The sequence below is a fragment of the Aliivibrio sp. S2TY2 genome, from assembly GCF_028765525.1.
Taxonomy (GTDB): Bacteria; Pseudomonadota; Gammaproteobacteria; order Enterobacterales; family Vibrionaceae; genus Aliivibrio; species Aliivibrio finisterrensis_A.
On the sequence record NZ_JARACS010000005.1, the window covers coordinates 115,343 to 173,013 of the forward strand.

The following is a 57,671-nucleotide window of genomic DNA, read 5'->3' on the forward strand; positions in this document are numbered from 1 at the left end:
TATTAATAAGCATATGGTGATTTTTTTGTTCTAATGAGAAAAGCTTTAAACCATCAAGTAGATGCTCTGCTAAATAATTGAGTATTACCACACCACGTTTTTTCCCATATTCATCAAATACAGGTGTTGCAAGGCGGATCATTGGTTTATAAGGTAGCTCAATTTCTCCGTGCTCAATGTTTAAATCAAGAATAGAGATATAAATTTCACCGTCATGTAATTTTAAGCTGTCTTTAAAATAGTATCGATTACATTTATTTTGCAGTTTGTCTTTAGGTACGATGGATGGTATGCCATTATTGTAATTGATACGTATGATTTCGTTACCCTCAAGGTCAAGGTAACGTAGCTGGTCATAAAGTCCTTTTCTAAGGCTTAAAGCAAGTGTATTTAACTCGGCAAGTTTAATGAGTTTTTTATCATGTTTATCATAAGCCTTATTGATTTCAATGAAGTCAGAAAGCAGCAGGAGATCTTTCCCTATGCTGTTAAGGGTCATTGCAATGTATTTTTTTTGAGCGGAAATTAGCGCACTTTGTTCTGTTTTTATTTGATTGATCTTTATTTCACTTTCTGAATACTTATAGAAATAAAAAATAGAAAATAAGAAAGAAAATAAACACAAAAATAAAACAATAAAGCGAGGCAAAAAAAATAGATTATTGGACTTATTAAATGTAATCACTTTATTCACTTAACTTAAAATTAATATGGGCACCATTTATGTAACAAACTCTTTTGTGAGAGTATTATTTATTGGTGTTATAAGTGGGGAACTTTATAGCATATGAATATTTCTATCAACGCTAAAAAAATAATAAATCTGAAGAAAAATTGACCTATATCGCTGTGGTGTTGGAAATTAAGATGTTATGTAACTAAGAGTGGCTACTTGTTGTTTTCCTGCTGACTTTTATCTCCATTGAATAACTAACAAGAAATTAATTCACTACCATTTGGCAACTTAAATTGCTTGTCGATAAACTCAAATCTACTTACTTTGGAGAGGGGTAATTAATACTGATGTATTCAGGTTCTTCAATCCCTGCTTCTTGATTTAACACACGGGTTAATACAAAGTAATAATTTGCTAATACATTGGCAAATCTAGGTAGTGTTTCTGGAATGTTCTTTGTGGTTAATTTATCCACTTGAACTAAAGCGCGCACTACTTTTTTACTTAAACTACGGCATTGATGAAGTTGAATAACAGGGCCAGTGCCACGAGGAAGAACAAAGCGCTTCGCATCGTCGTGAACTTGAGACTTAAAATGTAACATTTCAGATAGCAGGTTTTGAATATCGTCTTCAAAAATTCCGCATTTACCACGAATTGATCCATTTAAATTGAATATTTTTGGTTGTAAGCGCTCTAGGGACTCTCGAACTTCTTGATTTGATATTTGAGAAAGAGCGAGGCCAGTATAGGTACATAACTCGTCAGTTAAAATCTCAAAATCACACAGCGGACTGTCTTCAAAAATGAATGGGTAAGAGAGTTCACCGACATTACCAGATGCTTTAAGTGTCATAGTTACATTACTTATTAGTGGGTTATGAAGAAATATACTTTACCATGAGCTAAGAAAACATAGCGAGATAATCTGAGTTTAATAGATAGAATATATTATCGTAGCGACGTACAATGTCGACCACTTCGGAATACGGTGAGAATCCGTAACGGACGCGCCACTGTGAAAGTCTCAATGGGATTTGAGTCAGATACGAAGTGATTAATTTTATGCTCTATTGTTCAGAGCTATAATGTACGCGATTTACAGGAGTTGCCATGCGTTGGCTTGCGTTAAAATCATTTATTATTGCCTCTTCTTGTTTGTTTTCTTTTTCCTCAATGGCTGAGACTATTTATCCGTTAAGTGTGATTGATGGCTTAGGGAATTCTGTCGTTATTGAACAAGAGCCTAAAAAAATATCCTCAAAAACATTATTTACAGATGCAGTGTTACTCGAGTTAGTGGATGACAGTTCACTCTCAAGTTTGACTGATCTTGCTAATAATCCTAACTATTCTGCGGTAAAAGATATTCTTCCTAAATCAGTTCCTTTATTAGCGCTGAATGTAGAAATGATCATCGCGAATCGTCCTGACATTGTGTTTGCGGCCAATTGGAGTGACGCATCAAAATTAGCCATTATTGAAAATGCGGGCATTCCTGTTTATCGAATTCAAACACCTAAAACAATTGCAGAGATTAAAGCTGAGATCTTACGTGTTGGTGAGATAGTTAACAAAAGCGAAGCGGCTAAAGAAGTCGTTGCTAAAATGAAAGCGCGATTAACTCAAAATGTGATTAAGCCAAAACAAAGATTAATAGCGTTAGATTACAACCCTTGGGGAACCTCTAGTGGGCAAGACTCAACATGGGATGAAGTATTAGAACAAGCGAATTTGGATAATGCGATTGAAGGGTTAGTCAGTGATAAGTACGGCCAAGTACCTGTATCAAAAGAAATGGTCATTGTGCTTAATCCTGATGTCTTGTTTATTCCTGCATGGGTTTATGGTGATGAGAATGGCGCAGAGCAGTTCAAACAAGAAGTGATGTCTGATCCTTCTTTGCAATCAGTCAATGCCATTAAAGAAGGGCGTGTGTATCAAATGCCTCATGTATTAAGAAGTGTTTATAGTCAGTACATTATTGATGCTGTTCTTTTTGTTAATCATTCTGCGTATAAGAAACCTTAATGCCTTTTTATCGTTTAACTTCAGTTCAAATTATTATCTCAGTCAGTCTGTTTATTGGTCTGTTTTTGTCGTATCTCAGCCTTGGTGCGGTGCATATTCCAATTATCGATATTTTGTTGATGTTTAAGAGTTACTTGATGAATGGCAGCGAACTCGCCACAAAAGAATACCCATTAGCCTCTGCAATTGTCATGCACATTCGATTACCAAGAGCGTGCGCTGCTATTCTGGCTGGTGGTGCATTGGCGTTGGCGGGAGCTTGTACTCAGGGCTTATTTAAAAATCCATTAGCCAGTCCAGATGTGCTAGGTGTGAGCTCTGGCAGTAGTTTTGGGGCAGTCATCGCAATTGTATCTGGCTTCTCGTTTATGAACCCAATGTGGTTACCTATATTTACTACAGTAGGTGCACTAGCTGCATCGGCTTTTATTTATATATTGGCTTCACGTCACTCTTCTTCACAAATCTTATTCTTAATCCTAACGGGGTTAGCGTTATCGAGCTTGTTGGGTGGCGCTCGTATGGGCTTACTATTAATGGCTCAGCAATATGAAGTCAGCCAGTTTGTCTTTTGGGCAATGGGTGGCTTGGATGGGCGTATGTGGCAACATTTATTATGGCCAACGCCAGTTATTATCATTGTTTCCATTTTGCTATTAAAAGAGAGCCGTGCCTTAAATTTATTAGCATTGGGTGAAGAAAGTGCGCACGGCATGGGGCTTAATGTAAAGCAAACCCGATTCAAACTATTGATGTTCGCAACTTTACTTACCGCAATGTCGATAGCGATAGCCGGACCAATCGGATTTATTGGTTTGATGGTGCCACATTTAGTGCGTTTATTGGTTGGGCCTGCGCATGAAAAACTGTTGCCGTTCTCTGCCATTTTTGGTGTTATTTTCTTACTTGTATGTGATTTGTTAGGCCGTTGGATTATCGCACCAAATGAATTGAAAGCGGGGATCATTACGTCGTTTATCGGTGGCTGTTACTTTATCGGTTTGATTATTCGATTCCAAAGAAAAGGGCGTTTAGCATGATGAATTCAACAGCGGAACTACTGAATGTATCAAACCTAAGTTATCAAGTTGGTTCAAAAACGCTATTAAAAGACATTTCTTTTTCTGTGAATGCAGGTGAGGTGGTTGGTATTATCGGCCCTAATGGCGCAGGTAAAAGTACCTTGATGAAATGCATCAGTGGATTTAAAAGCTATTCACAGGGTGAAATATCAATTAAGGGCAAGTCGCTATCGAGTCTTTCTCATATTGAACGTGCATTAAGCATGAGCTACTTACCCCAATACAGTGAAGCGGCTTTCCCATTCAGTGTAATGGAGACTATTGGTTTAGGGTTTCATGCAAGACAACAACAAGAGGTCATTTCGCCTGTAGTCATTAAAGAAAAAAGCAAAGCGGCGTTAGAGATGGTTGGAATTGGGCATTTAAGCTCCAGAACGGTGACAGACTTATCTGGCGGTGAAAAGCAATTAGTGCATTTTGCGCGCTCCTTAGTGCAAGGTACGCCATTAATGCTGCTTGATGAACCGACAGCCAGTTTGGATATTGGCCATGAATCCCAGTTAATGAATGTGCTCTCTAAAGAGTGTCAAAATGGAAAATCAGCTTTGGTTGCGATTCATAATCTAAATACCGCCGCTGAGTTTTGTGATCGCCTAATCTTGATTAACCAAGGTGAAGTGATGGCAGAAGGTAAGCCCAATGAAGTATTGAGTGAAGAGAATATCCGAGCTTTATACCAAGACTTAGTGATGGTGTCCCATCATGCAGTGACAGGGAATACGATAGTGTCGCCGTATAAGAAGTAGTTGTAATCGTTTTTATTGGTCTACTTCGGTATAAAGCACTTCATCTTTTAATGCTTTTTCATCCAGTAACTCAAACTCATGCCCTTGTTTGATTAGCTTATTTTCTTTTTCCAAAACTTGTAAAATTTGGCGATAACATCGGTCAGTTATCCCTAACTGCTTGGCTTTTAAGGTCACAGGAATTTTAAATAGGGAACTATTTGAGTGCTGCTTTAATTCAAGGATTTGCTCGATGACATTAATCCTTGCCGATAATGTGATGTTATTCATTAGCTTGGTGATATTTTTGTTATATCTTGTTGAAATAAATTCGAGCAGAAGAATAGTGAACTCTGGCTTTTCTTTTAATAATTCAAGAAGTTTAAGTTTTGGTATTTTATAGAGGTAACCAGCTTTGTTGGCTTTAACATTCAACGTTGAATAAGGTTTTTGTTGGAAGAACTCCATCTCACCTAAAGGTCCTGCATAATTTGTATCTACTCCAAGAATAAACTCTTTACCATGTTCATTGATATGATAAATGGTTAGATCCGCATCTTGGCAAAATAGAAGCGAATTAATTGGCGCAGATTGCTGTAAAAGTAACTCATTCTTAACATAAGAGATCTTAGGTAAATTAAGCTCTGAGATTAATTGTTGAAACAGGTCCATTCTTCTATCGCTGTGTATTCAAGATAGCTCTATGGTAATGGTTTCATAAAAAAATGCGATAACAATAAAGAGTGAGTTGCAGAATATTTTGCTTTGTTTCAGTTCATGTTTTTTTTCTTCTGCAAGCTCAACTCTAAACGTTTTACTTTACTTTGTTGCCATCAACCCAGACTTGGCGAATATTACTTCTTGTTGTGTGAGTGATGATTTTTTCTAGCATATCTTGAGGTGAATCTAATTCAGGACAAATTAATAGGTTAGAGTCTTCATCGTCAATAATTAGAGCGTCGAAACAGTAACCTTTTTTAAACTGTCCAACAGGTAGTTTGAGTAATTGACCGCCACCCGTTGTAGCCATCCAATAAGCTTCTAGTAATGAAACTCGACTATTTTCTTGACCTCTTGTTTCTGCTGGCAGGTTCGCATTCGTTCCACATTCTCTTGCTCTTGAGTGAAGAACGGCATCTGAACAAGCCATAAATAAGGAAGGTAGAGGACCGCCAGCAATGTCAGATCCTAACCCGAGTTGAATGCCTTGATCTAAGTATTCACGTAGTGGAAGCGCTGCATTTGCAAAATAGATATTGGATCTTGGACAGTGAGCGATTCCTGCACCTTTCTGTTTGATGGTGTCAACGTCTGAGTCGGTTAAGAAGATGGAGTGAGCTAAGATAGTTCGTTCACCAAGTAACCCTGCTTCGTTATAAATTTCGATATCTGTTTTATTGTATTTTTCTTGGCTGAAATCTCGTGCCCAATCGCTTTCTGAGGCATGAGTTTGAACCGCACATTGATATTTTCTCGCTAAATCACCTAACCCTTTTAATGCTTCTAACGAACAGGTAGGGATAAACCTAGGCGTGATGATTGGTTCGACTAAGTTATTGTTATTAGCTAGTTGAGAAAACGATATTATGAATTTTTCTGCTTCTTGAATAGAGTAATCTGCACTCTCTTCCACGTAGTAACTAGGACACATCTCCTTATCATCCATTGAGACTTTACCAACTAATGCACGTTGGCCATATTTAATGCAAGTTTCTGCCAAATAAAGAGAAGATGAAGTATCTATAGTCGCAAAATAGGTTGCTGTTGTAGTGCCGTTAGCTAAATAGGTTTTTACTAGGTGAGGGTAGTACTGCTCTGCAAATGAAAGGTCACTAAATTTATGCTCTAAAGGAAACGTATAATGGTCAAGCCATTCATTGAGGGGAAGATCTAACCCTTTTCCTGCTTGAGGCCATTGCGGTGCATGAATATGGAGATCAACCATACCTGGTAATAAAAATTGTTGTTCCGTTAACTCCTGCAGTGAATCTCTTTCTTTTAATAAGTTAAGCGTCTTTAAATAACTAGAATCTGAAGGCTGGAGAACGTCACATATCTTACCTTGCTGATCGATTGTAATAAGTCCATTAGAGATGAATTCAAATTCACCTTTTATCGGGCAATGATAAATTTTTCCAACGAAGCCCTTTTTTATATTCATTATCTATCTCTACGGTTTTAAAAAGGCCAATGATTAATTGGCCTTTAAATACGTGTTATTCAGTCGGTAATTTTAATGCCACATCTAATGCAACATTGATCATCTCATGAAGTTCAGTTCGACGTTCATCTGCCGTTAAATGTTGGTGGTTTTTAATATGGTCAGTTACGGTACATAGCGCAACTGCATTACACTTATTTTCTGCTGCTGCGGTATAAAGTGCATTAACTTCCATCTCTACGCCAAGAATGCCATAGCGTGCCATTAGGTCATATTGCTCTTCATCTGGACGATAAAATAGATCAGAAGAAAAAACGTTACCTACTAGGTAATTGATATCAGTCGTTTTTAACGTATTCACACATTCGCTAAGCATATTGTAATTTGCAGTTGCCGCAAAATCGTTATCTTTAAAACGAATGCGATTCATTCTTGAGTCAGTTGATGCACCAATAGCAACAATAAGATCTTTAAGTTTTACATCATCGTGAATAGCGCCACAACTCCCAATACGGATGAAGTTTTTTACCTTATAAGTTGTCATTAATTCATGAAAGTAAATGGATGCAGAAGGCGCTCCCATTCCGTGCCCCATGACTGAAATTCTTCGACCTTTAAATTCACCAGTAAAACCTAACATGCCACGAATATCAGTAACTTGGGTTACATTTTCTAAATAAGTTTCTGCTATTAATTTTGCACGAAGTGGATCACCTGGCATCAATATGGTGTCTGCAAATGCATCAAGTGGTGCATTAATATGTGGAGTCGACATGATTAATCCTTATAAATACATGTTAAGAAAATGAAAGAAGTGCACCAGCAATAGTGCCTGACATTAAGTTTGCAAGAATTGCAGCCACTAAAACACGAGGCCCAATTTCAGAAAGAATGTGGCGTTTATTTGGGCATATAGCACCAAGACCACCAATAACCATCGCCAAAGAACCAATATTGGCAAAACCACAAAGGCTAAATACAACAATGGCTTGAGTCTTTGGTGACAAGGTTTCTGCTATTTCAATAAAGTTGATATAGGCAACGAATTCATTGATCGCAATTTTTTGGCCAATTAATGATGCTGCGGTAACCGCTTCACTCCAAGGCACCCCCATTAAAAATGCCAAAGGAGATAATATATAACCGATAATAAGTTCTAAGCTCAGACCTTCAATAGAGATTAAATCCCCAATCCCGCCGACTAAACCATTCACTAATGCGATTAAAGCAACAAAGGAGATAAGTAATGCGGTCACAGTAGCAACTTGATTCATCCCCATAATCGAGCCATCTGTTATCGCATCTAAAAGTGAATTAGGGGTTGTCTCTTCATCAATTTCGATTTCATTAGTGACTTTTTCTTGTTCTGTTTGTGGGCAAAGTAATTTGGCAAATAGAAGCCCAGCAGGAGCAGTCATAAAGCAGGCTGTTAAAATATACTTCGGGTCAATCCCTAAGTTGATATAACCAATCATTGTGCCGCCTGCAACACTCGCTAATCCACCAGTCATCACTGCAAATAGCTCAGAACGAGTCATTTTTTTAACTAATGGGCGAACCATAGAAGGAGCTTCGATAGGGCCGACAAAAATATTGGCTGTAGCCGACATTGATTCTGCTTTACTAGTACCGAATAATTTAGATAACACGCCCCCGATTAAATTAATTACGAATTGCATGATTTTGAGGTAATAAAGCACGGAGATAAGGGCAGAAATAAAGATAACGACACAAAGAACGTTAATGACAAAAATAAAGCCGACTTTATAGTTAGCGAGATCCCCAAATACGAAGCTTAATCCTTCATTTGAGAAATTGATAATATGATTAACGGCATCGCTCATCATTTGTAGTATTCCTTGGCCTAAAGGAACATACATCACAAAAGCCCCAAATGATATTTGAGTAATAAGTGCGATGACAACCGTTCTTACACTGATGGCTTTTCTATTTTCGGATAATAAATACCCAATGAACAATAGCACTAAGATCCCAACACAGCTCATAAATAATGACATGACATATTCCAAAGGCTTTAAAAAGGTAATAAAGACAATACGATGCTTAAAAAAGTAAAAAGCGGAAATTTTTCCGTTCTTATCTATTAACGTAGAGGGAGTATGATAGTAGTCACAAATTAAAGAGGTTGATTTGTATTTCTGTTATCTGAATCAACTTATTAAAAATCCAGAGCCTCGTTTGAGAACTCTGGATTTTTTGTTTATTGGTTAGATGAAATTATTCACACGGTGGTGCCATGTGGATTAATGCTAAACCACCGAGTGATGTTTCACGGTATTTACGGTTCATGTCTTTACCTGTTTGATACATGGTATCGATCACTTTATCGAGTGAAATAAGACATTTACTAGTGCGTTTTAACGCCATGCGAGAGGCGTTAATTGCTTTCATTGAGCCCATGGCATTACGTTCGATACAAGGCACTTGAACAAGGCCCCTAATCGGGTCACAGGTCATACCCAATGAGTGTTCCATTGCAATTTCAGCCGCCATACAAATTTGCTCATTACTGCCGCCGCGAAGCGCAGTTAAGCCTGCTGCTGCCATTGAGGATGAAACGCCGACTTCACCCTGACAACCTACCTCAGCACCAGAAATCGACGCATTGGTTTTGTATAAAATACCAATCGCACCAGATACCGCTAAGAAGTCTTTTAGCTGTTTAGTGTCTAGCCCTTTAATGAAGCGATGGTAATACATCAATACACCAGGAATAACACCAGCGGCGCCATTGGTTGGTGATGTAACCACTTGTCCACCTGCTGCGTTTTCTTCACTTACTGCAAACGCAAATAAGTTAATCCAATCCATGATCTCCATTGGGTCATTCTCAATAGAGGCGTTTGCTTCTAGCTTTTTCAATAAAGCAGGCGCACGACGAACGACATTTAGGCCGCCTTCAAGGATACCTTCAGTTTGAAAACCGCGGTCCATACAAAGAGACATTACCTTCCAAATTTGGTCAGCTTTTGCATCAATGGCTTCCATCGGTTGAAATGCAACTTCGTTACGTAGTACAAAAGCGCCTAAGCTTAGTCCTTGTTCTTCTGCTTTTTCTAGCATCTCATCAGCAGACTTAAATGGGAATTCCACCTCAATATCAGCGGTGCTTTTACCATTGATTAGCTCATCTGCGGTTGCAATAAAACCACCACCAACTGAGTAGTAGGTTTCGATGGCAAGTTGTTGTCCTGCTGCATTAAAAATTGAAATAGTCATGCCATTTTCGTGCAATGGTAAATTGGTGTTATGAAAAAGCATGTCAGTGTCATAATCAAAGATGATTTCATGAGCACCTGCAATATGTAATATCTTATCTTCAATCGCTTTTTTCATCGCTAAGTTGGCGCTGGTAATCTTGATATTATCTGGACGATTTCCCAGCAAGCCTAAAATGGTTGCGCGGTCAGTGTGGTGGCCGATCCCCGTTAAAGAGAGTGAACCATATAAATCAACCTGAACACGAGAAACTTGCGCTAAATGTGGTTGAATAAGTTGGGTGAAGTTGTATCCAGCAATCATAGGACCATTTGTGTGAGAGCTCGATGGCCCAACGCCAATTTTATAGATATCAAAGATAGACAGCATAAGACATTACCTATTTTAGAGTTACAAAACCCAGAATATAAATGTGTGAGCGGCATTTACAGGCATTGCTATTATAATTATTAAGTTTAGTTGTTTTATCGATTTGTGCTGATACCAATTTTACTAAATATGATTGGTATCAAAATTATAAACCCAAAGTACGATTGACGGTAAATTGGGATTTATAATGTGCAAAATAGCACGAATATAGAAGGACAAATACCCTTTAAAAGAAGGGGTAAAGGAAGTAACTTCATTACATTCCGAGATAAGTACCAACAGCTAATCCTAAGAATATGACCGCAGTTATACGGTGGATTAAGGTGAGTGGCAGTTTATCGGCAGAGAATTTACCAATCAATACGACTGGAACGTTTGCCAGTAACATACCTACCGTTGTACCTAAAATAACCCAACTTAGAGCATCTGAATATTGAGCACCAAGGATAGAGGTGGCGATTTGAGTTTTATCACCAATCTCAGCAATGAAAAAGGCAATGAAGCTAGCAACAAAAGGACCTCTGTTTGAGATGGTTTCATCGTCATCTAATTTATCAGGAATTAAGACCCAACAAGCCATTGCCACAAAACTAACAATGAGAGTCCACTTTAAGGTCTCAGGGGTTAAGAAGTCAGCGACAACCACGCCTAAATATGCAGCTAAAGCATGATTTAAAATGGTCGCAAAAAAGATCGCGGCAATAATAGGGATTGGTTTTCGGTATCTACTGGCAAGCAGCAAAGAGAGAAGTTGGGTTTTATCACCGATTTCAGCTAGTGCGACGGTGGTTATGGATATTGCTAATACACTCACGACATTACTCACTTGGGCGGGATTATAATTATAAGATCCATAGAAAAACCTCACGCCCACCCAATGGTTCGTGATGTTAATCTAAGGTCTTGCCGAACAAGTTGCTCATACTTGTCTCGTATACCATGATGATTTTGCATCAATTATGTTGATATACGAACTTTCAGGTTTCTCTATATTTAGATAAAACAAGAAAGCGGGCTACTCCCCAAAGAGTAAGGCGGTGGATATTAAAGGATGTTATTTCTTATTTCAACGGCAAAGTGTTTTATAATGTGTCCAAGTTTAGATTTTACTCGATGGGCAATAATGGATCTTATTCAACTCTCTCGCATTAGCTTCAAGCATCTTACTGCTCTGCATGTCATGCTCTCTACACACAGCGTAACGCAAAGTGCTGAGATATTATGCATGAGCCCATCAAGTATGAGTAAAACCTTATCTCAATTACGACAATTGTTGGATGATGAGCTGTTTTATCGTGACGGTACGAAATTAATTCCGACCTCTTATGCGTTAAAGATTGGACCCGTATTGCATCAAATTTTAAATAACATGAATGGCTTACTGAATCAGTCCACATTTAAACCTAAAGACTTCTCTGGTAAGTACTCACTTTCAATGCGAGAAAGTACTTTTGAGATATTTGCGCCAATCATTAGTGATATTTTATCCAATCAAGCGCCTAACTCTCATATCGATATTCACTCAAAAGAACAATTGGGGTTTGATGCTTTATTAAATGGGCAAGTTGATGTGATTTTGCTGCCACATGATAGAAGTCAGCCGCCAACGACTGAAAAACAATTGGTATGGGAAACAGTGATCGAAGATGAAATGGTCTGTCTTATGAGTGCCAATCATCCCCTAGTTGATAAAGAGTTAACGGTTGAGGGGTATTTAGCTTATAAGCATATTGGTATTTTTGATAAGGAATTAAATGTTCCTTATTTTGAGCAATGTTTAGCTCAGCAATACCAACCAAGGGACGTCGCGATTTCAGTCGCTGATTTTGGTAGTGCTGCAACTTTATGCCATCACACGGAGTTTTTATTTACAAGCTCTAAAAAATGGGCAGAAATGGCAAGTCAGGCTAAGGGCTTGGTAATAAAAGCCATGCCGTTTGATTATGGGCAGGTGGTGTATAGCATGGTTTATAATAAATTAAGCATTAATGATCAGGCCGTAAGTTGGTTGTGTGATCGCATTAAAGGAAAATAAGACATTCTGCTTAGGTAATTAATGTTACTATTTTTGGAGAAATATTAGCGTCACATTTTATGTGATGTTTTATAACCAATTGTTTATCAAGGCAGTAAAATGGATTTACCACAAGAACAGATCACCGCAGAGCACTCTTTAGAACGCATATACCCAAAACAGTTGAACCAAGATGATAAAGGTCATCAAGATGTGTTGGATATACATTTAGAGCGTTATCAATTTGCCTCTGAGCAGTTACGTGGCAGCTCTATTTTAGATATTGCGTGTGGCTGTGGTTATGGCACTGCATTAATGGCAGAGGCTCATCCTGATAAACAATTTGTTGGTGTTGATGTTGACCCAATGGCGATTAACTATGCCAGGGAGCATTATCAAGCGGATAACTTACGTTACGAATGCGGTAACGGTATGGATTTTCAATTAGTTAGTAAAGAGGGCGGTTTTCAGCACTTTGATACTATCATTAGCTTAGAAACCATAGAGCATGTGCCTGAACCTCAAAAAATGGTAACGCACTTATTAACTCAGTTGAATGAACAGGGGGTTATGATCGCATCGGTTCCGACCACACCAACGGTTGATGGGAATCCTCACCATTTGCATGATTTTACCGTCGCCTCTTTTTATCGTCTGTTTTCAGCTTCAAATTACCAACCAGGTGAGACCTTTGAGCAGATTCAGCATTGGGAATTTAAAGGATTGTTTTCGAAAAAAGAATCTAAAGAAAACCGCTCACAAGGGGTGGGGCGGAATATTGTGAAGCACTATATTAAAAAACCGAGCGCGTTGTTTTATCGAATGCGCTCAATAGTGACTAAAGGACTTAATAATCGCTATTTAACGGCGGTTTTCTTTAAGTAATTATTTATTATTCTTGTTTTATAAAACATTAAGTATAAATCGATGGGGTGATCACTGAACGCCCCAATCGAGTTACTAACTTGGCTTCAAACTCTTCCATCTGTACTTTACTGCATTTATCCCACCCTAGCGCTTCACCAATTACGCCATGATGTTGGAATGCATTTAAACGGATAGTGATATATTCGGGTAATGTCTTTAAATACTCACTAATAGCATCGATTTCGCACAATAAATCGGTTTTATTTGGAATGTACAACAGCCGAACTTCGTGCAATTTATCGTGTTTAGCTAATAGATTGATCGAGTGTAATACGCGATGATTCTCTCTACCGACTAACCATAGATGCGTGTCATTTTGCCATGCTTTTAAGTCAATCATAGCCCCATCTAAATAGGGTAGAATTTTCGTCCAACCTTGCTCAGACAGACTGCCATTGCTGTCTATGAAACAAGTAAGGTGACTTAATGATTTTTCGGATTTGATGGCTTTAAAGTATTCAATAATGAAAGGTAATTGTAGGGTCGCTTCACCACCAGAAATCGTAACACCACTTAAAAACGGGGCGTGTTTTTTGGTGAATTCAATTAGTTTTCCGACCGTATACGTTGTTATTTTTGGGTTTGATTTACTTGGGCAGAGATCAATGCATTTATCACATTGAGTACACAGCGCTTCATCCCATATAACTTTCTTGTTTGGTGAATCATCAAAGGTTAATGCACCTGTTGGGCATGGCTCTACGCAATCACCACAATGATCACAGTGATTAATGGTGTGAGGGTTATGACAAGTTATACAATCGTAATTACAGCCTTGTAAGAAGATCACAAGGCGGTTTCCTGGGCCATCAACACAAGAAAAGGTCAGTATTTTACTGACCAATCCTGTTTTGTTGTCGTTGATGTTATCGCCAGAAAAAAGTTCAGCGTTAACCATAGTAAAGACTTCTTATTCTGCGTATGCAGGTGTCATTTCTAGCGCCACAACACGAGGTGTACGATTCAATACTTCAGTGTTTTTCGCCGCTTCTGCTCCTAAAAACGTCGTATTGGTTCGAGAGCCTTCAGCGTCGTACTTAGCGATATCAGACAGTTTTACCATGTAACCTGTAATACGAACTAAATCGTTAGAAGCAACATTAGCGGTAAACTCACGATAGCCTAATTGCAGTGCGCCTTTTGCTAGGTTAAACATTGCTTCAGGGTTTGATTTAACCGTTTCATCAATGGTCAAAATATCACTGACACCAGAGGTGTAATATTGGTGGTGTTCAGCAGTGGCTTGCACATAAGATACTGGATCTGGCTCTGTGCCATAAGGGATGCGAACACCTGGAGTCACATCAAGATCTAAGCTAATGCCACCTTGTGCATGAAGCAGTGCTTTCCCGTGATAGCCGTGTTTTACCTCGGTTGAATCAACGATCTCTGAGAGTTGTTTTGAAATAGCGTGGCCTAATTGGTTTGCCATTTCATCATGACCGTATTTTGCTGCAATGCCTTCTTTTGCCATAAGAATATCAACGGCTTCAGCCATACCGTAAATGCCAAACATTGGTGCGAATCGGTCTTCACTAATTAACCCTTCTTTGGTTAAAAAACCTTCAAAGAAATTTGATTTTTCATGCAAGAATGAACTTCTTGTATTAATTAAGCCAAACATAACGTTGCAGTAATTAGGCAGCACGTTATTAACAAAGTCCGCTTTATTTTGGGCTTTTTTAGCCACTTCTTTTAAATTCATGCGGACAAGAGTATTAGAGCCACCCGCTAACGGTAGCGAGTTGTAGCAACTGACGATGCCAAAGCCGGTGTTATTGTACGCTTTTGCATGTACTGGGTAATTTGCAATGTGAGGTTTACTGCACTCACAAATATTTGCAGCCGCTTGACGAAGCAGGTCATCTGGTGTGATTTCAGCGTCGTACATAAAGGTTAAGTTAGGAGCAATTTGCTTTAATTCAGCATCAACACGCAAAATAGTACGACAAATAATATTATCTGTAGGGCCAATGTTTACGTGCATGAAGGCATCAGGAAGCGTGCGATCAAGCATTATCCAAAATCGTTTTATTTTTTGGTAAATTTCTTCATCACTAAGGGTACCAACAAAAGGCATAAGCACAGTATCAAGTTGGCCAAGATAAACAGGGATAGAAGTAACAGAAGGGACATGATGATAAATGATAGTGAGTAAATTTAATGCATCATCAAAATCTTCGGCCGCAGATAGCTCTAGGTATTTTGAACCTTGAGATAAAAACTTTGCGTAATCAGGCAATACATAACGAGGTTTAAAAGGGGCGTGGCCCTCAAACATATCACACAGAATGCCATCATCCAGTGCTTGTTGAGTATCAGAGTCAATCTCCATATAAGGCAAGCTAGCCTCAGCTTCTAAGGCTAAATATTGTGATTTCTGTTTTGGAGAAAGGTTTGCGTCGGTAATGATGCTATAGAAACGTTCTTGACTCATGATAAAACCCTTTTTATTAGTATGGGTTTATTCTAATGGAATAGTGCCATTTCTTTTAGTGAAAGTATGCGAAGTACTTATTTCTATTTTGGAAATGTAAAGATGTTAGTAGTTCTGAGGCGCTTTTATTTTCAGCAAGGCGTCAAATAGCAGTTATCGATAAAGCTAAGCAAAACAATCACTGATTTAGCGTTGAGCTATGCTAAGATAAATGCATTATATGTATCGTATTTATCGTCGTTTATTAAAATATCACCTAAAGTACCCTTATTGTTATGCCAAAATTGCTTATTCTAATCAGTATCTTATTTTCATTTTCTTCACAGGCCGGAATGCTTGAGTTTTGGAGTGCATTTGGTGACAACGTCGATCAAAAACTTGCGAAAGAATTTGAAGCGAGAACAGGCAATCAATTAATGATTCGTAAGTTCTCCATTGATGAAATGAAAGCTGAGTTATTATTGGCATCAAGATCGAAAAATTATATGCCAGATGTAGCATGGGTTCCGTCTGATTTTTTAGGCTTGCATAAATTCATAGGAATTACGCCTATTCCTAAAGTATGGATTAAACAAGATCAATTAGAACCAGCAGCAAAACAAAGTGCAATGGTTGGTGATAGTTATATGGGGCTCCCTTTGTTTCTTGGTAATCACCTAATGCTTTTTTATGATAAGAGCAAGATTACGACGCCGATTACGACATGGGAGCAACTGCAAGTTTTGTCTGAAAAAGAACCGGATAAAATACATATTAGTTATAGCGTAAAAGATATGTATTTCTTCTCAGCGTTTTTCAGTCTGTTTCATCCCAATATACCTCTAGACCAGCTTCATTTTGATGATGAGAAATGCTCAGAAGCACTTACGTTTTATTATAATTTAGCACAGCTTAATCACCTGAATAATGAGTGTAATAGTTTATGTAGCCGTCAATTATTTATTGATCATAAAGCATCGTATTTAATCGATGGCGATTGGGCTGTGAGTAATTTAATTGAAGAGTTTGGAAGTAATTTAGGGATCACTTCATTACCTAGTTATCAAGGGATCCCAATGCAGTCATTATCTGGTGGTAAAGTATTAACCATGACAAAAACGAGCTTTCAAGACCCTGAAAAAAGAGTCATGATTAAGCAGTTAATGCAATTGGCTCAAGATAAAGAGTTTTTAACTAGATTAATTAATGAGTATCAATATATATCAGCATCAACAGAAGTGAATCAAACAGTCATAGTACCTAATAAAAAAATAATGAATGCTGTTTATCAACAATACTTACAATCTCAACCAATGCCAACGAGTTTACGAGTTTCATTTGTGTGGGAGGCGTTAGCTAGAGGTGCTTCACGTCATTCTGATGGTATGCCTGCAAACGAAACGATGGAATACATAAGAAATATCATTGATCGATTTACAACGAAAGTGGAAGGATTATGATTTCTCGTCCTTATTTTAGCTTACGTAAGGCATTTACTTATGTTTTGCTTATCGCTTCACTTGCGCCATTGATCTTTATTAGTCAATTTTTGACTAGTCGTATTAGCGACCAATTATTAAGCCAAAAAGAGCATCAAATTCAAAATGCAGTATCGACCATTGCGCAAGAGATAGTTGTGGAGTTTGATCGTATCCAACAAAGCTTAAATTGGTTATCTCGAGATCGATTTAATATCCAAGCATTAGATAATATTTTATATTCCAGCGTTGTGACGCATAATCTCGTTCGTTTTAGTGAACTATCAGGATTGATTAATAGTGTTTATATTTTGAATGATAAATGGGAGCCTTTATATGATCTTAATGGTCGTCCATATCATTTTGAAAATAGCCAATTATTAAGAGAAATAAGTGTCGATAAATCGATATATGAACAAGGTTTAACAAAGGCTCATTTCTATACAGAGTCCAATTTAATTAAAGGGATACATACAGCCAAAGGCATTGCTTTAGTTACCCCTATGCTAGCTTATAATTTAGAGGGGGCTGGCCGTTATCGTGCATCTGGTTACGTCGTTGTTCTAATATCGTTTGATACCATAGAGCAGAGTTTTCAGCATTTCTTATTAAAAGACGAAAGCTTTAATTTAAGTCAGCATTTAGATACGCATGAAAATGTAAAATCTGAGATGTCAGAAAGTGGTATTTTAGAGCGAATTTTCGTATTGAATAATTCGTCATTTTCATCGCCATTAGCGCTTGATATTACCTATCAATTTTCGGATGTGGAACGCCTTAAAGAGATGAAATCTTCTTTACTGGCCTTATTTACTGTTATTGGGTGGACTTTTGTTACCGTTCTTTTTATTGCAATGGGGATCACTCGTTGGATCTCTAAAGAGTTTGTTGGTATGGAAGATACGATTGTCAGTTATGCCTCAAATAAAGAAGTTAAGGATAGAACATTTCAATTCTCAGAATTTGATCGAATGGCATTAGTATTAAGTAAAATGAGTATCACTATTCGAAATCAATTGAATGAACTTAAAAATAAAAATGATGAATTAAATGATTCTAAAAAAGTTATTGAGCGAAGCAATAGAAAGCTCTCTAATTTTAATCAAGAACTTGAGGTTCAAGTATCAAAACAAACAGCTCAGCTTAGCGACGCATTAACTAGAGAGGAGCTGAATAAGAACAGTTTAGCTGCAGTGATAGAATTTGGTTCAGCATACAAAGCATTGAGTTATCATGATTTACCTCAGAAAGTAGAGGCTCAGTTACAGCATTTGTTCTCTGATACTCAGTGGCAGCTACAATTTAAACCGCTAGGAGATAACGAAGGGATTCAAATATTATCTAGTAAGGATAAATTTCTAGCCAGTTTGCGTTTTGTGTCTAGCCCTCAATTAGAAGCAAACCAATTAGTATTTAAGCTGTTTGTTAAACAACTTTCATCATGGTTGGAGCTCGTTGATGTAGCAAGAAGTGATGCATTATTGCAATGTGGGAATCGTAAGGCTTTCGATGAAGATTTAGCGCATTATCAAAAACGCTATAGAGATTCAAAAGCAGAATGGAATTTTGGATTATTCATATTAGATGTAAATGGACTCAAAGCAATTAATGATCAATATGGTCATGACTTAGGTGATGAGTTAATCAGAACAAGTAGTTCTCACATTTCAGCATTATTAAGTGAAAATGACTCTCTTTATCGAATAGGTGGTGATGAGTTTGCTCTTTTAACTAAGGGAATGACCAGAAAAGAATGCACACTCTTGGCTGAACAACTACAAGTAAGTCAAGAGAGCTTAAAATTCTTTGATAAAGAAGGAAAAGCGTATGATGCGCATTACTCTATTGGTTGGTCATGCTCAGATAATACTGATTTGTTTAAAATGTTCACTATTGCTGATGAGTCTATGTATCAAGATAAGAGGGAGTATTACTTACATTTATAATGGTGCAGCACATTTTAATTAATGTGCTCTATTTCTTTACGATCTAATTAATTCAGTGCATTTACTTGCCAATAATCAATGCTTTCAATGATCGTTATAAAATAGGTTACAGCCACTTTTTATGCATTAACTCTCTTGCAAACCATTCGCACGCTTTGCCATCATTATCTTTATGCCATGCAATAAATAAAGGCGGGTTAACTCTTGGCACTGTGCATTTCTTCTCAATCAAAATACCGTCGTTTAGTTGTTGTTTAATTAAATGGCGAGGTAAAAAACCAACACCAAGCCCCATTGTCTGAGCCTCAATTTTAGCCTGCATGGTTTTAAAGCGAATTTGTTGTTTGCTCTTAAATAGACCAGTGTCTCTGGTAGGCAGTAATAAGGAAGAATCAGATACAATTAAAGAGGGATAAAGCAACAAATCACTGATATCAATAGGCCGTTCTATGAGGGCCAAAGGATGACTCTGACTTACTGCAAATAAAAAATCGACTCTACCAATCTCTTTAATTTGATATTCCCCTTTTGGTAAGTGATCTGAAACGCCAATGGCGATGTCGGTTCGATTACTATGCAGCGCATCCCAACCGCCACCGAGTGATTCTTCAGAAATAGTAATATTGGTATCATGTTCTAATTTATTGAACTCAAGAATAGACTCTAGCAAAGGAGCTAGCGGGATAATGGTATCTCTTGAGATGGTAATGTTTCTTTCCCACCCAGAATCAAGCTGCTTTACTGCCGATTCTAACTTATCGGTGGCGATTAGAATTTCTCGTCCTTGCTCTAGGATCAATTTACCTGCAGAGGTCAGTTGGGCTTTCTGTTTTGAGCGATCAAACAAAATCACATGAAGGTCATCTTCGAGCTTTTTAATGGTATAAGTGAGTGCTGAAGGGACTTTGAATAAGGATTTAGCTGCAGCGGCAAAACTGCCTTTTCTATCTATGGCATCTAATGCTCTTAGTGCATCCAGCGTAATGGGTGATTGCATGACGATCCTTATTCAATCTATATTGAGTCGTAATCTGACAGAATTGAATTAATACTAGACCTCTTACCTTATCATGCCAATTTTTATATTCAAAAAATTTGAACGGTAAGCTCAAATACTTCCAATTTTCTTTATGAACCGATTATCTATACTGATTAGCAATGACAGAGGGATCTTCTCTTAGACTTAATTGGTAAGGAAATAAAATGAAACAGAAAATTGAACAACTATTAGCTTCAAACGCAGGGTTTAACACATTAGCGCTTCGTATTCCTGTGGGCATTATCTTTATGGCTCATGGCGCTCAAAAACTGTTTGCGTGGTTTGGCGGCTATGGTTTATCTGGCACTGGGCAGTTCTTTGAATCGATTGGACTAGCACCGGGTGTCGCAATGGCATTTTTAGCAGGCAGTGCTGAGTTTTTTGGTGGCCTCTTTCTCATTCTTGGTTTGCTGACTCGACCATCGGCGTTGGTATTGGCATTTACTATGTTGATTGCGATTGTAAGCGTTCACTTACCTAATGGATTGTTTATGTCTAATGGTGGTTATGAGTTTGGTTTAGCATTATTGGCAGCGAGTGTTTCTTTGATGTTATCTGGTGGCGGTAAAGTAGCGGTGGATAACTGGTTAGCAGATCGACTAACGGTACAAAAATAACGTTGAGTTAATAGTTGGCTTGTAGATAAAGGAGAAGATGATGTTTGAATTAAGAAAAGCGAATGAGCGTGGTAGTGCAAATTTTGGTTGGTTGAATGCAAAGCATACCTTCTCCTTTGGTCACTACTATGATGTGAATCATATGGGGTTTGGTCCATTGCGAGTGATTAATGAAGACCGAATTAAACCTGAAGGTGGCTTTGCAACTCATAGTCATGAAAATATGGAAATCTTAACCGTTGTGTTGTCAGGTGCAATTGCCCATAAAGACAGTATGGGACAAAGTGAGAAGCTTGTACCTGGTGAATATCAGTTGATGTCTGCAGGGGCTGGGGTTCAGCACAGTGAGTTTAATCCCTCTTCAAATGAAGAATTGCATTTATTGCAAATCTGGATACAACCGAATGTATTTAATGGTGAGCCGAGCTATCAACAGAAACCTTTCCCTCAAGAACAAGGCTTTGTAGATATAGCAACGCCAACAGCGAGTGGAGGCTCATTTTTAATTAAGCAAAATGCGGTAATAAAGCAGCTTATTTTAGAGCCCAATACTCAGCAATCACTTTCTATTGAGTTAGGTAAAAAGGTCTTTGTACAAAGCATTAATGATGGGTTGTCAGTTGGTGAAAGGGAGCTAAGTTCTGGTGATGGGCTTAAAATAACTCAAGAGTCAGAATTACTATTTAGCAATAACAGTTCAGAAAAAGTTAAAGCTATCGTTTTTATTATGTAACTGTCTTTATTCTTACTGGTGATCTGCACTCTATACCCAAGTGACTTCAAGATGCTGAACCAAGCACCTTGAGGTTACTTGGGTATACATTAACCGCTATTTCTTTGATGAGTTGGCGGTTTTTTTATGTCTGATAAATACTCATAGTTACTGATTTTGTTTATTTTGAGGGGAGAGCCTAATTTAGTTCTACGTTATCAGTATCTTACCGTAATTAATAATGTTAACTGTTAGACAAAAAAGCAGATAAAGCTCCAATTCGAACGTTCGAATGCGCATTATGTTCGTTTGTGTCACATTTATGTCATGCTCTTCGCGTTATCATCGCTTCCATCTTCTAACACGTAAAATAGGTTAACAATGAAAACATTAATAGCGCATCGTGGAATGTCTTCTCTTGCCCCTGAAAATACCCTTTCAGCTTTCTCTTTATGCAAAGATCATGGTGTTCAATGGTTTGAATGTGATGTGGATATTCTTCAAGACGGTACGGTCATTATTTCTCATGATGATACGTTAGACCGTTGTACTGATAAAAGCGGTCGCTTATGTGACATTAGTAGCGCTGATTTATCTTCTATTGATGCAGGCAGCTGGTTTAGTGATGATTATATTGATGAGCGTTTACCTACTGTTCAACAATTAATCACAATGGCGAACGAAAAAGAACTGAATTTAAACATTGAAATTAAGTCGTGTTCAGCCAGTGCGAAGCTAAGTCATCTGTTGATTGATAACTTGATCATTGCTCTTAAAGAGTTAGCACCAGAGAGAGAGTTGATTATTTCAAGTTTTAACCACCTTGTATTATCAGAGTTTAAGCGTAAAAGTCCTCAAACTAAAATTGCGTGTTTGTTTGAAAGTCATAACTTATGGGATGACTGGAATTCAATTATTGAATGGTGCGAAGCAGATTATATTCACCCTGAAGAGAAAGGTCTAACTCGTGAAATGGTACAAAAATTCAAAGCGTCTGGCATTAAAGTTAATGTCTGGACGGTTAATGATTTAGCGCGTGCGAATGAACTGTTTAACTGGGGAGTTGATGGTATTTGTACTGATATAGCGCATAAGTTCCCTTCGAAATACAAAGCTTAAAAATAATAATAAAAAAATAAAACAATAACGTGAAAGGATTATCTCTATGAACTTATTTGAAAAAATAGGCTTTACTAGCCGAAATCAATTGTTTGGCTTTTTTTCTGTCGTAATGTCAGGCCAAATTATCTATTCGGCTTTTGAAGCCTTTAAGGGAACCTTCTATAACCTACTATTAGAAGTGCTGCAAATAGACAATACCCAAATGGGGATCTTGTTTACGCTGATAGGTTCAGCAATGTTCTTCTATATTCCGGCTGGCTGGGTCAATAACCGTTTCTCTGTAAAATCCATTTTAATCACCAGTTTGAGTATTCGATTTATAAGTATGATGGTCATCATCTTCTTACAACCCGGTTTTAGTGTATTAGTGGTTATCGCTGGTATTTGGGGCCTAGTTGATGCGGCTTTCTGGCCATCGGTTGTTAATGGTGTGACGTTAATGTCAGGTGATAGAAACAAAGGGATGGCATTTGGCTTGTTAGAATCTGTGCGACGCGCGGCGGAAATGAGTATGAATGCAGCTATCGTTGGTATTATGGCACTGGTTGGTGGCTCTATTCTTGTATTCCAAGGCGCGATTGTTTTCTACACGCTACTTATTCTTCCTATGATTTTCTGTGTATGGAAATTTGTGCCAGATAACCACATGGAAATCAAACAAGGTGAAAGCAAAAACAAAGAAGCGTTAAAAGGTTTATTCCATGTATTGAAGATGCCAACGGTATGGTTAGCGGCTATTACGTCTCTAACGGTATATTGGATTTACATCACTTTAATTTACACGGTTCCTTATCTACAAGCGGTATTTGGATTATCAACAGCACAAGCGGCTATCTTCGGTATTATTAATACAGGTGCAATGGGCGTAGTTGCTGGTTTAGTTGCGGGTTCGATTGCTGATTTCGTATTTAAATCGTCGATAAAAATGATGTTCTTTGCACTAGGCTTAACAGCGGTTTGTTTAGGCGTCACTATTGCGTTGCCTAAGACTGAAGGCATGCTGATGATGAACATGGTGCTACTAATGTGCTTCTCATTCAGTATCTTCTTAGCAAAAGGAATTATCTTAGCGCCAGTAGCAGAAGCTGGAGTACCAAAAGATTACAGCGGCTCTGCAATGAGTGTGGGTTCGTTTGCGGCTTATGCTTCTGTGTTCTGGGCTTATGCATTGAATGGTTGGATTATCGATACTTACCCTGCGATTGAAGCCTATCAAATGATCTTTGGTATTGGTTTAACGGTAGCGGTACTTGGCATGGTATGTTCACTTATCTTGATTTCACTGAAAAAGAAAAACAGTGGTGGCGATGAAGGTGATAAGTTAATTGAATCAGAAGCTTAATTGTAAATAATTGCTTTGAGTAACCCCCTGCAGCCTATAGGTTACTGGGGGTTATTTTTTATTTATCAGTTTCAGGTATACCAGTAAAAGTGACCCGCTGAGCTTGATGTTTCTCTGCTTCATATTGAATTATTCGAAATGAATGTGTATCAATTTGAAACACACAATGAATGTGCTGATTTTCTAATAATCGGTTCTTACACAAATCTAAAAATGAAATTAATGAGCTACAAATTAATGTCATGACTTTTCTCGACCAAGCTTGAAGAACGATAACGAATCTCGCTGCGAAGCTGATAAGTGCGAAAGTTCAGTTGCGGCTTGTTGAGTTTGATTAATAGCAGCCACATTTTCATTGATAAGGTCAGATGTATTTACTACGTTTCGAGCTATTTCATCGGTAACTGAAGATTGCTCTGGTGCAGCAGTCGCAACTAATGTATTGATATCCGAAATAGCACCAACAGATTGGGTAATAATAGAAAAAGATTCTTGTACTGATTCAGACATTGAGACGGATTGGCTAATCAGTTCCATATTCAAGGTCATGTTTTGATATGCTTCTTTAGATTGTAATTGTAATTTAGAAATTAGTTCTTGGATGTTAATGGTTGATTGTTGTGTTTTCCCAGCATTCCCCTTTTCCACTCAGGCTAATATTCATTTTCATATCGTTCATTAAAGAACGATACTCATAGCTTGTATATTGACTTCCTCTATCAGAATGATGCAATAAACCAGTGGGTGGCTTTCTTTGCCAAAAGGCCATTTGAAGGGCTGAGTTACAAAGAAATGTTTTCATGCGGTTTGCAATCGACCAATCAACAATTCGTCGTGAATCTAATTCCATAACAACAGCAAGATAAATAAATCCTTGATGTGTATGGATATAGGTAATATCTGCTGTTCAACAAGTATTTATCTTATTAACTAATAACTTACGATCTAGCCTGTTTGGTTCAATCCTATAATTATGAACGCTATCAATAGTTACTTTAAATTTCTTAGGATACTTCGGCACAAGCCCTAATCTGCGCATCGTCATTCTGGCTTTGTATCGTCCAATAATGATCCCTTTTTTAGCTAATTCAGAAACAATTCGCCGACTACCCAATGTAATTTTATGTTCTTTAAAGGTTTCCTTTACAGAAACATTAAACTTAAATCTATTGATATCAATGACGTTTTTTGTTTTTGCTATGTATAAAAAGAACTCGTACCGACATTCATGACAGCGCAAAGTATTGTTATTGGCCAGTCTTCTTTATGCTGTTGAATAAATTGGTATTTTATTCGTTTTCCTTCACAAAGAAGATTGTGGCCTTTTTTATAATATCGAGCTCCATCAATAAGCGTGGATTGTCTTTTCTGAAGTGCTCTAATTCACTTCGTTCTGAAAGGTTTAATGTGACTGATTTAACTTCTTTTGAATCACTTGTTAGTGACTCTTGCCTAACCCAAGTTGTGATGGCGCTTAATGAAATATTCAAACTGTCAGCAGATTTATGTCTTGAATAACCTTGAACTGTAACTAATTTAACGCATCTTGTTTATACTCAAGAGTAAGCGTTCTACGTGTATTTCCTTATTCATATTCACCTCTAATGCCATAATAACTAAAACTTATAGAGGTGTCTGAAACTATTAGACCACTACACAGGATAGTGATTCAGTTAGTAAATATATTGATTTGATGAAACAAGAATCAATATTGAAATACTAGATATAAGAAAGGGCAATCCGTTAATGGTTACTCTTTTGGTTTTACGCTTCTGAGTGCAGCCTTAAGTGCATCATTACAACCGTAATCATTGAAGTCTTTAATAGATGAATTTAAATGAGCGTTGAAACGAGATAGACCATTTAAGGCTGATACTGAAATATGAATAGATTTACACACGAATAGATATCCTAAAAATTAGAGTTAATCTTACTTATGACGACAGTTTAATGTTACGTACATTTTATTAATCATTTGGCTCATTTCAGTACTACCACCTTTATCTGGATGATAGATAGAACTTAAGCGTTTATATTGTTTCTTTATCGCCTCTCTAGTCGCTGTGTTAGGGGTTAAGGCAAACCATGAATAAGCGTCAGTAATTGATACAAATGTTTCACCAGAACCGCCAGATTGCTTTAATTCGTTAATACGTGCATTAGCTTGTCTAATTATTTGGTTTGCTTTCTCAAGCTTTAGTGTTTTATCTGCAACACTATTACGTAATGTTGTATGCTGTCTTCTTAATTGAGTACGTTCTTTTTTCAGTGCTATAATTTCATCAGTAAGTGCATAATGATCAGCTGCAAAGTCCTCAGATGCTTGACGGTATGCGTTGCACATTTGATTTAACTCTGCATAATCATCAGGAGTTTTAACGTTCTTTAATTGATTTTTATAATCTTCAATGTCTTCCTGTAAATCTTCAATTTCCATATTTGCATCATCTAACTCTTCCTGTAAGTCTTCAGCAACTCCTTTCATTGCTGAGTACTGTACCTGTGCTTGGTTTGCTCTGCCTCTTTCAGAGTCATACATGACATTTAACTGCTCATAAGCACCAGTAAGGTCTAACATTTCAGAAGTTAGTTTTTTCATTGCCTTACTTGATACTTCTGTCTGTTCTTTTAACTGTTGTTCAAGAAAAGTATTTAAGCGGAGGACCATTGTAAGTTGGGATTCTTCATTTAACATTTTATGGAAATCTTAATAAGCACGAAAGTAAAAGGCTAGTGAAATCGTAATAATCATATTTAGATATTGTTATTTTACAATCGTGAATTTCTTAAGGTGTTGCATTAAACATACCTGTTCAGTTAGAAATGGTTGAGATTGACACTCTTTGTAACCTTCTTCAGTAACCTCTAATACATTCTTATTCATTAAGATTAAGTAAGCTTTAGTATGTGGTTTGATGATTAGCTCATACTGAGTATTACTAAAGAAACCATATGAAGTTGTATAAGTGTATGATCCAGATTTTAAAGGTAATTCCTTTACCTCTGTTTGTGAAACGTTAGCTATAATATTTCCATCAATATGTACATAATGATTAGGTGACAGGATTTGCAATGGTTCGTTTCTTACCAGAACAACAGAACCGTTCTCGTTAGTATCTTCTGATACTGGTAATGTTGTTATTGTTGGTGCAGCACAACCAGAAAGAGTAAGAGCAGCGATAAAAGTAGTAATTTTTTTCATTTTGGAATCTCAGATAGTTAGTTAAATTTTAAAAATTGACCAGTAGTGTTTTACTGTTTATATATTAATAATAAATGTTTCTGTTTTTTTCGATTAAATGCTTACCTCTTTTTTACATAACGCGGTATGAATATACTTTTGTCCCTATTGTGAATATCCCATGCTCAGGTTGAGAAAATTGAACTTGAGTCTTTAATTTATTTCATACAATTTCGCAAACATTGTACTCTCTAGCTTCTGCGTGGTTTATCTTGGTTACACCTTTCCTTTTACGTGAAGGCATTGGGAATACATCAGAGATAACTTTCTTATTTTTGGATTTAGGGTTGATTTGAATGGCGCAGAATATACGCCATTAATTGATTGTTTGCTTTAAATAAATGATGCTGAACTCAATAGGGCGATCATCTCAGCTAGAATGAATGGTTGCAGTAAACTAGACATCTCTAACTTAGCATTTCAAATGCTACCTTAATTACCTCGTTATCAGGTGCGATAGCTGATAGAACTTCATCGTTTACAATAACGCTACGGCACTTTGAATGCAGTCTACTGTATTAATCTTCATGTTTACTTTCTCATTCTTATTTCACTAAAGAAGAAAAATAGTGGCAATGATCAAGATGAGAAGTTAGTTGAATCAGAAGCTTAATAACTTAGAGTAAACTAATAACAGTTTAGTTTAACGTTAAATAAAAACCCCAGAGTGTGAAAGTACTCTGGGGTTTTGTTTGTTAGTTATTTATTTTTAGTGGCAAACGTAATGTAAGTAATTAAGCGTTTAATACAAACTCTTCAATCACTTTAGCTACGCCGTGGTCATTATTACTAACGGTAATATGGTTCGCAATCTCTTTGATATCATCAGTCGCGTTCGCCATTGCAACGCCAAGGCCAGCGTATTTGATCATATGCCAGTCATTGCCCGCATCGCCCATGCAAATAACTTCATCTGCAGTAATACCAAGATGATCCGCCAGTGCTTTTACGCCGACGCCTTTATTACTGTTAGGGTTTAAAAACTCCAAGAAGAAAGGTGCACTTTGTACAATAGTAAACTCTTTGTATAGTTCTGCTGGCAGTTGTTTGATGGCAGCTGAAAGTAGTTCTGGCTCATCAATCATCATCGCTTTCATGATTTGTTCGTCATCAGCTAGCTCTTCAAAATCAATAACTGTAATTGGCATACCTGTGATGCTAGATTCATGCTCGGTGTAATGATTTAATTGTGGGGTAATTAAGCCTTTTTCTTGAGAGAAAGCATGAACATGAACCCCAAGCTTTTTAGCCAGTTTAGCGATGGCTTTAGCATCTTCACCGGTAATAATCTGGCTGCGGATCACTTCTTCACTTTTTACTTTTTGAACCAGTGAGGCATTGTAGCTAAGAACATAGTCGTCCTCAGTAGTCATTCCTAATTCTTCAAGTTGTGACTTCATTCCGTTGATTGGGCGACCTGAAGCTAATACAACCACAACGCCTTTTTCACGAGCTGCAGCAATCGCTGCTTTGTTTTCTGCTGAGATTTGTTTATCTGAATTAAGCAGAGTGCCATCCATATCCAGTGCGATTAATTTATACATCATAGTTACCATTGGATTAAAAATACTATTAGCTAGCTTACCTGAATTTTATGAAAAAAATACTATATACTGTCGCTGATTTTTACTACTGATACAGGCTAATGAAGTTAAGTTCTCGATTAGATACCATAAAAAATAAAGTTACCGATCACTATGATCATATTTGGGATTGCTGTTGTGATCATGGCCAACTAGGTGTTGCTTTGCTGAGCTCACAACCTAAGAGTGTGATCCACTTTGTTGATGTCGTGGATGAGCTGATGGTTGATCTTGAAAGTCAGCTTCAAAAACACGCATCAGCAATTCAGTCTCAGTGGCAAGTGCATTGTATGGATGTAGCGAAACTACCGTTAATAAAAGGGAAAGAGAACCTGATTATTATTGCAGGCGTTGGTGGGGACTTGTTGATTGAGTTGGTGCATTCTATTCAGACACGTAATAGTGATATTGAGCTGGAGTTCATTCTTTGCCCGGTATTACATAACTATATGGTTAGATGTGAGTTGATAGAGATGGGTTTTGGTTTACTATCAGAAACATTAGTTAAAGAGAACAAACGCTTCTATGAAGTGCTGCATATTAGTAATCAAGCAGCAAAACCGATTACGTCTGTTGGAAGCGATATGTGGAATTTATCAGATAGTGATCATCAAGAGTATCTAAACAAGGCTATTTCACATTATCAACGAATGGAAGCGAATCCTAAATGTACGAGTAGGGTGAGTAAACTGTACATGAACTTGCAGTTAGATGTGGGTATTGAGCTATTTTAATTAAGTTAATGAAAAAAGACCTTAAATTGGTATTAACCTCTGAAGATATCAATAAAATGGATATTATTAAGGTATTAAATTATTACTTTAAGAAGACTGAAGCATTAGTTGAATAGTGTAGTGTATTAATCAGTAATGAATAAAGCTAACGCATTCGACGTTAGCTTTTTAATGCCTTATGAAGCGTAATTCATAATATACAATAGAGAGGTTGTAGATATTACAACCCACAAGCTAACACCAAAGATCAGCGGTTTTGCGCCCGCCGCTTTGATTTTTTCAATTGATATACCACAGCCGATAAAGAATAAGCACAGAACTAATAGCTTTTTCGATACATCAAAAATACCTTCATAAACTAGATTGAACTGCGGTAGATTATCACTAATGAAAATAGCTAAGCAGTAGAAAAGGATAAAGTAAGGGATCGTAATTTTTTTACTGTTGCTACGAAAAAGCAAAGCACTAATAAAGGCAACAGGAACAATCCATAATGCACGCGCTAATTTAAGCGTTGTTGCGGTTTTTAACGCTTCTTCACCGTATGCAGAAGCGGCACCAACCACGGATGAAGTATCGTGAATCGCAATAGCTGCCCAAGTACCAAAGGCGTGTTGGCTTAGCTCTAATGCATGGCCAATGACAGGGAAGATGAATAGCGCAATTGAGTTCAATACAAATACCGTAGCTAAAGCAAGACCTGTAGATTCTTCATCAGCATTAATCGCAGGAGCAACCGCAGCAATAGCGCTACCGCCACAAATAGCAGTACCCGATGCGATCAGATGGCCTGTCACTTTATCCAGTTTCATCAATCGTGCTAGTAACCAACCTAGAACGAGTGTGCCCACAATGGTTGATAAAATAATACCAATTCCATTTGAAGTTGCTTCTATTGCTTCATTCAGCTGAATACCAAACCCTAAACCAACAATAGAGTAAGCTAATAATTTTTTAGTGACTTTTCCCAATGCAAAAGTTGTGGGTACAAAACCAAAACTTGCTAGAGCAAACCCCATAACTAAAGCGGTTGGTGAACTAACCCAAGGGGTGAGTGTTAATAGCGCAGCAAGATAAAAAGGAAAGTAATGTTGTAAATGGGATTTATTAAAAGTCATGTTTATTATTCGTAGGCATAGATAAAGCAAAGATATCACTTTTATTCTGTTTAGTAAGTTCAATAATTCAATATATAAGGTTAAATAAACCTTAACAATAATAAGGGTTTTAAAAATGAGTAGTAACGCAGTGCAATAGACTGGTTTCATTAAAAAGAAAAGCAAACTTAAGAGATTTACACTCTTATAAATTCATTGTTAATCGGTATACTTTTTAAACAAAGAAAAATAGTAAAATGGCTAGGTAGCAGATCCCAAGGAGGGAGTATGGAAGAGACAAAAACAGCAGATGGAAATAGTGGCGTAGAAGAAACGGAAGAAAGTGGAAGCGTATTACAATGGGGACGCCTTTCTCGTTTTAACCATATTATCTGGACGGTATTGGTTGGAACTCTTCTAGCGCGAACTACGTATTTTATGGCATGGCCATTTCTTATTGTCATTTTATATCAAGATTTTAATGCCAGTGCAGTAACGGTAGGGGCTATTTTAGCAGGCTCGGCAGTGGTGGGTTCATTTACGGGACTATATTCAGGTTGGCTATCTGATAAATTTGGCCGTAAGTGGGTAATGGTTGTTGGCTGTATTATTGCTGCGTTTTCGTATTCAGGAATTGGTCTTGCGAGCTCTATTTTTCAGTTATTTGTTTTAGTCGGTATGTGCGGCTTAATGCGACCAATGATAGAAGCTCCTGCAAAGGCGGTAATTGGAGATAACCTAGACGATGACAAAGACAGAGAGCTCGCGCTTAATGTACGTTATTTCTTGATTAATGTAGGTGGAGCAATTGGTCCTTTAATTGGTATTACTTTAGGTTTGGCTCATCCTAAAATATTGTTCTTAGTCACAGGGATTACCTATTTGGCTTTTGGCCTCTTTTTGTTTATCTCTTTTGCTAAAAGTAAGAGTGAGACATTACTGTCTAAAAGTACAAGTGATGTAACGTCTTTTTTCTCAACAGTTCGGATCATAAGTAAAGACAAGCTATTTATTAAATTGATTGCCGCAAATTTAATTATGATGTTTGTCTATGGTCAATACGAATCATCTATCCCTCAAGTTATTGTACGTACCGATATTGTCGATGCTGCCAAGTTTATTAGTGGTTTGGTGTTAGTAAATACATTAACGATTGTGGTATTGCAGTTTCCGATGTTAAAGCTGCTTGAGAATGTACCATTATTTACACGTACTCGGATTGGTATGGTGATGATGGCCTTGGCACAAATTGCTTTCTTAATGGTGCCCATTGATTTTCCGGTTGGGTGGCTAATGGCATGCTTTATTTTAAGTGTGGGAGAGGTGATTGCTTTTCCTACGTTGAATGTGCAAATAGACCAATTAGCGCCTAAACATCTACGAGGTAGTTATTTTGGTGCCGCCGCGATTTACGGGCTAGGTTTTGCGCTTGCTCCTCTCGTTGGTGGGATCTTGATTCAACTTGGTGGTGCAACGCCTCTATTTATTGCATGTTTTGTTCTTTCTTTACTCATGATTGGTTTATATAAGTGGGCGGAGAAGGAAATACCAAGTAATTAGTTTGGTTTTGATTTAGTCGAAAGGTAGGTCACCACCGCGCTATGATCAGAGCCTGAAAATTGAGGTAATGCTTCACGTTTACAGATAGATAACGATGGTTCCTCAGAATTTCTTATCCAAAAATGGTCAATGGCGATCCGTGAAAAAGTGGGGATAGGAATGCCTTTGATTTCTCTTGGCCAACTCTGAACAGGGGCTGTTTGGTATTCTTTGTAAGCGTGTTTAAAGCGTTGTGTATTTGCCGATAAATTGAAATCACCAATAATTAAGGTATCAGCATAAGGGGAGTAATCTGCTAGGCGTTCTAAACTTCCGATGAGTGCATTTCTTTCATGCCAAAGCTGCTTGGTTCTTGGTGACGGTGGATGAGCGGTATATAAACTCACTGGGCGATGTTCACTGCTTTGCCATATACCGCTGATCATATAATGACCTGCTGGAGTATTTTGTGCTCTTAAATTCAATGGTTGTTTACTGATAACCATTTGTCCGCTTGGATAGCCTAACCCCGGCGTTCCTCCAAACTGGTATGGGTATTGATCTATTAATGCCATAAATTGATCACCATGCCACGGGGCTGTTTCTTGAAGTACCACAAGATCGATATCATTAACTTTTAAATAGTTAAGAAAAGGAGTGAGGTCAGGATTGGTGTAATACAAATTATATTGAACAACTACCAGAGGGTTGTGGCACTTTTGGTTTGAATAACTTGTTTGTGGAGATTGATAGAGCCAAGCAAAGAATAAGCTCAAAGCTAAGAGGGAATAAAAGTAATAGCGGCATAATAATAAAACAATAAAAAGAAAAGCATAACCAAAAGCGATAATACTTGGTATTCCAATGATGTTTTCTAGCCACCAAATAGTTGTTACATAAGAGAGTGAAACCCAGAGTAGAGTGGGAAGTATTAAGAACGCAATCCAAAGCCCTTTTATATGCATCTAATCTAGCCTCCATTTATTACCCAATGACTCAGACGGTTAACTTGTCTTAGTCATTTAGTATGGGTGATAAAATAGAGGTTTGCGTAAATTATTCATTAATAGTGTTTTAAAACATAGGGTAATGGACTGGTGAATAGCCTTGTTTCATCGCATCAACCATTTTTAACATTACAGGCAGGGCGTGTTTAAAGAACATTTCATAGCCTTCACATAATACATTGTGATCTTCACCGTTATTGGTTTTACTGACACGATTTTTTGGACATCCGCCATTACACAGTGGTTTAAAATCACAACGCTGGCATTTTTGACTTAGGGATTCGTACTTATCTTGTCCAAATTTAATTTGCTCATCAGATCTTACCATTTGTGCTAAAGATGCGTTGTCATGGTGAATGTTACCGATTTTAAAATCATCATAACCGTAATGATCGCAACTAAAGACGTCACCGTTGGACTCCATCATTAATTGTTGCCCACAAGTATCCGCATGATGGCACATTTGGCTTTGGTGACCCATTAAAATCATTAAGCAGTTTTCAAAAAATTGCACATAGGTTTTACTAATATCATTGGCTGCCCATTTATCAAATACATCACATAGGAATTGGCCCCATTGCTTACCTGATAGTGTCCAATCGTAATCAAAACGACGATCCATTTCATGGTCAATACAAGGTTGAAATTGCAAGTATGTGCTGCCATTGTCTTTTAAAAATTGATAAATAGCTTTGCCATGCTTGTAATTTTTATTATTGATAACCGTTAGAGTATTGAATTCTATATGGTGATCTTTTAAGTGTTGCATACCACGCATAGTTCGCTCAAAAGAAGAGTTCCCTGATTTGTCTATACGTGCAATGTCATTTATTAGCTGTGGCCCATCAATACTGATCCCGACCATAAAATGGTGCTTAGCAAAGAAAGAAGCCCAGCGGTCATTAATTAAAGTGCCATTAGTTTGAATTGTATTTTGAATCGGTGTTTTTGACACTTGTTGTTGCTGTAAGTTAATGGCTGATTGATAAAAATCTAACCCTCGCATCATTGGCTCTCCACCATGCCAAATAAAATCGATAACAGGAGTTTGTGGTGGCTGAGATTGTATGTGATTAGAGATCGTTTTATTTAAGGTATCTTCATCCATTCTCGGCTTTTTTTTATCTTCATTCTTTAAGTAATAGCAGTAGTGGCAATCTAGATTACACTTTGCACTTTCAGCTTTAATAAACAAACTGTAGGGAGTGGTTGCTTCAATAGTCGATGCAGACATGATTAGATTACCTTTCTGATGAGCCATAACTTATATCTATTAATTTAATGAATTATATAGATGTAGTCGAATTGTATTTTTTAATAAAGGCTATTCATTCTTTCAATTGTTCTTCTTTATTTAGAGTCGCTAGTCTGGAGTTATATTTATAAATAGAGGTTCTACTATAAAAAAGGTACTCATAGCAACGGTAATTACGAGCAGTTTATTAAGCAGTACAGCTGTATTCGCAGCACAATTAGCGCCAGTTAATCCTCAAGAAGAATTAGCTTATACCTTAGGGCTGCAAGCCTTTATTTATGGTGCTGGCCCATTAACCGTAGCACAAGTTAGAGCCGCGTCGACGAAAGTAGATACTCCAATGGACAATGGCGCAGCGCCATTAAACATGATGGGGAAGACTCTGGCTCTCGCAGGGCCTGAAGACAGAGTGGTTCCAACCGTTAATAATGATACCTTGTACTCTCAATCTCATATTAACTTGAATGACACAGGACCTTTGGTTATAGAGATCCCTCCAACCAATGATCGCTATTTTATTGTGCAATTATTAGATGATTATTCTGAAGCTGTGGGTAATTTAATAAAAGATAATGTCGGGCAAGATGGCGGAAAATTCTTACTGGTAAATAAAGGATGGAAAGGAATCGGAGGGGGAATTCCTGATGGTATTGATGGCATTATTGAATCGAGAACGCCTTTAGTTTGGTACATTCAGCGAACTGGTGTTTCAGGAAATAAAGACTTGTCGGCAGCACTTAATGTTCACGATGGATTTATTAATTATCCTTTATCTGAACTGGGACAAGAGCATAAACCGGTTAAGTTAACTCATGCAAAAACAGGCATATCACCAATGCCTAGCCCTAAAGGTTTGGCATGGTTTAGTTTAATTGATGAAGAATTGCGTAATAACCCTATTGCAGCAGACGCGCCAATTGTCGACCAATTTAAATACATTGGTATTGGGGGAGATAAACCATTTAATGCTGATAATTTAACTGAAGATCAGAAGAAAGGGTTATTACGAGCGTTAAATGCGGCACCACAAATCATTCAATACGCCAGTCGTGATTTAGGAACAAAAAATAACGGTTGGGCAATGATGTATGAAGGTGGGAAATATGGGAATGATTTCTTAAGCCGTGCGAGCATTAACTTTCGAGCGGCAGGCTTAAATACTAAAGAGCGAGCGTTATATCCAAACCGTTATACGGACTCAAAAGATCAACAGATGTCTGGTCAGTATAAATATCGTATGGTGATGCCAGCCGATGCACTGGCAAAAGCCTTTTGGTCTTTAACTATGTATGATGCGAAAAACCTATTTATGGTGCCGAACAGCATCGATCGCTACTCTATCTCAACCAATCGTAAAGAAGAGCTTATTTATAATAAAGATGGCACATTAACCGTCTGTATTCAAAACAGTAAACCTGTTGATTCAAGTTGTAACTGGTTACCTGCGCCAAAAGATGATTTTTATCTACACATGCGCTTATATGAGCCAACTCAGGCTGTGCTAGATAATACTTATGAGCTTCCTCAAGTTGTTAGGCAATAAGTTTTCATTTTAAATAAAGAATTTATTTGTTTGGCTAATGAAAAACAGCGAACCATAAGTTTATCTTCAGTGGATCTTAAGTTTGATATGTAACACTCGTCTCATTCTCTAAGAGCCTGAAGGTATGCTTGTGTTGTCCAATCTGATTTCAAAACTTAAAAACCAAAAAATAACCATGAACATGGTGTCACTGATTATTTTGGTGTCATTGTATTTTGCCGTGGTATTTAACTATCCGATTAATGAAAAAATTTACCAACTCTCCCAAGGTAATGGTCTTTTTCTGTTTCTAACACCAGCGATTCTTACCTGTGCTTTTATTATTATTTTCTCAATGATTGCTGTGCCGTACTTGTTCAAAGGTGTTGTGATTATTTTGACTCTCACCTCTTCGATGGCGTTTTATGCCGCGTTGCAATACAACACCATGTTTGATTATGCGATGATCGAGAATATCTTTGAAACCAACGTTGGTGAAGCTTCCTCTTATTTAAGCTCAGCTTCTATCGGTTACTTTATTGTCTTTGGTCTGCTTCCATCATTGTTTCTATTAAAAGTAAAAGTGATCCGCAATGCTTCATGGGGCAAAGAGCTATTTCATCGTGCTGCATTAATGAGTGTTGCGATTGTAGGGCTGTTGTTGATTTCTGTTTTCTATTTTAAAGACTATGCTTCGATTGGCCGCAATAACTCGTACTTAAATAAAATGATTAACCCTGCTGACGCTTTTAATACGGTTAAGTACATTAATAATGAATATCTCACCGCACCTTTGGACTACATCACAATCGGTGAAGATGCAGAGGTAATTCCAGCGAAAAACGGTAAGCCAACCTTAATGGTTGTGTTAGTAGGTGAAACGGCTCGTGCGCAAAATAGTGCTTATAATGGGTATGACAGAGAAACGAATCCATACACCAAAGATTTAGGTTTGATTGCCTTTCAAAATACGTCGTCGTGCGGAACAGCAACAGCCCATTCTTTACCATGTATGTTCTCTAATATGGTGCGTACTAATTACAATAGAGACCGTGCCAATAACCAAGATGACGTATTAGACGTGTTGACTCATGCGGGTGTGAAATCAGTATGGATTGATAATGATGGTGGTGATAAAGCGGTTGCTAAGAACATTGAAAAAGAGATGATTTCGGGTGATTCTTCTTCTGATTTATGTGACGGTTCAAGTTGTTATGATGAAGTATTATTGCAAGGTTTAGATGAGCGAATTCAAAATACGACGGGTGACCAGCTGTACGCACTGCATATGATTGGTAGCCATGGCCCAACGTATTGGAAGCGTTATCCTGAGAATATGGCAGTATTTACCCCTGCATGTAATCGTAGTGATATTGAAAATTGCAGTGATGAAGAGATCACTAATGTGTATGACAATACCTTAGTTTATACCGATTACGTAATTGCGCAGACGATTGCAAAGCTAAAAACGTATTCTGATAAATATAACGTAGTGATGCTATACATTTCAGATCACGGTGAATCGTTAGGTGAAAATGGGTTATACCTTCATGGTGCACCTTACATGATAGCGCCAAAAGAACAAACTCATGTACCTTTCTATATTTGGATGAGCGATGATTATGCGAACCAAAAAGGCATAAATAAAGCCAGTGTTATCAGTAAAGCAGCAGCGGGTGGTTTTTCCCATGATAATTTGTTTCATACGTTACTTGGCTTATATGGCGCGAAGACTAGCGCGAAAGACAATAGTTTAGACATTATGGCGAACTAGTTACTTTTTAGTTCATCGCATTAAGAAATGGGTTAATCATGAGAATGGTTAGCCCATTTTTGCTACTATCGTTATATAAAATAATAAAGTGGTACTGAAAAATGAAAATATTGCTAATAGAAGACTCTGAACATTTACGTCGTAGCTTAGTGGTGGGTCTGAGTAACCTTGGTTTTACTATTGATGAAACTGGAGACGGTTCAAAAGGGCTCTCGATGGCAATTACCAATGAGTATGACTTTATTATTCTGGATTTAATGCTTCCTAATGTTGATGGTATCACGCTATTAAAAAGCATTCGTAAAATGGGTAATGAGGTAAAAGTGATTATCTTATCGGCAAAATCGCAGCCAGAAGATCGTGTTGAAGGCTTAATGTCTGGCGCTGATGATTATCTGGTGAAACCATTTTCGTTTGATGAACTGCATGCTCGTATCTTAACCGTAGCTCGTCGAGGTGGAGTAAAGCATAATGACGACCACGTGGAAGTTGAAGGATTTACGCTTGATTTAGCAAAGAAAGAACTCGAATTCTCAGGTCAATTGATTGAACTAACAAAAAATGAGTACAAGATTGTCGAGTGTATGTTTCGTTCTCGCAATCAGGTAATGACGACAGAAAATATCAGTGATTATGTTATTGGTTCATTTGATTCAGTTTCGAAAAACACCATAGAATCACACTTATCCTCCATCCGAAAAAAAGCGAAAGCCGTTGGTGGCGAACTGCCAATAAAAAATAAACGAGGCTTTGGTTACTATGTGGAAAAACGCTCATGTACTCAATAAAAGATCGGTTGGTTAATGCGTTAACCGTGATCATCGGCATCATTTTATTGGTGGTCTTTTTATCTTTGGATTTTATTCTCGATGCTTGGGTTGATCAGCAGTTTGACGATGCATTAGTGGAAAAATCAAACTACTTTAAGTCTTTGGTTGAAGTGGAAAGTGATGGTATTGAGTTTGAATACCACAAAGGCTTTATGCCGCAATTTGAACGTAAAGAAGAGGCTCAATATTTTCAGATTTGGTTAGGTGAGAGCACTTTTGCAAAGTCGCAATCTCTTAGCTACTTTGATGATGTTGACCTTGATTATCAAGATGTCCCTACTCACGAGAGTCGTATCTTTGATATAAAACTTCCTGATGGCAGCATGGGTAAAGCTATTTCTTCTCGTTTTCAGCCACAGTTGTCATCTGATGTTGATCCTACAGACGTTACTTATATTGAAACCATGTACCTAACCTTGGCGATATCGAATCAACGAGTGAGTAATATTCTATTGATGGCAGATCTGTCTCTTATCTTTGTTTTTATTACCGTTATCTTTGGTATTCGAATGGTGGTGATAAAAGTGGTGGATAGAGAATTAGATTCATTGTATTTACTCAATAAAGAAATTTCAGAGCTTGATGAAAATGCACAAGGTATTCAATCTAACCCAAAAGAAAGCAAAGAGATTTCACCAATTAGAAAAGAGCTCAATCGATATATTGAGTTGAATATTCAAAATGTAGCTAATGAAAAACGTCTTTCTTCTGATATTGCTCATGAGTTAAAAACACCAATAGCAGAGCTCATTAGTTTAAGTGAAATGAACATTCGTTTTCCTGATGATATTCGCATTTCAGCGACATACAAAGAAGATGTGCTATCGATTTCGAATAATATGAAAACCATCGTCAATCAATTAATGGCATTAAGCCAAAGTGCATCAGGAAATTATGGGATTGAGAAGAAAGAGGTGGATGTTCGACTCTTGACTGAGGAGGTTTGTACAGAATTACAGTTTAAGCATCCAACGATGGGAGAGAGGGTCGCTTTCTCTTCATCATTAGCTTCACCGATGATTTATGTTGACCGTTTTAGCTTAGAAACCGTAGTTAAAAATTTATTGGATAATGCTCTTTTTTATAGTGTAGAAGAGTCCATTGTGTCTGCGAGCATTGAAAAAGAGGGGGATGGAAGTGTTGTGATTAAGATAAAAAATACATCTTCTAATCCATTAACTCATGATGATCTCAATAACATATTTAAACCGTTATATCAGGTAGATAAATCAAGAACACACACAGATAGGCATGGGTTGGGCTTAGCTATTGTAAAGAATATCGCTCAATTAAATGGTTATGATTTATCGGTTGATTATCAAGAGAGTAGAGAGATTACATTTACGGTTGTGATACCGCAGGGGTAATAAAAATGAGGAGCGAGAAGGCTCCTCTTTGTTTTTAATATTATTTATATCAATCCGTTACTATTTTACTGACGTATCTGACATTCCTATCCCACCTGATTTTTGGCGTGGTGGGAAGGCTTTTAAAGATTGCTTATATTCAACAATCGATTTTTGTAATGTAGGTACAATCCAAGAACGTTCTTTCATCCATAAGAACCAACCATTAGTATCCACACTACGCTCCCATGGATCGGCTTTGATATCTAAGATTATGCCCAAAGGCCATGCTTTTGCTGGTTCTGTCCATTCTGTTTTGGTTTTCAAGTGCACTTTCCAATCACCTACACGTACTGCATTTAAGTCCTGCTCGTTATAGTAGAAGAACTCATTACGTTTACTTGGTCCTTTTTTGGTTAGCATGTCCATTTGGTTATAACCATCTAGATGAACTTTATATTTGGTATCTCCAATTTTTTTGCCTTTAAGGAGGTCTTGTTTAACGGAAGTATCACCCGTAGCAGCTGCCATTAAGGTTGGAACCCAATCTTCTGAGGTCATAAAGCCGCTCGTGTACTCGCCTTCTGGAATATGTCCCGGCCAGCTGATCAGCATTGGAACTCGGAATGCGCCATCCCAAGTTGTGCCTTTTTGACCACGGAATGAGGCAGTACCTGCCATAGGCCAGTGATCAAGGTTAATGCCGTTATCTGCGGTAAACATGATGATGGTGTTATCGGTTTCACCAAGGGCATCTAATTTGTCTAAGACGACGCCAATTTGATCATCTAGCTCTTTCAGAGCATCGAAATATTCAGTATGACCACTTGCGCCTAAATATTCGTCTTTTACGTGTATTTGTTGGTGCATGCGTGATGGGTTAAACCACATAAAGAAAGGTTTATCAGGGGTGTTAGCTTCGTGTTTATCTAACCAATCGGTAGAGAATTGAACGAACTCATCATCAATGGTTTTCATTCTTTCAGACCCAAGCGGCCCTTTATCTTCGATACGCTGTTTGCCGATTTTACCCCAGCGAGGTTGCACTGTTTTATCGTTGTTCTCTGTTGCGAAACTATGAAGCATATTTCGAGGGCGTCCAACAAAATCAGGATCTTTAGGGAAGTTCGGTTGCTCTGGCATTTCCATTACATTTAGATGATATAAAAAGCCATAAAACTCATCAAAGCCATGCACTGTTGGTAAGAACTTGTTACGGTCTCCTAAGTGACTTTTCCCCACATGAATGGTGTCGTAGCCTTTTGCTTTTAACATATCTGCAAGCGTTGGATCTTCTTTTTGTAAGCCAATATTAGAACCCGGTTGGCCAACCGTTGTTAGGCCTGTTCTAAATGGGTATTGGCCTGTAATAAAAGCACTTCGTCCGGCTGTAGAGCTTCCTTGGGCGTAGTAATCACTTACCATCATGCCACGTTTGGCAATACGATCGATGTTAGGAGTTTCAATTGCTCCTAGGCCGCGATGATAAGCAGAGATATCCATTGGGCTAACATCATCAATCATGATGGTAAGGATATTCGGTTGAGTTTGAGCTGCGTGTGCACTAAACGAGGTGATAGCTAATGCTAAGGCAGTTTTTGCGATGGTTTTTGTTTTCATTTCAAAATACCTATGAATAAAAATAGAGTTTTCGATCTTAATTTGATGTTTTATTTGATTGGGTTAATCGCTGGTACCGTCCATTTCATATCTAAGATCTCTTGAGATGGAATATATAAACGAGTAATGGCATAGAAATTCCCTTCTGACGTTGGCAACCAATTGGCAAGTTGTGTGCTATTACTAGGCTTATCGTGAGAAAGTATTAAATCAAACGATCCATCTTTATTTTTCTTGATAGGAGTTTGGTCGTTAACATTAAAACGGTGGATATCAATGACAAAATAACGATTATCGACTTCTGGGGTAGATAAAATCATTGGTTCTTTAGATACATCAACAATCGCACTTGAATATAAAGTATCGCGGTTAGCCGTTGGCATATCCGTATATTGGCGTGTTACTTGTTCCATACGAACTAATGTCGACCCCCATAGATAAGCATTCGTTGCTAATAAATACGTTTCTTGGTCTAGCCAAGTTGAGGCTTGGTTTTGTTGAATTTGTGCCGAGGGAGTTAGCGAAGAAGTGTTGAGTTCCTGAGCGTTTATACCTTAAAGAACTGATTAAGACGCTAGCTACAATAGCCGCAGTGATTTGTTTTTTAAACATAAGTAACTCCTCTCAAATTGATTGAGTTATCTTATGCTTTTCGATTAAAAATTGTGCCTATACTCCCTATTAGTATTTTTAATAGAGAGTATCTTTAGATTGAAAAAAATGAATAATTAATATTGAGAGAAAAAGCGTTTTGTTTCAGTTAAAAGCCATTCAGTTAGGGGCTGTTTTCGGTTAGTTTGATGGCTAAAAAAGGCAATTTTACGTTGATATCCTTTAGGAACAAGTGAGTCAGGAATAGATAAAAAACGAAATTGATCACCAATAGATTCTTCTAAAGAGCGCGGCATAATACCAATGTATTTACTCTCAGCAATCAAGGTTGTCATTAACGCAATATCACTGGTTCTTAAGTTAATATTTTTCTTTAACTTAAAATTGCGGATCAGTTGTTCGGCTTTAGATGGGCCAGTGACTCCTGGGATCAAACAAATAGCGATAGGATGGGGAAGGATGTTTTCAATCGTAATTTCATTGAGTGAGTGTTTATCATCTACCACAAACGCAAATTCATCGGCTCCGACTTCTTGCTCCATCAGTGTTTTATTGGTTTCCATTGGTAAATAGGTAATACCAAAGTTTTGGTGAGGATTCATCTCTAATTTTTGTGGTGTATTGATGTCCCAATGAGAACACTGAACGGTGAGATCTGGCGCTAATAACGTCAGTTTTTTTATTAACTGAGCACCAAGTGTTGATATTAATGGAGGAGATATCAATAAATGCAATTCCCCATTAAGTTGAGAGATATCCCACTCAGTATTATCACTGTATAGCTTATCAAGCTGAGTTAGCAGGTCAGGCAATGTAGACAAAATATCTAAGCATTTGATAGTAGGAACTAAGTTGTTTTTGTCGCGGATAAATAAAGGATCATCAAATTGGTCACGCAGTTTTTTGAGCATAATACTGATGGTTGGTTGACTCAAATTCATTCTTTTTGCCGCTAACACGGTTTGTCTTTCTTCATTGAGAATGATAAGTAACCTAAGTAAATTAAGATCTTTATTATGCATTTATGCTCATCTTTATATTGATATTTTTGATTATTAAATATAACCACAAAGCTCTGAATAATCATAATTTATACACTATAATCGGGACGAACATAATAAAAATACTCTTTAATGGATAAAGGAAAAACAGATGAAAAAGTGGTTGTTATTGCTCAATAGCCTAATACTTTCTTTTAGCGTTCATGCTGCAGATACATGGAAAGAGATAGAACAAAAAGCCAAAGGGCAAACTGTGTATTTCCACGCTTGGGGGGGAAGCCAAGAAATAAACAATTACTTGCGTTGGGCAGATAAAGAGCTACAGCGTACTTATGGTGTCACGCTAAAACATGTAAAAGTGGGGGATATTGCAGAAAGTACGTCACGTTTATTAGCTGAAAAAACTGCAGGGAAAAACGACGGTGGCAGTGTTGATATGGTATGGATTAATGGTGAAAACTTTAAGTCCATGAAGAACAATCAACTGCTGTTTGGTCCATTTGTCAATCAGCTACCAAGCTGGGAGTTTGTAAATAAAACCTTGCCAGTCGATAGTGATTTCTCTGAACCTACATTAGGTCTAGAAGCGCCGTGGGGTGTGGGTCAGCTTGTATTTATTCATGATAAGCAAACGCTAAGTAATCCGCCACAATCTTTTGCTGAGCTACTAAGTTACAGCAAGGCCTTTCCAAATCGAATTACCTACCCTAAGCCGCCAGAGTTTCATGGAACTAGTTTCTTAAAAGCGTTGTTAATTGAGCTGACCAATAACAATCCTCAGTTAATGGAGCCGGTAGAGCAAGCAAATTTTGCTGAAATAACTAAGCCATTATGGATTTATTTAGATGAACTACATCAAACTGCATGGCGTAAAGGAAAGCAGTTTCCATCTGGTACAGCACAATCACTGCAGCTATTAGATGACGGTCAAATTGATCTTGCGGTTACGTTTAACCCAAATGAAGTCTTTTCTGCACAAGCAAGTGGCAAGCTAGTCGGCACCACAGAAGCTTATGCCATGGAAGCCGGTGCGTTATCAAATATTCATTTCTTAGCTATTCCTTGGAATGCATCAGCAAAAGAGGGCGCTCAAGTCGCAATTAACTTTTTACTGAGTCCTGAAGCACAGTCTCGCAAAGGGGATTTAAGTGTCTGGGGTGACCCATCTGTGCTGTCGTCACAGTATTTAACGGGCTCTGCGAAGAATACGAAACTATTCAAATCTTTAGCAGAACCACATCCAAGTTGGCAGATAGCGTTAGAGAAAGAGTGGCTAGTTCGCTACGGAAAGTAAAGACCATATAAATCACTATGAAATGCTCGTTTTGAATCTATATGGTTTAGTTCGAGCATTTTTTGTTTTTATCGTAAGCAATAAATTTTAGAAAGACTCCTTCGTTAATTTTATTATTATTGTTGTATATATTGCTGGGTTCAATGAAATTAATACCTTAGAGGCCCTTATTTTTCGTCATTTCTTTTTCTTCTTTTCTTAAATCACTCTTCTGGTCGAACCTGTTCGTTTGCTTGTTTTATGCTCTAGATCTTCTTTTTGATATTCTAACACGCATTTTTTGTGCTCGAACGCTCTTTTTGTGTTTTCTGGTGTTTAAATTATTAATAAAAGGAGTACATTTCTCGCTGCTTAACGTGAATGCTGTATACCTACTTTAATAATAATTGGGCCGTTTATCTCGAGTATATAGATCTGTATATATGTTTGATGAAATGAGTTCATAACGAAACAAAGGAATGAATAATGGCGAATAATAAACAACATACATTACTTGGACAATGCATCGCAGAATTTATCGGTGCCGGTTTATTGATCTTTTTTGGTGTCGGCTGTGTTGCGGCTTTAGTATTAACTGGTGCAGAGTTTGGCCAGTGGGAAGTTAGTATTATATGGGGCATAGGTGTTGCGATTGCTATCTATTGTACTGCGGGTGTTTCTGGTGCTCATCTAAACCCTGCTGTGACGATTGCTCTTGCGGCGTTTCATGGGTTTGATAAAGCAAAAATAATTCCTTATATCATTGCTCAAGTATTAGGGGCTTTCTGCTCGGCGGCATTGGTCTATGCGTTATACAGTAACTTATTTTCTGATTATGAAATTGCAAATGGTTTCTTACGTAGCAGTAAAGAAGCATTATCTACAGCCGGTATCTTTTCAACTTACCCACATCCCTCTTTATCGATGCTAGGCGCATTTGCGGTTGAATTTGTTATTACTGCGGTTCTTATGTTTGGGATCCTAGCCCTAGGTGATGAGCACAATGGAGCAGCTCGCGGTGCAATGAACCCACTTCTTATTGGTTTATTAATTGCTGTTATTGGTGGCTCTCTTGGCCCTCTGACTGGCTTTGCAATGAACCCCGCTCGTGATTTTGGTCCTAAACTGTTTGCTTATTTAGCAGGCTGGGATTATGCATTAACGGGTGCAAAAGAAATTCCTTACTTTATCGTTCCAATTTTAGCACCAATTGCTGGCGCATGTTTCGGTGGTTGGGCTTACCCAAAAATGATTGGTGCTTATCTACCAAAAGCAGGTCATGGTTGTACGATTCCAAACCAGTGTGATGTGGAAGAAGACACCAAAACTGCTGAAGTTTAATAAAATAGTTAACTAACAAATATAGCCCTACGAGCTAATACATTACAACTAATACATAAAAGGATTCCATCATGACTGAGCAAAAATACATTGTTGCACTTGACCAAGGAACTACCAGCTCTCGTGCCGTCATTCTTGACCACAATGCGAATATTGTCAGTGTTTCTCAGCGTGAATTTACTCAGATTTATCCTCAAGCAGGCTGGGTAGAGCATGACCCACTAGAGATCTACGCAACGCAAAGTTCGACTCTAGTTGAAACCTTAGCAAAAACAGGCATTCGAAGTGATCAAATTGCGGGTATTGGTATTACTAACCAACGTGAAACGACGATTGTTTGGAACAAAGAAACAGGTAAGCCAGTTTATAACGCCATTGTTTGGCAATGTCGTCGTACTGCTGACACCTGTGAAAAGTTAAAAGAAGCAGGTTTAGAAGAGTATATTCGTGAAAATACAGGTTTAGTTGTTGACCCATATTTCTCAGGTACAAAAATTAAGTGGATTCTTGATAATGTAGAAGGCGCTCGTAAAGACGCTGAAGCAGGTAAATTATTGTTTGGTACCGTTGATACTTGGCTTGTGTGGAAGATGACACAGGGGCGTGTTCATGTTACAGATTACACCAATGCATCACGTACCATGGTGTTTAATATCAATACGCTTCAGTGGGATGAAAAACTGCTGAAAGAGTTAGATATTCCACTGTCAATGATGCCAGAAGTGAAATCATCATCAGAAGTATATGGTGAAACAAACATTGGTGGTAAAGGCGGTACACGTATTCCGATTGCTGGTATTGCAGGAGACCAACAAGCCGCACTTTATGGTCAAATGTGTGTGGAGCAAGGCCAAGCGAAAAATACCTACGGCACAGGTTGCTTCTTGCTAATGAATACAGGCAAAGAGAAAGTAACGTCTCGCAATGGTCTATTAACAACACTAGCATGTGGCCCACGCGGTGAAGCCTCTTACGCACTTGAAGGTGCGGTATTTATGGGCGGAGCATCAATTCAATGGTTGCGTGATGAAATGAAACTGCTGGCAGACGCAAAAGATTCAGAATACTTTGCCACTAAAGTGGATTCATCAAATGGTGTTTATGTTGTTCCTGCCTTTACCGGGCTTGGAGCACCATATTGGGATGCGTATGCGCGTGGTACGATTGTTGGCCTAACACGCGGTTGTGGTTCAAACCATATTATTCGTGCAACATTAGAGAGTATTGCTTATCAAACTCGTGATGTAATTGATGCGATGCAAGCGGATTCAGGGATCAAATTATCAGCACTTCGTGTCGATGGTGGTGCGGTTGCCAATAACTTCTTAATGCAGTTCCAATCAGATGTATTAGATGTTGCAGTTCACCGTCCACAAGTTACAGAAGTAACGGCGTTAGGGGCTGCTTATCTTGCTGGCTTAGCGGTTGGTTTCTGGGGTAGTCTTGATGAGTTGGCAGATAAAGCCATCATTGATCGCTCTTTTGAACCTCATCATGATGAAGAGAAGCGTAACCAACGTTATCGTGGTTGGAAACGCGCAGTAAAATGTGCGCAAGCATGGGCAGAGTTACATGATGAAGAGTAATTAACTTAATCTGATTGTTAATCAAACAAAAGGAGCGCATTTAGTGTGCTCCTTTTTCTTTTCCGAACTTTGTTTGATATATATCACGCATATTTACATCAAAAACTACCACTATTTATTCCTTCTTTAGTACACTAATTCGAGTTAAAAATATAAGTCATTGATTGATCGAAATTAGGGGGGTAATTCGTGAAGCAATTATCAAGACATCAAGAAATAGTAAACCTTGTACAACAACATGGATATGTCAGTACTGAGGATTTAGTCGAACAGTTTAAAGTAAGTCCGCAAACCATTCGTCGTGATTTAAATGAATTGGCTGACGAGAACAAAATTCGCCGTCATCATGGCGGAGCTACCATTCCATTAAGCTCGGTAAATACGGCATATACAACGCGTAAAGTGATGCAGTTAAACGAGAAAGATACGATTGCAGAAGCACTTGCGAAGCATATTCCAGATGGTGCAACCTTGTTTATTGATATTGGCACAACGCCAGAATCAGTAGCAAAAGCATTGGTAAAAAATCATAAAGATTTACGAGTAGTAACCAATAACATCAATGTCGCTATGATCTTAATGGCAAATCCTGATTTTAAAGTGATCCTTGCTGGCGGTGAAGTTCGTAACCGTGATGGTGGGATCGTAGGTGAAGCTACGTTAGATTTCATTAAACAGTTCCGTTTAGATTTCGGTATCTTGGGGATCAGTGGTATTGATTACGATGGCTCGCTATTAGATTTTGATTATCATGAAGTTCGAGTAAAAAAAGCCATTATTGAAAATAGCCGCAGCGTATACCTTGCGGTTGACCATACAAAATTTGGTCGTAATGCAATGGTGAATTTAGGCAGTATTACTGAGTTGCAAATGATCATTACGGATCAAGAGCCACCAGAAGAGATCGTGGCAATTCTAAAAGATAATGAAATTCCTTATGAAGTAATTTCTAAGTAGCTCTCATTTTTGTAAATATAGAATCCCTGTTTTTGAAATATACCAACTAAGCTAAATATTTGGCTATTCTTACTTGCTAAAATGACTTATAGCTGCGTTATAAATTTTGTAATTAGAACCACTAGTTAACAGCAATTTATGCCTTGCTATTAGTCATTTTCTCTTCGTAATTCTCTAACCAACTACTTATCTGGCTGGTATTAGATCAGGGATTTTTTGTATCTGTATCACAGTAAATGTTCGGAATCGAAAATAAAAAGTGACTCAAAACGAAAGTTAAGTTATCGTGTTTTTATCGTAATTAATGTTCGTTCGCTCATTTGAGTCTTTAAGGTCACTACTATGAATAATGAAAACCAAACACACACAACCTGCGCTGTTTTAGATTTAATTGTAGTTGGTGGTGGTATTAACGGGGCTGGCGTTGCTGCTGATGCTGCTGGTCGAGGATTAACCGTTAGTCTATACGAAGCGTCTGATTTTGCTTCAGCAACCTCTTCAGCAAGCTCAAAGTTAATTCACGGTGGCTTACGTTATTTAGAACATTATGAGTTTCGTTTAGTGTCTGAAGCGCTTGCCGAGCGTGAAGTGTTATTAGCTAAAGCCCCACATATTGCCAAACCAATGCGTTTTCGTTTACCTCACCGCCCATTTTTACGTCCTGCATGGATGATCCGTGCTGGTCTTTTCCTATACGATAATTTAGGTAAACGAACTACACTTCCTGCAAGCCATTCAGTTAACTTAGCGAGCTCTGGCTTACTAAAACCTGAAATGATCAAAGGTTTTGAATATTCAGATTGTTGGGTTGATGATGCGCGTTTAGTGATCCTAAATGCAATGGCTGCAGAAAAAAATGGTGCAGAAGTTAAAAACTACTGCCGAGTTGAGAAAGCCGATCGTATTGATGATATTTGGCATGTCACTATTTTTGATGAGCAAACAAACACACGTTTTGAGCGAAAGGCCAAAGCACTGGTTAATGCTGCGGGTCCATGGGTTAAACAGTTTTTTGATGACAGTTTAGAAGATGAATCCCCTCGTAATATTCGTTTGGTTAAAGGCTCGCATATTGTGGTGCCTAGAATACATAATGAAGAGCAGGCTTATATTCTACAAAATAAAGATAACCGAATTGTATTTGTTATTCCTTACATGGAAGATTTTTCAATCATAGGTACAACGGACGTTGAATATAAAGGCGATCCGAGAAAAGTCGCGATCTCAGAAGATGAAGTAAATTACTTAATTGATGTTGTAAATCAGCACTTTGTTGATCAAATAAAACGCGATGATGTCGTTTGGACTTACAGCGGTGTGCGTCCATTGTGTGATGATGAGTCTGATTCACCTCAAGCGATCACTCGTGATTATACTCTGGAGTTAGAGCAAGAATTAGATCAAGCACCATTGTTATCTATTTTTGGTGGGAAGCTTACGACGTATAGAAAGTTGGGTGAAACAGCTATGAAAATGCTAAACCCATACTTTTCTAAAATGGGAAAACCATGGACAAGAAATGTGGCGTTACCGGGCGGTGATTTTGATTACCCTCGTTCGCAATTAGTAAGTAATATTTGCAGCCAATACTCATGGTTATCAGAGAAAACAGCCACTCGTTATGTAAATCAATTTGGAACACTGGTTTGGACGTTATTAGAAAATGTAACTTCAGAAGCAGATATGGGCCGAGTATTTTCTGAAGGTGTGTACCAAGCAGAAATCGACTACTTAATGAAGCATGAGTTTTCTCAAAAAGCTGAAGATGTATTGTGGCGCCGAACCAAGTTAGGGTTGTATTTAACTCAAGACCAGCAAGATGCAGTAGCTCAATACATGAATGAGAAATTAGGAAAAAAGAAGGGAACTAAACTTGCGCAAGTGAGTTAATGTTAAATTTAAATCTTTTGATTAAGCCTGAAGTATGTTTCAGGCTTTTTTGATTTTATAGAAATACTTGGATTTATCATCTATAAGAGTACTATCTTAAGGTCATATTAATGGGATCGTAAAATGAAAATTAAACTTCTTTCAGTGCTTATTGCGTCTTGTGTCGCGTATTCAGCGAGTGCCTGTACGGGTATTTCTCTTTCAACGGTTAATCATGATTACATTCAGGCTCGAACGATTGAGTGGGGTCAAAATGATCTGAACAGTAAATTAATTGTATCTCCTCGTGATTATTCATACGTATCTACCATGCCAGATCAAAAGCAGGGATTAACGTGGGATTCTAAGTATGGATTTGTTGGTATCTCGGTCAGCGATGATCGTTTTATTGCTGATGGTATTAATGAGGAAGGATTAACGGCAGGTCTATTTTATTTTAAAAATTATGGGTCGTTAGAGAAATACAACCCAAATGATACTAAGACAACGATTACTGATATGGACTTTAACCGTTGGATGTTATCGCAGTTTAAAACAGTAGCTGAAGTCGAACAAGCGATTAAGCACATAAAGATAGTACCAGTTTATATTGATGCTAAAGGAGTGCCATCACCAACAGCACACTGGCGCGTAGCTGATAAGCAAGGTAATAACATTGTTATTGAAATCATGAATAATGGTGAAGTTAATATCCATAAAAATGTGGCTAAAGTGCTGACAAATGCTCCAGATTACCAATGGCAGGTAACTAATTTAAATAATTATATTCATTTAACTCCAGGAGTAAGTCCGGGACAAAAGATCAACGATGTAGATGCTTTCTCTTTTGGTGTTGGTTCTAGCTTTTTAGGGTTGCCGGGTGATATTACGCCACCGTCAAGATTTGTGCGTGCTGCCTTTTATGTAAATTCAACGCCTGTAATGAAGGAAGGATCCGATGCGGTATCTCAGGCATTCCATATCTTAAATAATTTTGATATTCCGATTGGAAGCGAATTTAATGATAAAGCACATATTCCTGATTTACCAAGTGCGACGCAATGGACTTCTGTCGTAGACCAAACAAATGGATTATTCTTTTATAAAACCATGCGTGATAGTACGATAAAAAAAGTGGATTTAAATAAGATCAATTTTACTGGAAAAGTAGAAGAAAAACGGTTGTTAGATTCAGGAACATTCCATGTTCAAGATGTGACTCCAGATATATAGATAACTCTTTAATCAAGCCTCACTATGAGGCTTGATTATTAATGATTTTTTTACGTTTTCTTTTATTAATGTACATCTTTTTATCAGCACTATCTAAGGCAAGCTGGATATCCATGTCTAATGGAGTTACCCCAAAAGAATAAGATAAAAAGATCTCTCTCTGTTGAAAATGATGTTCAAGATTGGTTCGGATCATTCTCATCTTAGTTTGAATATCTTGAATTGAATGAGAGTCAAAACAAAGCACAAACTCATCCCCACCAAAACGAATAAGAAGATCTTCTTTTCTTAAGTTTTGATTGATTAATCGTGCAGCTTCCTTAAGTTGTTGATCTCCAAATTGATGTCCATATTGATCATTAATATTCTTAAACCCATCTAAATCAATAAATACCATGGTGTTATAGGCGTTTACATCAATATGATTAAGTTTAGCTTTAGTAAAGCATCCTGTTAATGGGTCAATCGGCGATTGTACATCTTGGTTATCTTCATAAACAAATATCATGACAAAGGTTTTATCAAAATACTTTATTTTTTGGCGATAAGTATGGAAATGCGTTGTTGTTGAATCGACCTCTACCGTCTCATTCGACATTAATATATCGGACTCATTATTGAGTAACTGTTGATCAAGTTGCAGACAAGTTTGATAGTCTGGGAATCGTTCTAATACTTTAGATACAGGCATTCCAACTAAATCACAACCAAGGTAGTCAGTGTGTTTTTTATTATTGTATATTGCTACACCGTGCTCATCTCTTAGAATAAAAAGACAATTACAGTGTTTCATTAGATTGGTTGTAAATAGAATCGAAGGACTTTTTATGCCATCGAGTAATTCTTGGTATTTTGTATTAAGTGCCTGCAAGTTGAAATTGTTGTAGTCAATACCTAATAAATTAAATGGGTCCTGTGGTTTTAGGGCTTCTAACGCTTGATTTAACTGGGTATTGTCTTTTGCTACATTGATATTATAAATGAAGCGATCAATTGGTGGCATTGAGTCATTTAATTGATTATCAATAGTAGGACCATGTGATTTAAGTTTTTGATCTAACTCAGAAAGCGAGATAGGGTAAGACAGGTAATACCCTTGAGATATTACTGACCCTAAAGATTGAATCAAATTTAATTGATTAACGTTTTCAATTCCCTTAATCACGACGTTATTACCTAAAAATTTATTTAACTTTTGGTACAACGAGCGTAAGAAACAAAATGATAAGTAGTCATCTTCAATTGGGCTAATTAAAGAGCGGTCGATCTTTATATAGTCAAAGTTAAGGCTTAATAATGGATCTGAATTTTTGCATTCTGTGCCGTAGTCATCAAGCGTAAAAAACAGGTTGAGTTTTTTTAGCCGCTGCATATTTGAACGTATTTTTTCAAGATTCACGTTTTGATGCTTAAAGTTTAACTCAAACGAGAAGCCTTTATGATGTTTGAATACGGATTCACAATATTCAATAAAAGATTCAGACTCTAAACTGCTGACTGATATGTTGATTGAGATATGAACATTATCTTGATTATTTAGACTCAATTTATCGGAAATAATATGAGAAATTACTGCTTTATCAAACTCTTCTTTATTATTAATCGTTGAAATAAAGTCTAGAGGTAAGTCGTCAGAGCCCTTAACTCTTATTAATGCTTCATAAGAAACAATGGAGCCTTCGAAGAAATTTGGTTGATAAATGAAGTAGGTATTCTCAAGCATTATTATAATTATATTCCAGATTAAATTTGTGGCTAATCTATCACGCTTAGCTGTTTAGTTACTATGTTAATAGGTGTTTAAATTGTGATCTAAGTCACATTTATAAAATGAATGTATTTGCATTAATTATATGGAATTCTGGTGTTGTTTTTAAGGGTTTGTTTGGTGCTGGATATATCTAATACAACAGCCTGATCACTTATGAGGCAGGCTGTTGAGGTTAATTTACACCAATGCTTCACACAATAACGAAATAGGATGAATAGTCGTCACATTGGTATTCTCTTCAATTTGCCATTTACACGTTTCACAATCGGTAATTGCATAATCTGGTTTTGCCGCCTTTATTTGGTCAAAGATATTTTTACCAATAGCGATAGAGGTATCGTAATTCTCTGTTTTAAAACCGTAAGTTCCAGCTAAACCACAGCATTCACTGTCTAGTACTTGCACTTCCAAACCGGGGATAGCACGCAGCAATTCGATAGTGTAGATATTGCCACCACTGCGCTCTAAATGACAAGGCGTATGGTAGACAATCTTCTTATTTAAGGGTTTCATTTTAGGCCCACGACCATTCATTATTTCTTTTAGTATGAAGCGTGTAACGTATTCTATTTTTTTCGCTACTTTGCTGTTATCGACATCTAATACGTGTGGATACTCTTGTTGTAAGGTGAATGAACAGGTAGAAGAGGTCGATAGAATCGGCACATCTCTACGTTCAATCGCAGCTTCTAAATTAGCCACATTAAACTCGGCGTTTTTCTGTGCTTTTTTATGGAAGCCATTAGCAATAAGAGGGACACCACAACATTTCTCTTTATCTAATAATTGTACGCCAATGTGCATGTTATTCATGACGCGGATAAAGTCTTTCCCTAGTTGCGGGTGGTTATAGTTTACAAAGCATCCGTGAAAATAGTGGACTTGTTGCTGGTAAATCGATTGATCAGACACTTCTTTTTTATACCAACGGCGGAACGTTCCGTGAGAATACTTAGGCAGTGATTTATGGTCATGAACACCAATGGTTTTGTGCATTACTTTTTTTACTAAGGGTACACTCGTGACAGCGTTTACAATAGGGGCAACAGGCGTTGCTACCGAGCCAAATAGATCGGTATGACTTAATACGAAGTCACGGATCCCCTTCATGTTATAAGCTGGTTTTCCGTGTTTACCACGCGCAACTGCAATCATGTCACCAATTTTAACCCCTGACGGACAAGCGGTTTCACAGCGCTTGCAGTTGGTGCATAGCTTTAAGGTTTCGTCATAATATTCTGGGCTTTTAAAGCGTAAACGCTCGCCATCTGGGCCGCATTGTTTTGGCCCAGGATAATCAGGGTTCTCTTTAGCAACAGGACAATACACGGTACATACGGTGCATTTTAAACACTGATCAAAACTCGTATTTGCTGGTGCTCTGAAGATTAAGTTATCTTTTGCAAAACGATCTTTTAATAGATTTGAATTAAATAGTGGGCTGCTCATAATGCGACCTCTTGTTGTTCTGTTTTATTATGGGATAAACATTCAGGTTTTATCTGCTTGATTATTGATTCTGCAGCATGAAACCCAGAGCTAATTGCAACACCACTGCCGCTGCCTTCTAATACAGGGTTATAACCCGATAAGATCGCTCCGGCGCAATACAGATTATCAATAATATGACCTGATTTTATTGCTTGTAGTTGTGAGGTTGTTGTTACGCCCATGCTTAAAAATGGGTGAGATTGAGGGCTAAAGAAGCTTGGATTATACCAACCCGTTCGAGTGTTACTTTGATTAAGATCTAAACCAAAAATAGGTTCTTCCATTGAACTTGCACTTGCTTTTAAACCTTGGCTAAAGAAGCTGCCGGTTGCTAGTACAAACTGCTTTGCTTGCAGTGGGAAGTCACCATGATTTTTAGTGAATATACGGTTTAATCTGTAGTGCGAATGCTCAGGATCTTCTCTATCAACATATGAAAACTCACCTTGAATAACGTGGTCCCCATTGAGTAGGGTTCCACCTTGTTCAATGAAAGCGTGTTTCATGGTTTCTTCTAATCGAATACCCAATAATGATGGTGGCATAGTTGGAACTTCACATAAGGTCAATTGAGTTAACGCTTCAATCTCCTTTAAAAGCCCCAAACCTTTGCCATTACCAAAAATAGCCGGGATTACGACAAGATCGCCGGGATTCGCGTGTTGCTGCAGTGCATGTGCAAATTCTTGTAGGTTCGCTCGTTTTGCTAATAATCGAGAAAGATCAATAGAGCGTAATTCACAGTGATTGCGTTGAATATCATTAAAAGCAGACAAAGATACGGTTGCTGTTGAAATTTCAACATCAGATAATTGAGTGATTTGCTTTAGGTTATCTTGCGCTAACTTTGGTTGAAAATCACGAAAGCCATCAATCGTCACCAATACTATTTTTTGCACTGTATTGCTTTCTAGTGCCATTGGGAATTGATGAACAAAAGGTTGCGATAACCACGTTGATTTCATTGTGCCTAGTGGCGTTAATCGATAATGATTACGTCCGTTTGTTTGAGAGGTTAGTGGAACACCAATACTAGATAGCGTCGCTTGGTACCAATCAATCGCACGGTTTACCGTTTCTTTTCCTAATGTGGCATAAGGGTGTTCAGGATAATGAGTCGAAAATCCATCAATTGCTGACATAGGGTCGATAACATGCGTGCCGTCAGGTGTTTTTGCTAATACATCAACAGAGCCTGATGAGAAGTGTAGGGCACTTTGACCAGAGGCAATCACCGCTGTTTTTAACCCAGCTTCTAAGCAGCGAAGAGCACAGCTTAATCCTGCCATGCCGCCGCCAATGATAATGGTATCGAAATTCATAATGTTGCCTCTTGTTCTTTTTGTTGTCGAGACGTCTCTGTTTGTTCTGACGTTATCGCTGTATCAGTACTGGTGTTCGCGGTTGGTATATCGCTTGCACCAAATAAGCCTTCATAAATCCAATAGCTAAATTCAGCCTCACGCAGAGCATCACCCCAGAAAACGGGCTTGATACCTTTCCAGCGTTCTTCTAAAAAGTGAATCAATAATTGGCTTGATTGATTGCCAGAGGCTTGTCCACATTCTTCAAAAAGCCCAGCAGCGCGATACGTACATAACTCGCCTTGGCAAGGTCCCATACCTAAACGGGTACGACGACGTAGATCGACTAAGTTGTGCACATCTAATTGATTGATGGCATAGTTGATTTCACCTTGAGTTACCATCTCACATTCACAGATAACCGCTTGATCTTTGGCATTATCAGTTAAGAAACGTTGTGCTCGTTCACCATGGCGATAAACTGCACTTTGATAAACAGGTTTTGCTAGGCTTGCGGTTTTTTTCGCTGCGATAGAAGCACTGTTTGACCCCGGGAGTGGACGGCTGTGTGTTGTGCATTGTTGGGTATTATTCAGTTTTTTAGCTACAAGATCCGTGGTCATTTCTGCCATTAAGCGTGATGTCATTAATTTACCGCCGGTAATGGTCGTTAATCCGTTCAGTCCATCTTTTTCACCATGGTCAAGCAAGACAATTCCACGGCTTATATTACGGCCAGAACCATCATCATCTACCGCGACTAAAGGACGTACACCAGCATAAGCGCGAAGTACACGAGTATTCGCCATAATAGGGGCAAGTTTGGCACCTTCGCTTAGTAGAATATCCACCTCTTTAGCGCTAACGTGAAGGTCATCTATTTTGTCATAATCAATATGCTCTGATGTGGTTCCTATTAATGAAATAGTGTCACCCGGTACTAAAATGTCGGCATCAGAAGGTTTACGGCAACGGTTTATTACTAAGTTATTAATACGATAATCTAAGATCAGTAATGAGCCTTTAGCTGGGAACATCTTGATGCTCAAATCAGCGTATTCACAAATGTTTTGCCCCCAAATACCTGCGGCATTAATGACTTCTGATGCGAATATTTCAAATTTTTGATTGGTTCTAACATCAATACATTTAACCCCAAGAACCGTATCTTGGTGGCGAATAAGAGACGTAACATGAGTATGAGTGAGCAAACGCGCACCATTTTCTTTCGCATCAAGCACATTTGCCGCACATAAACGAAAAGGGTCAAGTGTTCCATCCGGCACTTGAACCGCTCCAATTAGGTTAGGGTTGACGTTTGGTTCAAGTAGTAAGGCTTCCTTAGGGGTGAGTTGTTTTGCTTCAATACCAGCAATTTGGCATGATTCAATAAACTGCTTTTGAAAATCTAAGTCATCATCAGGAAGAGAGATAAACAGGCCTTGTGTATCTTCAACACAATGCTTTGCGATGTTTTTTAATATTTTATTCTCATGAATGCATTCTTTAGCTGATTCGTTATCCGTAACGGCATAGCGAGCCCCAGAGTGAAGTAAGCCATGATTTCGGCCTGTGGTTCCAGAAGCTAAATCGTCTTTTTCAATTAAAATGCAATCGATACCGCGCAGAGCACAGTCACGCATGATCCCCGTGCCTGTCGCACCACCTCCGATGATGATCACTGACGTTTCTAATCGAGACGTTTTATCCATAATTCACTCTCTTTTTACCACTTATGATGTATGGTTCTATGATGATATTTATCTTCTGCACTTTCTTTGATTTAGC

51 protein-coding genes and 2 riboswitches (1 of these 53 cut by a window edge) are annotated in these 57,671 nt (G+C 37.8%); of the genes, 23 read left to right on the top strand and 28 right to left on the bottom strand.

Annotated elements, in window-relative coordinates; translation table 11 throughout:
* Positions 1–685, bottom strand: partial view of a sensor domain-containing diguanylate cyclase gene (locus tag PVK63_RS10135; RefSeq protein WP_274440397.1) — the 5' portion only. The gene continues 908 nt to the left of window position 1, outside the view; only the first 685 of its 1,593 coding nucleotides appear in the window; the start codon lies at positions 683–685; its stop codon lies beyond the left edge, outside the window.
* Positions 686–995: 310 nt separating this feature from the next.
* The gene (locus PVK63_RS10140; protein ID WP_130046978.1) at positions 996–1,532 is read right to left on the bottom strand and encodes a cobalamin adenosyltransferase; all 537 of its coding nucleotides are present in this window, start codon (positions 1,530–1,532) and stop codon (positions 996–998) included.
* A gap of 81 nt (positions 1,533–1,613) precedes the next feature.
* Positions 1,614–1,749: riboswitch (cobalamin riboswitch) on the top strand.
* Between the two features lie 40 nt (positions 1,750–1,789).
* Here PVK63_RS10140 and PVK63_RS10145 point away from each other — a divergent pair.
* From PVK63_RS10145 to PVK63_RS10155, 3 genes are read left to right on the top strand one after another with little or no spacing between them, the layout of a single operon-like run.
* Positions 1,790–2,707, top strand: coding sequence for an ABC transporter substrate-binding protein (locus tag PVK63_RS10145; protein WP_130086557.1), 918 nt, complete (start codon positions 1,790–1,792; stop codon positions 2,705–2,707).
* Positions 2,707–3,747 carry a FecCD family ABC transporter permease gene (locus PVK63_RS10150; protein ID WP_274440398.1) on the top strand — a complete coding sequence of 347 codons (1,041 nt, stop codon included), beginning with the start codon at positions 2,707–2,709 and terminating at the stop codon, positions 3,745–3,747. Before PVK63_RS10145 ends, PVK63_RS10150 begins: the two co-directional genes overlap by 1 nt.
* Positions 3,744–4,535 carry an ABC transporter ATP-binding protein gene (locus tag PVK63_RS10155; RefSeq protein WP_443111688.1) on the top strand — a complete coding sequence of 264 codons (792 nt, stop codon included), beginning with the start codon at positions 3,744–3,746 and terminating at the stop codon, positions 4,533–4,535. Before PVK63_RS10150 ends, PVK63_RS10155 begins: the two co-directional genes overlap by 4 nt.
* A 12-nt stretch (positions 4,536–4,547) precedes the next feature.
* Here PVK63_RS10155 and PVK63_RS10160 read toward each other — a convergent pair whose 3' ends face one another.
* The 6 genes from PVK63_RS10160 to PVK63_RS10185 form a co-directional block, all read right to left on the bottom strand.
* The gene (locus PVK63_RS10160; RefSeq protein WP_274440399.1) at positions 4,548–5,186 is read right to left on the bottom strand and encodes a Crp/Fnr family transcriptional regulator; all 639 of its coding nucleotides are present in this window, start codon (positions 5,184–5,186) and stop codon (positions 4,548–4,550) included.
* 142 nt (positions 5,187–5,328) lie between these two features.
* On the bottom strand, positions 5,329–6,675 hold the full coding sequence (guaD, locus tag PVK63_RS10165) for a guanine deaminase (RefSeq protein ID WP_274440400.1): 1,347 nt from the start codon (positions 6,673–6,675) through the stop codon (positions 5,329–5,331).
* Between the two features lie 55 nt (positions 6,676–6,730).
* On the bottom strand, positions 6,731–7,450 hold the full coding sequence (deoD, locus tag PVK63_RS10170) for a purine-nucleoside phosphorylase (protein WP_130086553.1): 720 nt from the start codon (positions 7,448–7,450) through the stop codon (positions 6,731–6,733).
* Positions 7,451–7,472: 22 nt separating this feature from the next.
* Entirely contained in the window at positions 7,473–8,693 is a 1,221-nt protein-coding gene (locus PVK63_RS10175; protein WP_130086552.1) for a NupC/NupG family nucleoside CNT transporter, read from the bottom strand.
* A gap of 220 nt (positions 8,694–8,913) precedes the next feature.
* Positions 8,914–10,284 carry an L-serine ammonia-lyase gene (locus PVK63_RS10180; protein WP_274440401.1) on the bottom strand — a complete coding sequence of 457 codons (1,371 nt, stop codon included), beginning with the start codon at positions 10,282–10,284 and terminating at the stop codon, positions 8,914–8,916.
* Between the two features lie 256 nt (positions 10,285–10,540).
* Positions 10,541–11,098, bottom strand: a complete 558-nt coding sequence (locus tag PVK63_RS10185; RefSeq protein WP_274440402.1) for a TMEM165/GDT1 family protein — start codon at positions 11,096–11,098, stop codon at positions 10,541–10,543.
* 94 nt (positions 11,099–11,192) lie between these two features.
* Positions 11,193–11,325: riboswitch (yybP-ykoY riboswitch) on the bottom strand.
* An 82-nt stretch (positions 11,326–11,407) separates the two neighbouring features.
* On the opposite strand from PVK63_RS10185, the gene PVK63_RS10190 reads away from it, so the two are divergent.
* Positions 11,408–12,319 (top strand): LysR family transcriptional regulator, encoded by a 912-nt coding sequence (locus PVK63_RS10190; protein WP_274440454.1) that lies wholly within the window; start codon positions 11,408–11,410, stop codon positions 12,317–12,319.
* Positions 12,320–12,418: 99 nt separating this feature from the next.
* Complete coding sequence (locus PVK63_RS10195) at positions 12,419–13,183, top strand: class I SAM-dependent methyltransferase (protein ID WP_274440403.1); 765 nt, start codon at positions 12,419–12,421, stop codon at positions 13,181–13,183.
* A 28-nt stretch (positions 13,184–13,211) separates the two neighbouring features.
* Here PVK63_RS10195 and PVK63_RS10200 read toward each other — a convergent pair whose 3' ends face one another.
* Both PVK63_RS10200 and PVK63_RS10205 read right to left on the bottom strand, forming a co-directional pair.
* Entirely contained in the window at positions 13,212–14,123 is a 912-nt protein-coding gene (locus PVK63_RS10200; protein WP_274440404.1) for a YjjW family glycine radical enzyme activase, read from the bottom strand.
* Between the two features lie 12 nt (positions 14,124–14,135).
* The gene (locus tag PVK63_RS10205; RefSeq protein WP_274440406.1) at positions 14,136–15,662 is read right to left on the bottom strand and encodes a YjjI family glycine radical enzyme; all 1,527 of its coding nucleotides are present in this window, start codon (positions 15,660–15,662) and stop codon (positions 14,136–14,138) included.
* A gap of 275 nt (positions 15,663–15,937) precedes the next feature.
* On the opposite strand from PVK63_RS10205, the gene PVK63_RS10210 reads away from it, so the two are divergent.
* Both PVK63_RS10210 and PVK63_RS10215 read left to right on the top strand, forming a co-directional pair.
* Entirely contained in the window at positions 15,938–17,101 is a 1,164-nt protein-coding gene (locus PVK63_RS10210) for a sugar ABC transporter substrate-binding protein (RefSeq protein WP_274440407.1), read from the top strand.
* The gene (locus tag PVK63_RS10215) at positions 17,098–19,065 is read left to right on the top strand and encodes a GGDEF domain-containing protein (RefSeq protein ID WP_274440408.1); all 1,968 of its coding nucleotides are present in this window, start codon (positions 17,098–17,100) and stop codon (positions 19,063–19,065) included. Before PVK63_RS10210 ends, PVK63_RS10215 begins: the two co-directional genes overlap by 4 nt.
* A gap of 106 nt (positions 19,066–19,171) precedes the next feature.
* Here the strand turns inward: PVK63_RS10215 and PVK63_RS10220 are convergent, their stop codons facing one another.
* A complete protein-coding gene (locus PVK63_RS10220; RefSeq protein ID WP_274440409.1) occupies positions 19,172–20,062 on the bottom strand; it encodes a LysR family transcriptional regulator in 891 nt (296 codons plus the stop codon).
* Positions 20,063–20,268: 206 nt separating this feature from the next.
* Here PVK63_RS10220 and PVK63_RS10225 point away from each other — a divergent pair, with 206 nt between their 5' ends.
* The 4 genes from PVK63_RS10225 to PVK63_RS10240 all read left to right on the top strand — a co-directional run bounded on the left by PVK63_RS10225 (position 20,269) and on the right by PVK63_RS10240 (position 23,897).
* Positions 20,269–20,721, top strand: coding sequence for a DoxX family protein (locus PVK63_RS10225; protein WP_274440410.1), 453 nt, complete (start codon positions 20,269–20,271; stop codon positions 20,719–20,721).
* Between the two features lie 40 nt (positions 20,722–20,761).
* A complete protein-coding gene (locus tag PVK63_RS10230) occupies positions 20,762–21,454 on the top strand; it encodes a pirin family protein (RefSeq protein ID WP_274440455.1) in 693 nt (230 codons plus the stop codon).
* Between the two features lie 360 nt (positions 21,455–21,814).
* Positions 21,815–22,552 (top strand): glycerophosphodiester phosphodiesterase family protein, encoded by a 738-nt coding sequence (locus PVK63_RS10235; RefSeq protein WP_274440411.1) that lies wholly within the window; start codon positions 21,815–21,817, stop codon positions 22,550–22,552.
* 46 nt (positions 22,553–22,598) lie between these two features.
* Positions 22,599–23,897 carry an MFS transporter gene (locus PVK63_RS10240; RefSeq protein ID WP_274440412.1) on the top strand — a complete coding sequence of 433 codons (1,299 nt, stop codon included), beginning with the start codon at positions 22,599–22,601 and terminating at the stop codon, positions 23,895–23,897.
* A 240-nt stretch (positions 23,898–24,137) separates the two neighbouring features.
* Here the strand turns inward: PVK63_RS10240 and PVK63_RS10245 are convergent, their stop codons facing one another.
* From PVK63_RS10245 to yidA, 7 genes are all read right to left on the bottom strand, one after another.
* The gene (locus PVK63_RS10245) at positions 24,138–24,545 is read right to left on the bottom strand and encodes a hypothetical protein (protein ID WP_274440413.1); all 408 of its coding nucleotides are present in this window, start codon (positions 24,543–24,545) and stop codon (positions 24,138–24,140) included.
* Positions 24,502–24,747, bottom strand: coding sequence for a DDE-type integrase/transposase/recombinase (locus tag PVK63_RS10250; protein ID WP_274440414.1), 246 nt, complete (start codon positions 24,745–24,747; stop codon positions 24,502–24,504). Before PVK63_RS10250 ends, PVK63_RS10245 begins: the two co-directional genes overlap by 44 nt.
* Positions 24,748–24,804: 57 nt before the next feature.
* A complete protein-coding gene (locus PVK63_RS20045) occupies positions 24,805–25,137 on the bottom strand; it encodes an IS3 family transposase (protein WP_443111689.1) in 333 nt (110 codons plus the stop codon).
* 510 nt (positions 25,138–25,647) lie between these two features.
* The gene (locus PVK63_RS10255; protein WP_274440415.1) at positions 25,648–25,797 is read right to left on the bottom strand and encodes a hypothetical protein; all 150 of its coding nucleotides are present in this window, start codon (positions 25,795–25,797) and stop codon (positions 25,648–25,650) included.
* Positions 25,798–25,827: 30 nt separating this feature from the next.
* The gene (locus PVK63_RS10260; RefSeq protein ID WP_274440416.1) at positions 25,828–26,592 is read right to left on the bottom strand and encodes a J domain-containing protein; all 765 of its coding nucleotides are present in this window, start codon (positions 26,590–26,592) and stop codon (positions 25,828–25,830) included.
* Between the two features lie 69 nt (positions 26,593–26,661).
* Positions 26,662–27,099: a hypothetical protein gene (locus PVK63_RS10265; RefSeq protein WP_274440417.1), complete on the bottom strand. Its 438-nt coding sequence runs from the start codon at positions 27,097–27,099 to the stop codon at positions 26,662–26,664.
* 773 nt (positions 27,100–27,872) lie between these two features.
* Positions 27,873–28,682, bottom strand: coding sequence for a sugar-phosphatase (gene yidA, locus PVK63_RS10270; RefSeq protein WP_274440456.1), 810 nt, complete (start codon positions 28,680–28,682; stop codon positions 27,873–27,875).
* 101 nt (positions 28,683–28,783) lie between these two features.
* Here yidA and PVK63_RS10275 point away from each other — a divergent pair, with 101 nt between their 5' ends.
* Complete coding sequence (locus PVK63_RS10275; protein WP_274440418.1) at positions 28,784–29,455, top strand: tRNA (adenine(22)-N(1))-methyltransferase; 672 nt, start codon at positions 28,784–28,786, stop codon at positions 29,453–29,455.
* Positions 29,456–29,631: 176 nt separating this feature from the next.
* Here the strand turns inward: PVK63_RS10275 and PVK63_RS10280 are convergent, their stop codons facing one another.
* The gene (locus tag PVK63_RS10280; protein ID WP_130045240.1) at positions 29,632–30,573 is read right to left on the bottom strand and encodes a YeiH family protein; all 942 of its coding nucleotides are present in this window, start codon (positions 30,571–30,573) and stop codon (positions 29,632–29,634) included.
* Between the two features lie 267 nt (positions 30,574–30,840).
* Between PVK63_RS10280 and PVK63_RS10285 the strand changes: the two genes are divergently transcribed.
* Entirely contained in the window at positions 30,841–32,112 is a 1,272-nt protein-coding gene (locus PVK63_RS10285; RefSeq protein ID WP_274440419.1) for an MDR family MFS transporter, read from the top strand.
* Here the strand turns inward: PVK63_RS10285 and PVK63_RS10290 are convergent.
* Both PVK63_RS10290 and PVK63_RS10295 read right to left on the bottom strand, forming a co-directional pair.
* Positions 32,109–33,056 (bottom strand): endonuclease/exonuclease/phosphatase family protein, encoded by a 948-nt coding sequence (locus PVK63_RS10290; RefSeq protein ID WP_274440420.1) that lies wholly within the window; start codon positions 33,054–33,056, stop codon positions 32,109–32,111. The two genes, PVK63_RS10285 and PVK63_RS10290, sit on opposite strands and share 4 nt — an antisense overlap.
* 109 nt (positions 33,057–33,165) lie before the next feature.
* Positions 33,166–34,359: an anaerobic sulfatase maturase gene (locus tag PVK63_RS10295; protein ID WP_274440421.1), complete on the bottom strand. Its 1,194-nt coding sequence runs from the start codon at positions 34,357–34,359 to the stop codon at positions 33,166–33,168.
* Positions 34,360–34,498: 139 nt separating this feature from the next.
* Between PVK63_RS10295 and PVK63_RS10300 the strand changes: the two genes are divergently transcribed.
* The 4 genes from PVK63_RS10300 (at position 34,499) to PVK63_RS10315 (ending at position 39,846) form a co-directional block, all read left to right on the top strand.
* Positions 34,499–35,896: a DUF1254 domain-containing protein gene (locus tag PVK63_RS10300; RefSeq protein ID WP_338000102.1), complete on the top strand. Its 1,398-nt coding sequence runs from the start codon at positions 34,499–34,501 to the stop codon at positions 35,894–35,896.
* 124 nt (positions 35,897–36,020) lie between these two features.
* Positions 36,021–37,649, top strand: coding sequence for a phosphoethanolamine transferase (locus tag PVK63_RS10305; protein ID WP_274440423.1), 1,629 nt, complete (start codon positions 36,021–36,023; stop codon positions 37,647–37,649).
* A gap of 101 nt (positions 37,650–37,750) precedes the next feature.
* Positions 37,751–38,437 carry a response regulator transcription factor gene (locus PVK63_RS10310; RefSeq protein ID WP_274440424.1) on the top strand — a complete coding sequence of 229 codons (687 nt, stop codon included), beginning with the start codon at positions 37,751–37,753 and terminating at the stop codon, positions 38,435–38,437.
* A complete protein-coding gene (locus tag PVK63_RS10315) occupies positions 38,425–39,846 on the top strand; it encodes a sensor histidine kinase (protein ID WP_274440425.1) in 1,422 nt (473 codons plus the stop codon). The genes PVK63_RS10310 and PVK63_RS10315 overlap by 13 nt, the downstream gene beginning before the upstream one ends.
* A gap of 60 nt (positions 39,847–39,906) precedes the next feature.
* On the opposite strand, the gene PVK63_RS10320 is transcribed toward PVK63_RS10315, so the two are convergent.
* The 3 genes from PVK63_RS10320 to PVK63_RS10330 all read right to left on the bottom strand — a co-directional run bounded on the left by PVK63_RS10320 (position 39,907) and on the right by PVK63_RS10330 (position 43,079).
* A complete protein-coding gene (locus PVK63_RS10320) occupies positions 39,907–41,445 on the bottom strand; it encodes a sulfatase-like hydrolase/transferase (protein WP_274440426.1) in 1,539 nt (512 codons plus the stop codon).
* A 50-nt stretch (positions 41,446–41,495) separates the two neighbouring features.
* Positions 41,496–41,858 (bottom strand): DUF1254 domain-containing protein, encoded by a 363-nt coding sequence (locus PVK63_RS10325; protein ID WP_274440427.1) that lies wholly within the window; start codon positions 41,856–41,858, stop codon positions 41,496–41,498.
* 315 nt (positions 41,859–42,173) lie between these two features.
* Entirely contained in the window at positions 42,174–43,079 is a 906-nt protein-coding gene (locus PVK63_RS10330; protein WP_274440428.1) for a LysR family transcriptional regulator, read from the bottom strand.
* Between the two features lie 130 nt (positions 43,080–43,209).
* Here PVK63_RS10330 and PVK63_RS10335 point away from each other — a divergent pair, with 130 nt between their 5' ends.
* The 6 genes from PVK63_RS10335 to PVK63_RS10360 all read left to right on the top strand — a co-directional run bounded on the left by PVK63_RS10335 (position 43,210) and on the right by PVK63_RS10360 (position 51,317).
* Positions 43,210–44,352, top strand: coding sequence for an ABC transporter substrate-binding protein (locus tag PVK63_RS10335; RefSeq protein ID WP_274440429.1), 1,143 nt, complete (start codon positions 43,210–43,212; stop codon positions 44,350–44,352).
* A gap of 465 nt (positions 44,353–44,817) precedes the next feature.
* Positions 44,818–45,672, top strand: coding sequence for an MIP/aquaporin family protein (locus PVK63_RS10340; protein ID WP_130045214.1), 855 nt, complete (start codon positions 44,818–44,820; stop codon positions 45,670–45,672).
* A gap of 71 nt (positions 45,673–45,743) precedes the next feature.
* Positions 45,744–47,258 (top strand): glycerol kinase GlpK, encoded by a 1,515-nt coding sequence (gene glpK / locus PVK63_RS10345; protein WP_274440430.1) that lies wholly within the window; start codon positions 45,744–45,746, stop codon positions 47,256–47,258.
* A gap of 189 nt (positions 47,259–47,447) precedes the next feature.
* Positions 47,448–48,215 (top strand): DeoR/GlpR family transcriptional regulator, encoded by a 768-nt coding sequence (locus PVK63_RS10350; protein ID WP_065593347.1) that lies wholly within the window; start codon positions 47,448–47,450, stop codon positions 48,213–48,215.
* A gap of 342 nt (positions 48,216–48,557) precedes the next feature.
* Entirely contained in the window at positions 48,558–50,105 is a 1,548-nt protein-coding gene (gene glpD / locus PVK63_RS10355) for a glycerol-3-phosphate dehydrogenase (protein ID WP_274440431.1), read from the top strand.
* 123 nt (positions 50,106–50,228) lie between these two features.
* Positions 50,229–51,317: a choloylglycine hydrolase family protein gene (locus tag PVK63_RS10360; RefSeq protein ID WP_274440432.1), complete on the top strand. Its 1,089-nt coding sequence runs from the start codon at positions 50,229–50,231 to the stop codon at positions 51,315–51,317.
* A gap of 22 nt (positions 51,318–51,339) precedes the next feature.
* Here PVK63_RS10360 and PVK63_RS10365 read toward each other — a convergent pair whose 3' ends face one another.
* The 4 genes from PVK63_RS10365 to glpA all read right to left on the bottom strand — a co-directional run bounded on the left by PVK63_RS10365 (position 51,340) and on the right by glpA (position 57,595).
* The gene (locus PVK63_RS10365) at positions 51,340–53,040 is read right to left on the bottom strand and encodes a GGDEF domain-containing protein (RefSeq protein WP_274440433.1); all 1,701 of its coding nucleotides are present in this window, start codon (positions 53,038–53,040) and stop codon (positions 51,340–51,342) included.
* A gap of 225 nt (positions 53,041–53,265) precedes the next feature.
* Complete coding sequence (glpC, locus tag PVK63_RS10370; protein ID WP_130047590.1) at positions 53,266–54,537, bottom strand: anaerobic glycerol-3-phosphate dehydrogenase subunit GlpC; 1,272 nt, start codon at positions 54,535–54,537, stop codon at positions 53,266–53,268.
* Positions 54,534–55,901, bottom strand: a complete 1,368-nt coding sequence (gene glpB, locus PVK63_RS10375) for a glycerol-3-phosphate dehydrogenase subunit GlpB (RefSeq protein ID WP_130086508.1) — start codon at positions 55,899–55,901, stop codon at positions 54,534–54,536. The genes glpC and glpB overlap by 4 nt, the downstream gene beginning before the upstream one ends.
* Positions 55,898–57,595 (bottom strand): anaerobic glycerol-3-phosphate dehydrogenase subunit A, encoded by a 1,698-nt coding sequence (gene glpA, locus PVK63_RS10380; RefSeq protein ID WP_130086507.1) that lies wholly within the window; start codon positions 57,593–57,595, stop codon positions 55,898–55,900. The genes glpB and glpA overlap by 4 nt, the downstream gene beginning before the upstream one ends.
* Between the last annotated feature and the right edge of the window lie 76 nt (positions 57,596–57,671).

What these genes read in the sequence shown, in the direction of transcription:
- PVK63_RS10140 (WP_130046978.1), bottom strand. Translation starts at nt 1,532, where the DNA reads ATGACACTTAAAGCATCTGGTAATGTCGGTGAACTCTCTTACCCATTC.
- PVK63_RS10145 (WP_130086557.1), top strand. Translation starts at nt 1,790, where the DNA reads ATGCGTTGGCTTGCGTTAAAATCATTTATTATTGCCTCTTCTTGTTTG.
- PVK63_RS10150 (WP_274440398.1), top strand. Translation starts at nt 2,707, where the DNA reads ATGCCTTTTTATCGTTTAACTTCAGTTCAAATTATTATCTCAGTCAGT.
- PVK63_RS10155 (WP_443111688.1), top strand. Translation starts at nt 3,744, where the DNA reads ATGATGAATTCAACAGCGGAACTACTGAATGTATCAAACCTAAGTTAT.
- PVK63_RS10160 (WP_274440399.1), bottom strand. Translation starts at nt 5,186, where the DNA reads ATGGACCTGTTTCAACAATTAATCTCAGAGCTTAATTTACCTAAGATC.
- guaD (WP_274440400.1), bottom strand. Translation starts at nt 6,675, where the DNA reads ATGAATATAAAAAAGGGCTTCGTTGGAAAAATTTATCATTGCCCGATA.
- deoD (WP_130086553.1), bottom strand. Translation starts at nt 7,450, where the DNA reads ATGTCGACTCCACATATTAATGCACCACTTGATGCATTTGCAGACACC.
- PVK63_RS10175 (WP_130086552.1), bottom strand. Translation starts at nt 8,693, where the DNA reads ATGTCATTATTTATGAGCTGTGTTGGGATCTTAGTGCTATTGTTCATT.
- PVK63_RS10180 (WP_274440401.1), bottom strand. Translation starts at nt 10,284, where the DNA reads ATGCTGTCTATCTTTGATATCTATAAAATTGGCGTTGGGCCATCGAGC.
- PVK63_RS10190 (WP_274440454.1), top strand. Translation starts at nt 11,408, where the DNA reads ATGGATCTTATTCAACTCTCTCGCATTAGCTTCAAGCATCTTACTGCT.
- PVK63_RS10195 (WP_274440403.1), top strand. Translation starts at nt 12,419, where the DNA reads ATGGATTTACCACAAGAACAGATCACCGCAGAGCACTCTTTAGAACGC.
- PVK63_RS10200 (WP_274440404.1), bottom strand. Translation starts at nt 14,123, where the DNA reads ATGGTTAACGCTGAACTTTTTTCTGGCGATAACATCAACGACAACAAA.
- PVK63_RS10205 (WP_274440406.1), bottom strand. Translation starts at nt 15,662, where the DNA reads ATGAGTCAAGAACGTTTCTATAGCATCATTACCGACGCAAACCTTTCT.
- PVK63_RS10210 (WP_274440407.1), top strand. Translation starts at nt 15,938, where the DNA reads ATGCCAAAATTGCTTATTCTAATCAGTATCTTATTTTCATTTTCTTCA.
- PVK63_RS10215 (WP_274440408.1), top strand. Translation starts at nt 17,098, where the DNA reads ATGATTTCTCGTCCTTATTTTAGCTTACGTAAGGCATTTACTTATGTT.
- PVK63_RS10220 (WP_274440409.1), bottom strand. Translation starts at nt 20,062, where the DNA reads ATGCAATCACCCATTACGCTGGATGCACTAAGAGCATTAGATGCCATA.
- PVK63_RS10225 (WP_274440410.1), top strand. Translation starts at nt 20,269, where the DNA reads ATGAAACAGAAAATTGAACAACTATTAGCTTCAAACGCAGGGTTTAAC.
- PVK63_RS10230 (WP_274440455.1), top strand. Translation starts at nt 20,762, where the DNA reads ATGTTTGAATTAAGAAAAGCGAATGAGCGTGGTAGTGCAAATTTTGGT.
- PVK63_RS10235 (WP_274440411.1), top strand. Translation starts at nt 21,815, where the DNA reads ATGAAAACATTAATAGCGCATCGTGGAATGTCTTCTCTTGCCCCTGAA.
- PVK63_RS10240 (WP_274440412.1), top strand. Translation starts at nt 22,599, where the DNA reads ATGAACTTATTTGAAAAAATAGGCTTTACTAGCCGAAATCAATTGTTT.
- PVK63_RS10250 (WP_274440414.1), bottom strand. Translation starts at nt 24,747, where the DNA reads ATGGAATTAGATTCACGACGAATTGTTGATTGGTCGATTGCAAACCGC.
- PVK63_RS10260 (WP_274440416.1), bottom strand. Translation starts at nt 26,592, where the DNA reads ATGTTAAATGAAGAATCCCAACTTACAATGGTCCTCCGCTTAAATACT.
- PVK63_RS10265 (WP_274440417.1), bottom strand. Translation starts at nt 27,099, where the DNA reads ATGAAAAAAATTACTACTTTTATCGCTGCTCTTACTCTTTCTGGTTGT.
- yidA (WP_274440456.1), bottom strand. Translation starts at nt 28,682, where the DNA reads ATGTATAAATTAATCGCACTGGATATGGATGGCACTCTGCTTAATTCA.
- PVK63_RS10275 (WP_274440418.1), top strand. Translation starts at nt 28,784, where the DNA reads ATGAAGTTAAGTTCTCGATTAGATACCATAAAAAATAAAGTTACCGAT.
- PVK63_RS10280 (WP_130045240.1), bottom strand. Translation starts at nt 30,573, where the DNA reads ATGACTTTTAATAAATCCCATTTACAACATTACTTTCCTTTTTATCTT.
- PVK63_RS10285 (WP_274440419.1), top strand. Translation starts at nt 30,841, where the DNA reads ATGGAAGAGACAAAAACAGCAGATGGAAATAGTGGCGTAGAAGAAACG.
- PVK63_RS10290 (WP_274440420.1), bottom strand. Translation starts at nt 33,056, where the DNA reads ATGCATATAAAAGGGCTTTGGATTGCGTTCTTAATACTTCCCACTCTA.
- PVK63_RS10295 (WP_274440421.1), bottom strand. Translation starts at nt 34,359, where the DNA reads ATGGCTCATCAGAAAGGTAATCTAATCATGTCTGCATCGACTATTGAA.
- PVK63_RS10305 (WP_274440423.1), top strand. Translation starts at nt 36,021, where the DNA reads ATGCTTGTGTTGTCCAATCTGATTTCAAAACTTAAAAACCAAAAAATA.
- PVK63_RS10310 (WP_274440424.1), top strand. Translation starts at nt 37,751, where the DNA reads ATGAAAATATTGCTAATAGAAGACTCTGAACATTTACGTCGTAGCTTA.
- PVK63_RS10315 (WP_274440425.1), top strand. Translation starts at nt 38,425, where the DNA reads ATGTACTCAATAAAAGATCGGTTGGTTAATGCGTTAACCGTGATCATC.
- PVK63_RS10320 (WP_274440426.1), bottom strand. Translation starts at nt 41,445, where the DNA reads ATGAAAACAAAAACCATCGCAAAAACTGCCTTAGCATTAGCTATCACC.
- PVK63_RS10325 (WP_274440427.1), bottom strand. Translation starts at nt 41,858, where the DNA reads ATGGAACAAGTAACACGCCAATATACGGATATGCCAACGGCTAACCGC.
- PVK63_RS10330 (WP_274440428.1), bottom strand. Translation starts at nt 43,079, where the DNA reads ATGCATAATAAAGATCTTAATTTACTTAGGTTACTTATCATTCTCAAT.
- PVK63_RS10335 (WP_274440429.1), top strand. Translation starts at nt 43,210, where the DNA reads ATGAAAAAGTGGTTGTTATTGCTCAATAGCCTAATACTTTCTTTTAGC.
- PVK63_RS10340 (WP_130045214.1), top strand. Translation starts at nt 44,818, where the DNA reads ATGGCGAATAATAAACAACATACATTACTTGGACAATGCATCGCAGAA.
- glpK (WP_274440430.1), top strand. Translation starts at nt 45,744, where the DNA reads ATGACTGAGCAAAAATACATTGTTGCACTTGACCAAGGAACTACCAGC.
- glpD (WP_274440431.1), top strand. Translation starts at nt 48,558, where the DNA reads ATGAATAATGAAAACCAAACACACACAACCTGCGCTGTTTTAGATTTA.
- PVK63_RS10360 (WP_274440432.1), top strand. Translation starts at nt 50,229, where the DNA reads ATGAAAATTAAACTTCTTTCAGTGCTTATTGCGTCTTGTGTCGCGTAT.
- PVK63_RS10365 (WP_274440433.1), bottom strand. Translation starts at nt 53,040, where the DNA reads ATGCTTGAGAATACCTACTTCATTTATCAACCAAATTTCTTCGAAGGC.
- glpC (WP_130047590.1), bottom strand. Translation starts at nt 54,537, where the DNA reads ATGAGCAGCCCACTATTTAATTCAAATCTATTAAAAGATCGTTTTGCA.
- glpB (WP_130086508.1), bottom strand. Translation starts at nt 55,901, where the DNA reads ATGAATTTCGATACCATTATCATTGGCGGCGGCATGGCAGGATTAAGC.
- glpA (WP_130086507.1), bottom strand. Translation starts at nt 57,595, where the DNA reads ATGGATAAAACGTCTCGATTAGAAACGTCAGTGATCATCATCGGAGGT.